50 protein-coding genes and 1 tRNA gene (1 of these 51 only partly in view) are annotated in these 56999 nt (G+C 65.5%); 19 read left to right on the plus strand and 32 right to left on the minus strand.

Annotation, left to right across the window (positions count from 1 at the left end; translation table 11 throughout):
• Window positions 1-103: 103 nt before the first annotated feature.
• From XF30_RS38760 to XF30_RS35005, 6 genes are all read right to left on the minus strand, one after another.
• A complete protein-coding gene (locus XF30_RS38760) occupies window positions 104-268 on the minus strand; it encodes a hypothetical protein (protein WP_167361650.1) in 165 nt (54 codons plus the stop codon).
• A gap of 79 nt (window positions 269-347) precedes the next feature.
• A complete protein-coding gene (locus tag XF30_RS34980; RefSeq protein ID WP_109145233.1) occupies window positions 348-1886 on the minus strand; it encodes a hypothetical protein in 1539 nt (512 codons plus the stop codon).
• A 93-nt stretch (window positions 1887-1979) separates the two neighbouring features.
• Window positions 1980-2975, minus strand: a complete 996-nt coding sequence (locus XF30_RS34985) for a hypothetical protein (RefSeq protein ID WP_192893481.1) — start codon at window positions 2973-2975, stop codon at window positions 1980-1982.
• Between the two features lie 361 nt (window positions 2976-3336).
• On the minus strand, window positions 3337-3834 hold the full coding sequence (locus tag XF30_RS34990; protein WP_036009684.1) for a TPM domain-containing protein: 498 nt from the start codon (window positions 3832-3834) through the stop codon (window positions 3337-3339).
• A gap of 5 nt (window positions 3835-3839) precedes the next feature.
• Window positions 3840-4754, minus strand: a complete 915-nt coding sequence (locus XF30_RS34995; RefSeq protein WP_036009682.1) for a TPM domain-containing protein — start codon at window positions 4752-4754, stop codon at window positions 3840-3842.
• Between the two features lie 131 nt (window positions 4755-4885).
• On the minus strand, window positions 4886-5494 hold the full coding sequence (locus XF30_RS35005; RefSeq protein WP_109145235.1) for a LemA family protein: 609 nt from the start codon (window positions 5492-5494) through the stop codon (window positions 4886-4888).
• Between the two features lie 143 nt (window positions 5495-5637).
• Here XF30_RS35005 and XF30_RS35010 point away from each other — a divergent pair, with 143 nt between their 5' ends.
• From XF30_RS35010 to XF30_RS35020, 3 genes are read left to right on the plus strand one after another with little or no spacing between them, the layout of a single operon-like run.
• A complete protein-coding gene (locus tag XF30_RS35010; protein WP_036028670.1) occupies window positions 5638-6492 on the plus strand; it encodes an enoyl-CoA hydratase in 855 nt (284 codons plus the stop codon).
• Between the two features lie 5 nt (window positions 6493-6497).
• Window positions 6498-7646 (plus strand): acyl-CoA dehydrogenase family protein, encoded by a 1149-nt coding sequence (locus XF30_RS35015; RefSeq protein WP_036009678.1) that lies wholly within the window; start codon window positions 6498-6500, stop codon window positions 7644-7646.
• Between the two features lie 13 nt (window positions 7647-7659).
• On the plus strand, window positions 7660-8856 hold the full coding sequence (locus XF30_RS35020; protein ID WP_057027761.1) for an acyl-CoA dehydrogenase family protein: 1197 nt from the start codon (window positions 7660-7662) through the stop codon (window positions 8854-8856).
• 212 nt (window positions 8857-9068) lie between these two features.
• Here the strand turns inward: XF30_RS35020 and XF30_RS35025 are convergent, their stop codons facing one another.
• From XF30_RS35025 to XF30_RS35040, 4 genes are all read right to left on the minus strand, one after another.
• Window positions 9069-11393: a xanthine dehydrogenase family protein molybdopterin-binding subunit gene (locus XF30_RS35025; protein WP_109145236.1), complete on the minus strand. Its 2325-nt coding sequence runs from the start codon at window positions 11391-11393 to the stop codon at window positions 9069-9071.
• A gap of 126 nt (window positions 11394-11519) precedes the next feature.
• Window positions 11520-12626 carry a S1C family serine protease gene (locus tag XF30_RS35030; RefSeq protein WP_036009668.1) on the minus strand — a complete coding sequence of 369 codons (1107 nt, stop codon included), beginning with the start codon at window positions 12624-12626 and terminating at the stop codon, window positions 11520-11522.
• A 167-nt stretch (window positions 12627-12793) separates the two neighbouring features.
• A complete protein-coding gene (locus XF30_RS35035) occupies window positions 12794-13669 on the minus strand; it encodes a dihydrodipicolinate synthase family protein (RefSeq protein ID WP_109145237.1) in 876 nt (291 codons plus the stop codon).
• 63 nt (window positions 13670-13732) lie between these two features.
• Window positions 13733-14698, minus strand: coding sequence for a VOC family protein (locus XF30_RS35040; protein ID WP_109145238.1), 966 nt, complete (start codon window positions 14696-14698; stop codon window positions 13733-13735).
• 191 nt (window positions 14699-14889) lie between these two features.
• On the opposite strand from XF30_RS35040, the gene XF30_RS35045 reads away from it, so the two are divergent.
• Together XF30_RS35045 and XF30_RS35050 are read left to right on the plus strand one after the other, a co-directional pair.
• Window positions 14890-15756, plus strand: a complete 867-nt coding sequence (locus XF30_RS35045) for a S1C family serine protease (RefSeq protein ID WP_109145969.1) — start codon at window positions 14890-14892, stop codon at window positions 15754-15756.
• Complete coding sequence (locus XF30_RS35050) at window positions 15753-16124, plus strand: response regulator transcription factor (RefSeq protein ID WP_109145239.1); 372 nt, start codon at window positions 15753-15755, stop codon at window positions 16122-16124. Before XF30_RS35045 ends, XF30_RS35050 begins: the two co-directional genes overlap by 4 nt.
• Window positions 16125-16149: 25 nt before the next feature.
• On the opposite strand, the gene XF30_RS35055 is transcribed toward XF30_RS35050, so the two are convergent.
• Window positions 16150-18486: a Tex family protein gene (locus XF30_RS35055; protein ID WP_109145240.1), complete on the minus strand. Its 2337-nt coding sequence runs from the start codon at window positions 18484-18486 to the stop codon at window positions 16150-16152.
• 242 nt (window positions 18487-18728) lie between these two features.
• On the opposite strand from XF30_RS35055, the gene atzD reads away from it, so the two are divergent.
• Both atzD and XF30_RS35065 read left to right on the plus strand, forming a co-directional pair.
• A complete protein-coding gene (gene atzD, locus XF30_RS35060) occupies window positions 18729-19838 on the plus strand; it encodes a cyanuric acid amidohydrolase (protein ID WP_109145241.1) in 1110 nt (369 codons plus the stop codon).
• A 116-nt stretch (window positions 19839-19954) separates the two neighbouring features.
• Window positions 19955-21424 (plus strand): amidase, encoded by a 1470-nt coding sequence (locus XF30_RS35065; RefSeq protein WP_192893342.1) that lies wholly within the window; start codon window positions 19955-19957, stop codon window positions 21422-21424.
• A gap of 236 nt (window positions 21425-21660) precedes the next feature.
• Here the strand turns inward: XF30_RS35065 and XF30_RS38765 are convergent, their stop codons facing one another.
• A complete protein-coding gene (locus tag XF30_RS38765; protein ID WP_036009675.1) occupies window positions 21661-21981 on the minus strand; it encodes a hypothetical protein in 321 nt (106 codons plus the stop codon).
• Window positions 21982-22117: 136 nt separating this feature from the next.
• Between XF30_RS38765 and XF30_RS35075 the strand changes: the two genes are divergently transcribed.
• Window positions 22118-23026, plus strand: coding sequence for a PaaI family thioesterase (locus tag XF30_RS35075; protein ID WP_109145243.1), 909 nt, complete (start codon window positions 22118-22120; stop codon window positions 23024-23026).
• A 67-nt stretch (window positions 23027-23093) separates the two neighbouring features.
• Entirely contained in the window at window positions 23094-23453 is a 360-nt protein-coding gene (locus XF30_RS35080; RefSeq protein ID WP_192893343.1) for a hypothetical protein, read from the plus strand.
• Between the two features lie 2 nt (window positions 23454-23455).
• On the opposite strand, the gene poxB is transcribed toward XF30_RS35080, so the two are convergent.
• The 3 genes from poxB to XF30_RS35095 all read right to left on the minus strand — a co-directional run bounded on the left by poxB (window position 23456) and on the right by XF30_RS35095 (window position 26863).
• Entirely contained in the window at window positions 23456-25192 is a 1737-nt protein-coding gene (poxB, locus tag XF30_RS35085; RefSeq protein ID WP_109145971.1) for a ubiquinone-dependent pyruvate dehydrogenase, read from the minus strand.
• Between the two features lie 109 nt (window positions 25193-25301).
• Window positions 25302-25934, minus strand: a complete 633-nt coding sequence (locus XF30_RS35090) for a 2-dehydro-3-deoxy-6-phosphogalactonate aldolase (protein ID WP_109145244.1) — start codon at window positions 25932-25934, stop codon at window positions 25302-25304.
• A gap of 14 nt (window positions 25935-25948) precedes the next feature.
• A complete protein-coding gene (locus XF30_RS35095; protein WP_109145245.1) occupies window positions 25949-26863 on the minus strand; it encodes a 2-dehydro-3-deoxygalactonokinase in 915 nt (304 codons plus the stop codon).
• 234 nt (window positions 26864-27097) lie between these two features.
• Here XF30_RS35095 and XF30_RS35100 point away from each other — a divergent pair, with 234 nt between their 5' ends.
• Both XF30_RS35100 and XF30_RS35105 read left to right on the plus strand, forming a co-directional pair.
• Window positions 27098-28195, plus strand: a complete 1098-nt coding sequence (locus tag XF30_RS35100) for an LLM class flavin-dependent oxidoreductase (protein WP_109145246.1) — start codon at window positions 27098-27100, stop codon at window positions 28193-28195.
• A 115-nt stretch (window positions 28196-28310) separates the two neighbouring features.
• Window positions 28311-28865, plus strand: coding sequence for a flavin reductase family protein (locus tag XF30_RS35105; RefSeq protein WP_109145247.1), 555 nt, complete (start codon window positions 28311-28313; stop codon window positions 28863-28865).
• Window positions 28866-29039: 174 nt separating this feature from the next.
• On the opposite strand, the gene XF30_RS35115 is transcribed toward XF30_RS35105, so the two are convergent.
• The 5 genes from XF30_RS35115 to XF30_RS35135 all read right to left on the minus strand — a co-directional run bounded on the left by XF30_RS35115 (window position 29040) and on the right by XF30_RS35135 (window position 38539).
• Window positions 29040-30893: a sigma-54-dependent Fis family transcriptional regulator gene (locus tag XF30_RS35115; protein WP_192893344.1), complete on the minus strand. Its 1854-nt coding sequence runs from the start codon at window positions 30891-30893 to the stop codon at window positions 29040-29042.
• Window positions 30894-30989: 96 nt separating this feature from the next.
• Window positions 30990-34295 (minus strand): acetyl-CoA carboxylase family protein, encoded by a 3306-nt coding sequence (locus XF30_RS35120; protein ID WP_192893345.1) that lies wholly within the window; start codon window positions 34293-34295, stop codon window positions 30990-30992.
• Window positions 34296-34303: 8 nt separating this feature from the next.
• Complete coding sequence (locus XF30_RS35125) at window positions 34304-36025, minus strand: AMP-binding protein (RefSeq protein WP_109145251.1); 1722 nt, start codon at window positions 36023-36025, stop codon at window positions 34304-34306.
• 147 nt (window positions 36026-36172) lie between these two features.
• Window positions 36173-36844, minus strand: coding sequence for an aspartate/glutamate racemase family protein (locus XF30_RS35130; protein WP_109145252.1), 672 nt, complete (start codon window positions 36842-36844; stop codon window positions 36173-36175).
• Between the two features lie 12 nt (window positions 36845-36856).
• Window positions 36857-38539, minus strand: coding sequence for a methyl-accepting chemotaxis protein (locus XF30_RS35135; protein ID WP_109145253.1), 1683 nt, complete (start codon window positions 38537-38539; stop codon window positions 36857-36859).
• 292 nt (window positions 38540-38831) lie between these two features.
• Here XF30_RS35135 and XF30_RS35140 point away from each other — a divergent pair, with 292 nt between their 5' ends.
• On the plus strand, window positions 38832-39332 hold the full coding sequence (locus XF30_RS35140) for a hypothetical protein (protein ID WP_109145254.1): 501 nt from the start codon (window positions 38832-38834) through the stop codon (window positions 39330-39332).
• A 14-nt stretch (window positions 39333-39346) separates the two neighbouring features.
• Window positions 39347-39817 (plus strand): hypothetical protein, encoded by a 471-nt coding sequence (locus XF30_RS35145; protein ID WP_109145255.1) that lies wholly within the window; start codon window positions 39347-39349, stop codon window positions 39815-39817.
• A 3-nt stretch (window positions 39818-39820) separates the two neighbouring features.
• Here XF30_RS35145 and XF30_RS35150 read toward each other — a convergent pair whose 3' ends face one another.
• Window positions 39821-40420 (minus strand): TetR/AcrR family transcriptional regulator, encoded by a 600-nt coding sequence (locus XF30_RS35150; protein WP_036009632.1) that lies wholly within the window; start codon window positions 40418-40420, stop codon window positions 39821-39823.
• A 158-nt stretch (window positions 40421-40578) separates the two neighbouring features.
• On the opposite strand from XF30_RS35150, the gene XF30_RS35155 reads away from it, so the two are divergent.
• Window positions 40579-40956, plus strand: a complete 378-nt coding sequence (locus tag XF30_RS35155) for a tautomerase family protein (RefSeq protein WP_109145972.1) — start codon at window positions 40579-40581, stop codon at window positions 40954-40956.
• Between the two features lie 37 nt (window positions 40957-40993).
• On the opposite strand, the gene XF30_RS35160 is transcribed toward XF30_RS35155, so the two are convergent.
• From XF30_RS35160 to XF30_RS40235, 4 genes are all read right to left on the minus strand, one after another.
• Complete coding sequence (locus tag XF30_RS35160; protein ID WP_502696149.1) at window positions 40994-41851, minus strand: urea carboxylase-associated family protein; 858 nt, start codon at window positions 41849-41851, stop codon at window positions 40994-40996.
• A gap of 88 nt (window positions 41852-41939) precedes the next feature.
• On the minus strand, window positions 41940-42869 hold the full coding sequence (locus tag XF30_RS35165; RefSeq protein WP_109145257.1) for a CobW family GTP-binding protein: 930 nt from the start codon (window positions 42867-42869) through the stop codon (window positions 41940-41942).
• Window positions 42870-42872: 3 nt separating this feature from the next.
• Window positions 42873-44438 carry an amidohydrolase family protein gene (locus XF30_RS35170; protein ID WP_275945334.1) on the minus strand — a complete coding sequence of 522 codons (1566 nt, stop codon included), beginning with the start codon at window positions 44436-44438 and terminating at the stop codon, window positions 42873-42875.
• 1191 nt (window positions 44439-45629) lie between these two features.
• Entirely contained in the window at window positions 45630-45905 is a 276-nt protein-coding gene (locus tag XF30_RS40235) for a GNAT family N-acetyltransferase (protein WP_109145258.1), read from the minus strand.
• A gap of 512 nt (window positions 45906-46417) precedes the next feature.
• Between XF30_RS40235 and XF30_RS35180 the strand changes: the two genes are divergently transcribed.
• The 3 genes from XF30_RS35180 (at window position 46418) to XF30_RS35190 (ending at window position 48705) form a co-directional block, all read left to right on the plus strand.
• Window positions 46418-47443, plus strand: a complete 1026-nt coding sequence (locus XF30_RS35180; protein ID WP_109145259.1) for an alpha/beta hydrolase — start codon at window positions 46418-46420, stop codon at window positions 47441-47443.
• 189 nt (window positions 47444-47632) lie between these two features.
• Entirely contained in the window at window positions 47633-48103 is a 471-nt protein-coding gene (locus XF30_RS35185) for an aminoacyl-tRNA deacylase (RefSeq protein ID WP_109145260.1), read from the plus strand.
• A gap of 182 nt (window positions 48104-48285) precedes the next feature.
• Window positions 48286-48705, plus strand: a complete 420-nt coding sequence (locus XF30_RS35190; RefSeq protein WP_036009620.1) for a CBS domain-containing protein — start codon at window positions 48286-48288, stop codon at window positions 48703-48705.
• A gap of 319 nt (window positions 48706-49024) precedes the next feature.
• On the opposite strand, the gene XF30_RS35195 is transcribed toward XF30_RS35190, so the two are convergent.
• From XF30_RS35195 to XF30_RS35205, 3 genes are all read right to left on the minus strand, one after another.
• Window positions 49025-50854, minus strand: a complete 1830-nt coding sequence (locus tag XF30_RS35195) for a DEAD/DEAH box helicase (protein WP_109145261.1) — start codon at window positions 50852-50854, stop codon at window positions 49025-49027.
• 97 nt (window positions 50855-50951) lie between these two features.
• Window positions 50952-51026: transfer RNA gene (locus tag XF30_RS35200), tRNA-Glu, on the minus strand.
• Window positions 51027-51083: 57 nt separating this feature from the next.
• On the minus strand, window positions 51084-51428 hold the full coding sequence (locus XF30_RS35205) for a hypothetical protein (protein WP_036009606.1): 345 nt from the start codon (window positions 51426-51428) through the stop codon (window positions 51084-51086).
• Between XF30_RS35205 and XF30_RS35210 the strand changes: the two genes are divergently transcribed.
• Together XF30_RS35210 and rpoH are read left to right on the plus strand one after the other, a co-directional pair.
• Window positions 51427-52434, plus strand: coding sequence for an RluA family pseudouridine synthase (locus tag XF30_RS35210; RefSeq protein ID WP_109145262.1), 1008 nt, complete (start codon window positions 51427-51429; stop codon window positions 52432-52434). The two genes, XF30_RS35205 and XF30_RS35210, sit on opposite strands and share 2 nt — an antisense overlap.
• Window positions 52435-52652: 218 nt before the next feature.
• The gene (gene rpoH / locus XF30_RS35215) at window positions 52653-53552 is read left to right on the plus strand and encodes an RNA polymerase sigma factor RpoH (protein WP_036009602.1); all 900 of its coding nucleotides are present in this window, start codon (window positions 52653-52655) and stop codon (window positions 53550-53552) included.
• A 120-nt stretch (window positions 53553-53672) separates the two neighbouring features.
• On the opposite strand, the gene XF30_RS35220 is transcribed toward rpoH, so the two are convergent.
• The 4 genes from XF30_RS35220 to XF30_RS35235 form a co-directional block, all read right to left on the minus strand.
• Complete coding sequence (locus XF30_RS35220) at window positions 53673-54299, minus strand: peptidoglycan recognition protein family protein (RefSeq protein ID WP_109145263.1); 627 nt, start codon at window positions 54297-54299, stop codon at window positions 53673-53675.
• A gap of 33 nt (window positions 54300-54332) precedes the next feature.
• A complete protein-coding gene (locus XF30_RS35225; RefSeq protein ID WP_192893346.1) occupies window positions 54333-55532 on the minus strand; it encodes a GGDEF domain-containing protein in 1200 nt (399 codons plus the stop codon).
• Window positions 55533-56179: 647 nt separating this feature from the next.
• On the minus strand, window positions 56180-56791 hold the full coding sequence (locus tag XF30_RS35230) for a LysE family translocator (protein ID WP_109145265.1): 612 nt from the start codon (window positions 56789-56791) through the stop codon (window positions 56180-56182).
• A 44-nt stretch (window positions 56792-56835) separates the two neighbouring features.
• On the minus strand, window positions 56836-56999 hold the end of the coding sequence (locus tag XF30_RS35235) for a response regulator (protein WP_036009616.1). Its footprint extends 211 nt past the window's final position; the window shows 164 of its 375 coding nt (coding positions 212-375); its start codon lies off the right edge, out of view; its stop codon occupies window positions 56836-56838.

Here is a 56999-nt window from a genome sequence, read left to right on the forward strand (position 1 = left end):
TTCTTTCCACATGTGAGTTCGTCGAGGGACCTGTACCCCTCACCCGAATTCGATCTGCGATCGAATTCGACCTCTCCCCGCAAGCGGGGAGAGGTAAGCAAGCTCACCTCAGCGACAGCCAGCCCAGCGTGAACAGAATTCCGCCGATGATGACGGCCACCGCGACGGCCCAGATGCTGACGCGGGCGCTGCCGGTGACCTGCTTGACTTCCTCGTTCCGCGCGATCTCGCGATTGCGCGCCTTGTTGGCGTTGCCGGTATCCGTCATGGGTCATCCAAATCGCTTGAGACTTTACCTTGCGCGTGATCCTTCGGAAAACCGCTCCACACTTTTCCTGGATCACGCGCTAACGCGTCTTGATGAAGCACATGCCGATGCGGCGCGAGGCCGCGGCGGCCTGGCAGGTCAGACCGCTAGCACAGCTCCATGACGTAAAACTCCTGTCCGGCGTTCCCGATCCCGGATCTTGCAGGGAACAATGCGCGCCCCAGCCGTCCTGATATTCGCTGCCGGCGAGCTCGCGACTGCCGCGGGTCTGCGGCCGACTGGCAAATCCGCGTGAGAAATCAGGGATCTTTCCGGCCGCGAACGCAGTCAGGATGTCGCGGCGGCGGAGCTGGTCGCCGAAGAAGTGTGGCGAGGCCGCCACGATGGCGGCATTCGACGGTCTGTCCGCAAGCCAATCGACGCCCGGGAAATGGAAGCCGCCGATGCCACGGGTCTGGTGACAGCCGGTGCAGGTGACGTCGTTGAGCCGGCGCTGGAAACCTGCGACCGAACGGACGTTCTGCATGTCGAGGCCGCGTGCCGCCGCCTGCTTCAGCGCGCCGACCACGTCATTGTCGGTGAAGACGGGATCGCCTTTGCCCTCCCCCTGCATCATGCCGAACTCCGGCTGCAACGCCGAGGCGTCGAGGCCGGCGGGGGTCGGCACGATTGCGGCCCTGGCCAGGAATTTCTCCGGGATCAACACGGTGCCGCGATCGAACGCGCGTAAGTTCTCCGGCGCGAGCAGCCACGCCTTGAAGTCGCGCCGCAGCGCATCGTCGGCAAGAATGCGATCGCGGTCGATCTGGTTCTCCAGCGTCGATTCCACGAATGTCCTGGTGGCGGCATTGTACTTGAACACCTTGAGAAGATAGTCGGAGCGGAAATCGTGCAGCGCCGATTTCGGCGCGACCGAGACCTGGATGTTGGTCTCGATGCTGTCGAGCATGGCGTCGTCAGGCGGAGCGCGACCGCCGATCAAGCCCTGCCAGTCGCCATTGTCGAGCCAGCGCCGCGCGATCTCGGCGCAGCTGATCGGCTTGCCGTTCGCATCCGTCTGGCGCCCATCGCGCGCCTTCATCACGAGGTTGAATGTCATCGGCAGGCGCGTTGCGGTCTTGCCGCCATTCGGCCCGCTGTCGAAGCGCGCCAGACGATAGATCAGCCGGATCTCGCCACAGGACTCTTCCGAGACATAGGCACGATCCATGCGATTGACGATGCCGGCCAGCACGAAGCGCGCCTCGCGCGATTTCAGATTGGCCCGATCGAACAATTGTACGTCGAAACCCTCGCCGACGCCGATGGTCTCGCCCGGATAGGTCGCCCTGAACCATGCGATATAGCGGTCGAATTCCGCATCGATCGCGGGCAGAATGTCTTTCAGCTGCGGCAGCGAGGCGAACATCGGCTCGGTCGTGAGCGGGACGTCCGAATTCCGCTCCGGCGACAAAAGACGCGAGATCGTCAGCGTGTTGTTCTGGTCGAGCTTGCGCAGGAGATCGGGATCGGTAATCGCGGTGCCGCGCGTCAGCGCGGCATTCTCCGCTGCGAACAGCGAAACCACACCGCCCAGCAATGCGGCGGCAGCAACGAGAATTCGCAAGGCGCGGCCCATGCCTGAGGTAACACCGCGCAGGGACACCTATTCAAGCAAAAAGGCGCCTCACATCGCAGTGAAGCGCCTCTTCGAAAGTCGGATATCGGACGCTCAGCGTCCGGTGATCAGCCCCCTCGAGGTGACGACCACCCAGCGGCCATCCTGGCGGCGGATCGCATCGACACGGCCGACGCCGGGGATGGGGTCGCCGGGATAGACCTCGTAGAGGCCGTCGCGGCCCTCGATCAGCGCGCCGCCATTGCCGGCGCTGCGCAGCCGCCAGCCTTCGATCGTCGGCAGACGCCCAACTTCGGTCTTGGGAGCTGCGGGCGCTGGGACCGGTGCGGCCGCCGCGGTCGCGACCTGCGTCGGCGCGATCGAGCCGGTGGTCTCCTTGGGCACCGCTGCAGCGGCCTGCGCAGGCGCGGCGGGCGGCGTGGCGCGGAGCTTGTCGACGGCCTCGGACAGCTTTGCGATCCTGGCCAACGGCTCGGCCTGCGCCTTTTCGAGCTTGTCCAGGCGGTCGTTGGCCCGGTTGAACTGGGTGAGGCCGGTCTTCGAGCTCTGCTCGACATTGGCCTTCAGGGCGACGAGGTCGGCGTCGATCCGCGCCACGGACGCATCCAGCGCGCTGGTATCGGCGACCTGGACCGGAGCCGGGGCGGGTGCGGCGAAACGCATCATGCCGGCGGTCGCAAGCGCGCCGCTGATCGCGCCGACGCTGGCGGCAATCGCCACCACCGCGGTCATCGCCGACAGCCGGCGCTTGCTGCCGGACTCGCGCGGCTCGTCGGCCTTCCCATGCGGGGCGAACTCCTCGCGCTCCCAGGCGCGGTCGGCGGGCGGCATGACGATGAGCTTGCCGTGCTTCGGCTCAGGCTTGGCCTCAGCTTTGGCGTCAGTCTTGGCGTCAGTCTTGGCTTCAAACTTCGGCACTTCGATCCGCGGCGGCTCAATCTTCGGGGCGTCCGCCTTGACCGGATCGGGCTTGGGCGGCGCTTCGTGGTCGGGGGCGATCGAGGGGGCCTCGATACCCGCGGCAGCCTCGATGGCCTGCGGCGCTGCCGCGTCGATGGCAGCGGAATCCTGGGCAGCCTGCTCGGGCATTGGTTCGCTCACGGCTCAAATACTCCAGTCTCGGTTGACCTTTTGGTAACTTTCATTGCTTGCGAAATCCTTACCTCGGGACCCGCTTACCGAAATTTTAGGAATTCATCCGGGGCCGAATTGGGCCGGGAAAGTGGAACCGGTGTGGCGGGCGTGAAACAGTTCGTAATCGGGGGAAGATGAACGGGGGCGGAATGGCTCCCCATGGCGTCATTGCGAGCGCAGGACTGGTCCGCCGAAGCCTTGGCGAGGGCGGAAGCGATCCAGAGTCTCTCCGCGGAGGCAGTCTGGATTGCTTCGTCGCAAGGGCTCCTCGCAATGACGGAGCGCGCCGCGCGCGCTCCGATCAAATCACTATCCGTCACATCACGACGGGAGCATCCGGCAGCTCGTTCGCATGCGGCCCTTGCTTAGGAAAATGCTTTGCCATTTCGCGCGAGACGGCCTCGATGCCACTGATCACGCCGCGTTCGAACCGGCCCGATCTGAACTCGGCCTCTATCGCGCGACAGATCGTCTCCCAACCCTCCGCGCCGACCTTCGCGTCGATGCCGCGATCGGCGATGATCTCGACGTCGCGGTCCGCGAGCAGGAGATAGATTAGAACGCCATTGTTGTGGGCGGTGTCCCAGACACGCAGATGCGAGAACACGTCGAGCGCGCGCTCGCGGGCCGGCTGGTTGCGGAACAGCGGGCCGCCGTCGAGCGCCCCTTCGACGACGAAGCGGACCTGGCCGGAATGGGTGGCTTCGCCGCGCTTGATCGCCTGCTCGATGCGGTCGAGCACCGCTTGCGGAAAGATCTGCTTCGCCCGCCAGTGATGCTGCACGAGATGTCGGGCAATGCGCTTGATGCTCATGATCGCTACCAGCTCCCCGAGGCGCCGCCGCCGCCAAAACTGCCGCCGCCGCCGCTGAAGCCGCCGCTACTCGACGATCCGCTACTCCATCCGCCGGAGGAGCCGCTCGACCACGAGCCGCCGCGCGAGCGGCCCGTGCCCGGCGTGATCGCCGAAAACAGATCGGCGATGAATCCGACGATGAAGCCGAGGATGCCGACAGCCGCCGCGAGCGCCGCGGAGCCGAGAATGAGCCAGGTTACCGCTGCGATGATGCCCCCGGTCACCAATGATCCGAGCAGCCGCCCCAGGATGGCGCGGAAGAACCCGCCGACGCCGATCGAGGCAAACAGCGCCACCGCAAACACCGGCGCCAGATCATCCAGACTATTGTGGGCGAAGTTGACGCTGCGCGAGGGTGACGGCAGCGGCTCGCCGTCGATCACCCGCAACATGCGGTCCACGCCTGCGCTGATGCCCGCGGCGAAATCGCCACTCCTGAACTTGGGGGTGATCGCCTCGTCGATGATGCGCCGAGAGGTGACGTCGGTGAGCACGCCTTCGAGACCGTAGCCGACCTCGATGCGCAAATGCCGGTCGTTCTTGGCGACGACGAGAATCGCGCCGTCGTCGACCTTCTTGCGACCGATCTTCCAGGCCTCCGCGACGCGAATCGAGAATTGCTCGATCGTCTCCGGCTGCGTGGTCGCGACGATCAGGACAGCGATCTGGCTGCCCTTGCGGTTTTCGAAGTCGCGCAGCTTTTGCGTGAGCGTGGCGATGTCGCTGCTGGAGAGCGTGCCGGTCTGATCGACGACACGGCCGGTGAGCTGGGGGACGGCGACGTCGGCATGGGAGGGGAAGGCAAAGGTGAGGAGGAGGGCGATGGCGAACACAAAAGAGGCGATCGCTCGATGCGCCCACCAAATCCTCGCTGTCATCGCCCGGCTTGACCGGGCGATCCAGTATTCCAGAGACGCCCGTGGGATGCGGAGAGGCTGCGGCGTACTGGATTCCCCGCCTTCGCGGGGAATGACAGCGGAGTGTGGGGCGCGCATTCGAAACGACGCGCTTACTTCGACGGCGCCGGCGCCGCGTTAAAGTCCACCTTCGGCGCGGTAGAGATCGCCTTCTCGTTCTCGACCGTGAAGTTCGGCTTCTCCTTGTAGCCGAACGCCATCGCGGTGAGATTGGTCGGGAACGAGCGGACGGTGACGTTATAGTCCTGCACCGCCTTGATGTAGCGGTTGCGCGCCACCGTGATGCGGTTCTCGGTGCCCTCGAGCTGCGACATCAAATCCTTGAACAGGGCATCGGACTTCAGCTGCGGATAGTTCTCGGTCACGACCAGGAGGCGCGACAGCGCGCTGGAGAGCTCGCCCTGGGCGGCCTGGAATTTCTGGAACGCGGCGGGATCGTTCAGCACCTCCGGCGTCGCCTGGATGCTGCCGACCTTGGCGCGTGCATTGGTCACGCCGAGCAGCACGTCCTTCTCCTGCTGGGCAAAGCCCTTCACCGAGTTGACGAGATTGGGCACGAGATCGGCGCGGCGCTGATACTGGTTCACGACCTCGGACCAATTGCCCTTGATCTGTTCGTCCTCGCTCTGGATCGCGTTGTAGCCGCAATTGGTCAGGCTCAGCGAGGCCAGGGCGGCCAGCACGGTCAGGATCTTGCGCATTAAATTTCTCCCGGTGGAATCCGGCGCAAACTATCAGATTGCGCGCCTGAGAAAAGCAGCAGGCTGACGCAAGCCTCTTGCCTCGCACCGGCCGACATAGTCAACTCCGGCAAAACAAGAGCGGAAACACCAGGGGGAACGCGATGTCCTCGTTCGAGACCATCCTCGTGGAACGGCCTGAGCCGGCGATCGTCCGTGTCGTGATGAACCGGCCCGAGGCGCGCAACGCGCAGAACCTGCAAATGACCTACGACCTCAACGCCGCCTTCGACGCGGCGGTGCAGGACGATGCGGTCAAGGTGATCATTCTCGCCGGGAACGGCCCGCACTTCTCCTCCGGCCACGACCTGCGCCCCGGAGACAAGAATACCGCAGGGGTCGATTTCCCGCCGATTGGAAATTGGGGCGGTTTCGCCGAGCCGAACGCCCATGGCCGGTTCGCCCGCGAGCAGGAGATTTATCTCCAGATCACCCGGCGCTGGCGCAATCTGGCAAAGCCCACCATTGCCGAGGTGCATGGCAAGTGCATCGCCGGCGGCTTGATGCTGGCCTGGGCCTGCGATCTCATCGTCGCCAGCGACGATGCGCAGTTCTGCGATCCCGTCGTCACCATGGGCGTGTGCGGCGTCGAATGGTTCGTGCATCCCTGGGAGCTGGGACCTCGCAAGGCCAAGGAGTTCCTGTTCACCGCCGACAGCTGGAGCGCGCAGGAGGCGCACCAGCTCGGCATGGTCAACCAAATCGTGCCGCGCGCCGAGCTCTCGTCGCGCGTGCTGGAGCTGGCGCGAAGGATCGCGACAAAACCGTCCTTCGCGCTGAAGCTGACCAAGGAGGCGGTCAACCGCTCGGTCGACGTCATGGGCCAGCCGGCCGCGATCGACCAGGCCTTCGCGCTGCATCAGCTCTGCCACGCGCACAATCTCCAGGAGTTCGGCATGATCGTCGATCCATCCGGCCTGCATCCCTCCGTGCGCAAGCCGCCGGCCGCCGCGGAGTAGACGCGATGGATCTCAATCTCAGTGACGAGCAAAAGTTGCTGCGCGAGAGCGCGGAACGATTCGTGGCCGAAAGCTACGATGCGGAGCACCGCCGCAGAATCGCGAATGATCCGCTCGGCTTCAGCCCGGCCGTTTGGAAGCAATTCGCCGAGCTCGGCTGGCTGGCGCTGCCGCTTCCGGAAGAGTTCGGCGGGCTCGGCGGCGGCGCGGTCGACATCGGCATCTTGATGGAGGCCTTCGGCCGGGGCCTGGTTTCTGAACCTTATGTCGCAACAGTCGTGCTCGGGGCCGCGCTGATCGCCAGATGCGGCACCAGCGAGCAGAAGCAGGCGAGCCTGCCCAAGGTGGCGGACGGATCACTGAAGCTTGCCCTGGCGCATTCGGAGCGCGCCGCCCGGTTCGATCTTGCCAAGGTCACGACCAGCGCCAACAAGACCGGACAAGGCTGGCGCCTTTCCGGCAGCAAGATCGCCGTGCTCGACGGACATGCCGCCGACGAGATCATCGTCTCCGCCCATATCCACGATCATCGGGGCCCCTCGGGCCGGATCGGCCTGTTCCTCGTGCAGGCGACGACGTCAGGCCTCGTCATCAGTGATTATCCGCGTCTCGGCGGCGGACGCGCCTGCAACATTGAGCTGTTCGACGCGCATCTGCCGGAAGACGCCCTGCTCGGCGACGGCAGCGACGCCGTGCCCGCGATCGAATGGGCGATCGATCGCGCCATGGCCGCGCTCGGTGCGGAAGCTGTCGGCATCATGCAGACGCTGCTCGACACCACGCTCGACTACACCAAGATCCGAAAACAATTCGGCCGGCCGCTCTCCGCCAACCAGGTGATCCGCCACCGCCTCGCCGACATGGCGATGCAGGTGGACGAGGCCCGCTCGATGGCGCTGCGCGCGGCGTTGAAGGCCGATAGCGCGCCGATCGAGCGTGCCCGGGCAGCCTCGGGCGCGAAGGCGAAGATCGGCAAATGCGCGCGCTTCGTCGGCGAGCAGTCGATCCAGCTCCATGGCGGCATGGGCGTCACCGAGGAGCTTGAGGTCGGCGCCTATTTCAAGCGCCTCGTCGCGTTCGACACGCTGTTCGGCGGCAGCGCGCATCACTATGCCCGCCACGCCGAGCTGAGCCGCAGGGCCATCTCTGCTTAACAAGGAGCGCACCATGGACCTGTCGTTCAATGCCGAGGAGCGCGCCTTCCAGAGCGAGGTGCGCGGCTTCATCGCCAAGAATCTCACCGAGGAAATGAAGCGCGCGACCGCGCTGACGCCATCGGTGTTCTCCGATCCCGACATCGGCATGGCTTGGCAGCGAGCGCTGCACGCCCAAGGCTGGGGCGCGCCGGGCTGGCCGGTCGAATATGGCGGCCCCGACTGGACGCCGGCGCAGCGCTGGATCTTCGAGACTGAATGCGCCCGCGCCGGCGTGCCCAACGTCAACGTGATGGGCGTGAAGATGGTCGGGCCCGTCATCATCGGCTTCGGCAGCCCCGAGCAGAAGAATTTCTACCTGCCGCGGATTCTCTCCGGCGAGGATTATTGGTGCCAGGGCTATTCCGAGCCGGGCTCCGGCTCAGATCTGTCGTCCCTCAAGACGCGCGCGGTGCGCGACGGCGACGACTACATCATCAACGGCACCAAGATCTGGACCACGCACGCCCATCACGCCAACCGCATGTTCGCGCTGGTGCGCACCAGCGATGGGCCGCGGCAGCAGGACGGCATCAGCTTCATCCTGATCGACATGAAGACGCCGGGCATCACCATCCGTCCCATCCTCACCATCGGCGGCGACCACGAGGTCAACCAGGTGTTCTTCGACGACGTCCGCGTGCCCGTCGCCAACCGCGTCGGCGAGGAAGGCAAGGGCTGGACCTACGGCAAATATCTGCTCGAGTTCGAGCGCGGCGCGGGCATCGCCTCGGCCAAGCTGCGCGAAGGATTGAAGGCGGTTGCCGATCTTGCCGAGTCCGACCTCACGGGCCGCGCCATCGACAGCCCCGACATCGCGACGCGGATTGCCGAGGTCGAGGTCGACATCGACGCGCTCGAGATGACGGAGCTACGCGTGCTCTCGGCACTCCAGACCGGCCAGAATCCCGGCGCGGTGTCGTCGATCCTGAAGCTGCGCAACAGCGAGATCCGCCAGGCCGTGACGCGGTTGGGAGCCGACGTGATCGGCCACGACGCCCTCGCCGTCGAGCCGATGCGCCCGCTCTACAGGCTCAACCACGAGCCGGCGACGCCTGAGGAGATGCTGACGGTGATGCCGGAATATCTCAACGGCCGCGCCTACACCATCTTCGGCGGTACCTCGGAAATCCAGCGGGATATTATCGCGAAGATGATGCTGGGGATTTGACGGGCGGGCTGGCGTGGATAGAGCCGCTCGCTCGGTGTCGTCCCCGCGAAGGCGGGGACCCATAACCACAGGAAGATGTGGTTATGGGGACTCGGAGTTGCCAGCTTCGCACGACAACCACTTCTGTGGTTATGGGTCCCGGGCTCGCGCTTTGCGCGCCCCGGGACGACGAGCTGAGTTTGGTGCAATAGCCTGCGCAACAGCTAGCGCACTTACCCCGCCGCCTTCGCGTCCCGGATCGCCTGCCAGATCTTCTGCGGCGTCAGGGGCGTGTTCAGCTGGGTGATGCCGAGCTCGGCGAGTGCGTCCATCACGCCGTTGGTGACGCAGGGCGGGCCGCCGATGGCGCCGGATTCGCCGCAGCCCTTGGCGCCGAGCGGATTGGTGCGGCAGGGCGCGGAATCGTCCAGCGTCACCACGATCGGCGGCACGTCGTCGGCGCGCGGGATGCAGTAATCCTGGTAGCTCGCGGTCAGCAGCTGGCCGTCGGCATCATACGACACGCCTTCATATAGCGCCTGGCCGATGCCCTGCGCGACACCGCCATGGATCTGCCCGGTCACCAGCATCGGGTTCACGGCGACGCCGACGTCGTCGACCGTGGTGTAGCGCACGACCTTGGAGACGCCGGTCTCGGGGTCGATCTCGACCTCGCAGATATGCGTGCCGTTCGGCCAGCTGGGACCGTCGACCTCGCCTTCGGAATCGACGCTGAGCCTGGCGCCGCTCTCCTTCTCGGCGAGATCGAACAGGCTGATGCGGCGGTCGGTGCCGACCACGGTGAGCATGCCGCCCTGATATTCGATATCCTCGACCGAAGTCTCCAGCACGTTCGCGGCCTTCTCGCGCGCCTTCTGAATCAAGTCATTCGAGGAGACCGCAACCGCGGTGCCGCCGACAAACAGCGACCGCGAGCCGACGCTGCCGAAGCCCATGGCAAGATCGGTGTCGCCCTGCACCACGTCGATCTTGTCCATGGCAATGCCGAGCGTGTCGGAGATCATCTGGGTGTAGGTGGTCTGCAGCCCCTGCCCCATCGCCATCGTGCCGGAATGCAGCACAACGCGGCCTTGCGAGGTCGCTTGCAGCGTGACCTTCTCGGTGTGGGCGCGGCCGCCGGTCCACTCGATGTAGGAGGTGAGTCCGCGGCCGTAGAGCAGGCCCTTCTTCTTCGCGGCCTTCTTGCGCGCGGCAAAGCCGTCCCAGTCAGCGAGCTTCACGGCGCGGTCGAGCATGTGCGCGAAGGCGCCGGAATCGTAGACCTGGCCGGCCGCATTGGTGTAGGGCAGCTGCGCCGGTTTGATGTAATTGGCTTTGCGGATCGCGCGCGGATCCATGCCGATTTTTCGCGCAGCGGCGTCGAACAGGCGCTCGACGATGAACACCGCCTCAGGGCGGCCGGCGCCACGATAGGCCCCGACCGGCGCGGTGTGGGTCATCACCGACTGCACCTCGAAGTGCACCAGCGGCAGGTCGTAGACACCGGTCTGTACGAACGGCCCGAGCACCAGCGGGATGATGTTGGCCGCGCCCGAGGAATAGGCCCCGGTGCAGCCGATCGACTTGACGCGATAGGCCAGCACCTTGCCCTTCTCATCCAGCGCGAAGGACGCCGTGGACGTGAGATCACGGCCGTGGGTACCGCCGACGAACTCGTCGGTGCGGTCGCCGCGCCAGCGGATCTTCTTGTTCAGCTTGGTCGCGGCATAGGCGACGATGCCGTCCTCGGGATAGAGATTGGTCTTCTGGCCGAAGCCGCCGCCGATGTCGCCGACCAGCACGCGGACACTGTCCTTGGGACGCTTGAGCACGGCTTCCGCCAGCACGTCGCGGGTCGAGGCCGGCGTCTGCGACTGCACGTGCAGCAGGAGACGGCCGGACTTCTTGTCGATCTCGGCAATGGTCGAGCGCGGCTCCATCGCGGACGGAACGAGACGCTGGCTGACGATATCGAGCTCGACGGTGTGCGCCGCCTTGGCAAAGGCCTCGTCGACCTTAGCGGCATCGCCGTAGCTCATGGCGCCGACGATGTTGTCGGGCGCCTCCGGCCACACCACGGGCGCGCCTGATTTCACCGCCTCGACGGGATCGACCACCGCGGGCTGCACATCGTATTCGACCGCGATCGCCTCGGCCGCGCTCTGCGCCTCCACGCGCGATGACGCCACCACCGCGGCCACGGCCTCGCCGGCGTAGCGGACGACCTCGTGGGCGAGCAGCCGGCGCGGCGGCACGGTCATCGGCTTGCCGTCCGGGCGCTTGAAGATGTTCAGCGTCGGGATGGTGCCGATGTCGTCCTTGACCAAGTCCGCGCCGGTGTAGATCGCGGCAACGCCCGGCATCGAAGCCGCGGCGCTGGTGTCGATCGAGACGATCTTGGCGTGGGCGTGCGGCGAGCGCAGCACGTGCAACCACAGCGCGCCGTCGGCCGGCTTGTCGTCGATGAACTGTCCCTTCCCGGTGAGCAGCCTCTGGTCTTCCAAACGCTTGACGGGCTGCCCCGCTCCGAAACGCAAATTGCCGGGAAGAATGTTCATTCCGCTGTATCCTCGAGATCGGGAAAAACGACGGCGGCGGTTTTAACCGATTTTGCGCGCCAGACAACCGAGCCCCGGCGCATCTGCAATGCGCGTCAGGGCCCCTTGCAGGCGCGGATTGGGCGGCTAGGACCTGTCGATATCGACAATGCTCACATTCACGTCACGGGTGTCCGAGCCGCGCTTGACCGTGAGCCGAACGGTCTTTCCGGCCCCGGCCTGCTCGAGCGCATCGGTCAGGTCGGCAAGGCGCCGCACCGGCTTGCCTTCCACCGCGGTGATGATGTCTCCGACCGCTCCCGTGGAAAAGTTGACACCGCGAATCCCCGCCCGCTCGGCAGGACTGCCGGGGGCCGTCCGGACCACGATCACCCCTTCGACAGCAAGCCGGGTCGACACATCCTCGCCGGCGGCCACGATGCCGATGCCTGGCGTCGGCACGCGGCCGTTGCGGATCAGCTCAGGGACGATCCGGTTCACGACGTCGACCGGGACCGCGAAGCCGATGCCGGCGTTCGATCCGGACGGCGAGATGATCGCCGTGGTGACGCCGATCAGCCGGCCGGCGGAATCCAATAGCGGCCCGCCCGAATTGCCGGGATTGATCGCGGCATCGGTCTGGATGACGTTGGCGATCTCGCGGCCGCCATGGGTCGGGAGCCGTCGCTTGAGCGCGCTGATGATGCCGGAAGTCATCGACTGATCCAGCCCGAAGGGATTGCCGATCGCGAAAGCGGATTGTCCGACTTTCAGGTCGCTCGAACTGCCGAGAGCGATCGGCGCTGGAAGCTGGCGCACGCTGCGGATGCGCAACACCGCGAGATCGTAATTGGGCGCCGTGCCGACCAGGTCGACCTGGGCCACCTCACCCGAGGCAAAGCGCACGGCGATCTCGCCGCCATTGGCGACAACATGATTGTTCGTCACCAGGTGGCCGTCGCGGTCCCAGACAAATCCCGTGCCGGAAGCACCGCCGCCGGCCTGGCTCTCCTCGCCCATGAGGGGACTTGCCGCCGACTTGGCCGCAACCTGAACGACCGACGGCGATACGCGCTCGAAGATGTCGATGGTTGCCTTCTCGCCGTCCCACAGCGGCCCGCGCTGCTCGACGGCACGTGCGGAGGGCGCGGCCCATGGGACATACGAGACGGGGACATGCAGGATCTTCGCGGCCGTGACCGCGACCAGCAGGGCGGCGAAGGCTGCCGCGGCAATCGCATAGCGACGATTCATTGGGTGATCACCGTGTCTTGTGCTGAATGCGGGCTGTGAGATGCACATGCATGAAGTGGCAGGATCTCGCTTACGCAGCAACGTCGCAAACGCGCGGAAGTTTCTCGGTCAGGTATGGACCATTTTGCGCCCGGCACGGATGCCGGGGCATATTGCCGCGTGGCGAGCTATTCCAGCTCGCGCAGCGCCGTTTCCACGATTTTGCGCGCATCCGCCGTCAGTGGCGCCTGCGGCGGGACGGGGCCGCCGACGTCATAGCCCTGGATCGCAAGGCCGGCCTTGATGCACGCCGCGAGATTGAAACGGGCGAAGGCTTCGTTGATCCGCCACAGCCGCCGCTGCAGCGCCATGGCCTCGTCCCAGCGGCCGGCCGTGCATAGATCGTAGAGCATCACGCTCTGGCGCGGGGTGATGCAGGCAGGTCCCGCCATCCAGCCGCGGCCGCCGATCAGCATCACCGCCGCCGGAATGTGGGCGGAGGCGGAGAACACGCGCAAGGAGTCCCCGCAGCGGTTCATGATCGATAGCAGCCGACCGGTGTTGGTCGAGGCATCCTTGATGTAGCCGATGCGCGGATGCTCGGCGAGGCGCGCGATGACGTCGAGCGTGAGATCGGAGCGCTGGAATTGCGGATTGGTGTAGATGACGACGGGAATGTCGACGGCATCGGCAATGGCGCGGAAATAGGATTCGACCTGCGCATCGGCCAGCGGGAAATACGCCTCCAAAATCGCAAGGATGCCGTCGGCCCCACACTTCTGGCAGGCTTTCGCCTGCGCCACCGCATCCGCCGTCGCGGTCGAGGCGACGCCGGCGATAACAGGCACGCGGCCCTGCGCGGCCTCAATCGTGGTCTGCACGACCGCCGTACGTTGCGCGGCGTTTAGGTAAGCGAATTCGCCGGTCGAGCCCAACGGCGTCAGCCCGTGCACGCCGGCGCCGATCAGGTCGTCGCAGAGTTTTGCCAGCACGTTGGTTCGCACCGTGCCGTCGGCATCGATGGGCGAGACGAGATACGGAAAGACACCGTGGAATTCGGACATGCGGCGCGGATCCCGGTCGATTGGTTTGCGGCTGACGGCTATTACCAATGCCGGCGCCGGCGATCAAACCCTGAGCAGACGCACCCGCGTGCCCCAGGGATCGATCGCCTCCACCCCATCCGCAAGCGCCGTGACCTTCACACCGCCTTTGCGCAGCCGTTCTTCCTGCGCGGCGAGCAGCTCCGGCTTCGCCATCACCAGCGAGAACCAGGCAAGACCGGTCGTGGACTCGTCGCGCTGGCCGGCGCCCTGGCTCTGCCAGACATTCATGCCGAGGTGATGGTGATAGCGGCCCGACGCCAGGAACGCCGCGCCGCTGCGGCGACGAGTCGGGTCGAGGCCGACCGTGCCGTGATAGAAGCTCTCGGCCTGGGCGAGATCGCCGACGCGCAGATGCATGTGGCCGATGCGCATTCCGTCCGGCGCCTTGGCATAATCGGGAACGCGCGTATTGGTGAGCGACAACAGGTCGGGAATGTTGAGCTCGTCGGTCGCCATCTTCACGCTGCCCTCGCTCCATTGCCATTGCGAGGGGTCGCGGTCGGCATAGACCTCGATGCCGTTGCCTTCGGGGTCGTCGAGATAGACGGATTCGGAGACGAGATGATCGGCAAAGCCCGACAACGGCACGCGGTGCGAGGCGGCATGAACCAGCCAGCGCGCCAGATCCTTGCGCGTCGGCATCAGGAAGGCGGTGTGGTAGAGGCCGGCGGCGTTGCGCGGCTCGATTGCGGCATCGGGCCGGGCCTCCAGCACCAGCAGCGTGAGGCCTGATGTGCCGAGCTTGGCTGTGGCCGCCGAGCGCTCCATCACGGTGAGCCCGATCACATCGCGGTAATAATCTGCGACTTTGTCGAGGCTCTTCACCCGCAGTGTCACCATGCCGACGCGCATCGGCGTACGGCTGGCAAAGGTCGGGCCGCCGCCCTGCGCTGTGCCCTCGGCACGGGCCGCGGCTGCGGCTGCCATGGCGAGCGAGGTGGCGCCGGCGAGCTGCAGCAGGGTGCGGCGGGTCAAGTCGATGGTCATCGGTCGGGCTCGCTGGAAATCCTTGAGGCCATATGGCCCAATTTTGGGATTGCTACACGTTCCCGTGAGGCGCTCCCAATCACATGTTCGTCGGTCGCGGTCTTGCGGAGGCCGTCCTGGTCCTGGCCACCCGGCCAGTTTCGCAATCGCCCGCGGCATCCCAGATTGAGGACAACTTACGGGAGCCCGCCATGACTGATCTTAGTCCCCTGTCCTCACTGTCGTCCGCGCTCGCGGACATTGTGGCGCGCACCGCGCCGTCCGTCGTCTCCGTGCATTCGCATCGTTCTCGCGCGACCGGCTTCGCCTGGAAGAGCGGCCTGATCATCACCGCCGATGAGGCCCTCGCCGACGAGGGCGAGGTCGAGATCGGCTTCGCCGACGGTAGTCGGGTCGCTGCCACGATCGCCGGCCGCGACCACACCACCGACATCGCGCTGCTGCGCACTGAGGCCGCGGTCGCGCCGGTCAAGCTCGCCGCAACCCTCCCGCCGCTGGGCGCATTGTCGGTCGTGGTCGCGACCAACCGGGAGACACCAAGCGCGGCGCTCGGGATGGTGTCGGCGTCCGGAAAGAGCTGGCGTTCCCTGCGCGGCGGCGACATCGATGCGCGGATCGAGCTCGACGTCCGCCTGCGCGGCAGCCAGCAGGGCGGGCTCGCGCTCGACGCGTCGGGCGAAGCCTTCGGCATGGCCGTGCTCGGACCGCGGCGGGTGCTGGTGATCCCGACCGCGACGATCGAGCGTGTCGCGCCGCAGCTCGAGGCGCGCGGCCGCATCGCGCGCGGATATCTCGGCCTCGGACTGCAGCCGGTGCGGCTCGACGAGGGCATCGGCGCAATGGTGATGAACGTCGACAAGGCCGGGCCTTCGGCCGCGGCCGGCATCCGCCAGGGCGACGTGATCGTGGCGGTCAACGGCCAGAAGTTGTCGGGCGTGCGCGAGCTGTCGCGAACGCTGGGACCTGCAAGCGTCGGCGCGGAGGTCGACGTCGCCGTGCACCGTGGCGGCGAGCCGGTCAGCTTCAAGGTCACGGTCGGCGAAAGGCCGGAGGCGTGAGCGAGGACAAGACGGCCGAGATCGTATTGTCGCTGGAGATCGACGACCCCACACTCGCCGATCGCCTCGCGGCCCTGCTCGGCAATGTCGCCGGGCTTCGCCTCGCCGCGCCCGGCGAGCAGGCCGCCGCGACAATCATCGCCCGCGATCCACGTGTCAGCCCTGCGGACATCGCGCTGACGCAGCGCGAGCTCGACGTGCTGGCGCTGATGGCCGAAGGCGCCTCCAACAAGATGATCGCCCGGCAGCTCGGCATCTCCGTGCACACCGTGAAATTCCATGTCGGCTCGTTGCTCGACAAGCTCGACGCCACCGGCCGCACCGATGCGGTGGCGCATGCGGCGCGCCGCGGCGTGATCGAGCTTTGACAGCCCTAACGGCGCCGCTCAGCCGCTACACCCGCTTGCCGTTGTTCTTCTCCGCCGCGCGGCGCAGCGCTTCGGCGAGCGCGCCGCCGCCCGAAGATTCCTGCTTGCGCGGCGCAGACGACGTCATGCGGCTTGCGTTGCGCTGATTGTTGTCGCGCTGCATGCCGGGGGCGTCCTTCTTAGGCCCGACCTCGTCGTCGAGGCGCAGCGTCAGCGAGATGCGCTTGCGGGCGACCTCGAAGTCCAGCACCTTCACCTTGACGATGTCGCCGGGCTTCACCACCTCGCGCGGGTCCTTGATGTAGGTCTTCGACATCGCCGAGATGTGCACGAGGCCATCCTGGTGCACGCCGATGTCGACGAAGGCGCCGAAGGCGGCGACGTTTGTCACGGTGCCCTCGAGGATCATGCCCTTCTTGAGATCCTTGATCTCCTCGACGCCTTCCTTGAACACCGCCGCCTTGAACGCAGGGCGCGGGTCGCGGCCGGGCTTTTCCAATTCGCGCAGGATGTCGGTGATCGTCGGCAGACCGAAGGTCTCGTCGACGAAATCCTTCGGCTTCAGCGTGCGCACGACGTCGCTGTTGCCGATCAGCGCCTTGATGTCGCTCCTGGTCGCCTCGAGAATCCGGCGCACCACGGGATAGGCCTCCGGATGCACGCCGGAGGCATCGAGCGGATCCTCGCCGCCGAGGATGCGTAAGAAGCCCGCGCACTGCTCGAACGCCTTCGGCCCGAGCCGCGGCACGTCCTTGAGCGCCTTGCGCGACTTGAACGGACCATTGGCGTCGCGATGCGCCACGATGCTCTGGGCGAGGCCGGAGCCGACACCCGACACGCGCGCCAGCAGCGGCGCGGAGGCGGTGTTGACGTCGACGCCGACCGCGTTCACGCAATCCTCGACCACGGCATCGAGCGATTTGGCGAGCTTGGCCTGGCCGAGGTCGTGCTGATACTGGCCGACGCCGATCGCCTTCGGCTCGATCTTGACGAGCTCGGCGAGCGGGTCCTGCAGGCGCCGCGCGATCGACACCGCGCCGCGCAGGGTGACGTCGAGGCCGGGCAGCTCCTCCGAGGCGAAGGCCGAGGCCGAATAGACGGACGCGCCGGCTTCCGACACCACGATCTTGTTCATCTTCAGCTCAGGCAGACCCTTGACCAGCTCGGTGGCGAGCTTGTCGGTCTCACGCGAGGCGGTGCCGTTGCCGATCGCAATCAGCTCGACGCGGTGCTTGATTGCGAGCCGGCCAAGCGTCGCCAGCGACTCGTTCCATTGCCGCTGCGGCTCGTGCGGATAGATCGCGGTGGTGTCGACCACCTTGCCGGTGGCATCGACGACGGCGACCTTCACGCCGGTGCGGTAGCCGGGATCGAGCCCCATGGTGACGCGGGTGCCGGCGGGCGCGGCCAGCAGGAGGTCACGCAGGTTCGAGGCGAACACGCGCACGGCCTCGGTCTCGGCCGAATTCCACAGCCGCATGCGCAGATCGATATTGAGATGCACCTGGATCTTGGTGCGCCAGGCCCAGCGCACGGTATCGATCAGCCAGCGGTCGCCGGGACGCTTGAGATCGGCAATGCCGAACCGCTTCATGATCTTCAATTCATAGGCGCTCGGCACGCCCGGCGGCGGCGCCTCGGCCTCGGGCTGAATTTGCAGGTCGAGAATTTCTTCTTTCTCGCCGCGGAACATCGCGAGGATGCGGTGCGAGGGCAGTTTTGTCAGCGGCTCGGAGAAATCGAAATAGTCGGCGAACTTCTCGCCCTCGGTCTTCTTGCCGTCGCGCACCTTGGAGGCCATGCGCGCATTGGTCCACATCTCCTCGCGCAGGGCGCCGATCAGATCGGCGTCCTCGTCGAAGCGCTCGACCAGGATGGCGCGGGCGCCGTCGAGCGCGGCAGCGGCGTCAGCGACGCCCTTCTCGGCGTTGATGAAGCCTTCCGCCACGACCTTCGGATCATTGCCGGGCTCAGCCATAAGCTGATTGGCGAGCGGCTCGAGGCCGGCTTCCTTGGCGATCTCCGCCTTGGTACGGCGCTTCGGCTTGAACGGCAGATAGATGTCCTCCAGGCGGGCCTTGCTGTCAGCGGCCATAATCGAGGCCTCGAGCGCCGCATCGAGCTTGCCCTGCTCGCGGACAGATTCGAGAATGGCCTTGCGGCGGTCCTCGAGCTCGCGCAGGTAAACTAGGCGCTCCTCCAGAGTGCGCAATTGCGCGTCGTCGAGCGCACCGGTCGCTTCCTTGCGGTAGCGGGCGATGAAGGGAACCGTGGCGCCGCCGTCGAGCAGCGTCACCGCCGCCTCGACCTGCTCGGCGCGAACCCCAAGCTCCTGCGCAATTTTCTGGTTGATGTTTGCCACGCGAGATTCCCTCTAATCCAAGCACGCGGGCGCAGGGGCGAACCACCGGCCGCGGGACGCCGCTTATGGACCAACCAAGGTTGATTCATCAAGGTGCGGTGCGCAACCGTCGACAGAGGATTTTTTGCCCGACCGATGCGATCTCGCCACATTCGTGGGGGCGCGGCGACTTGACATCGGCCCCGCGTTCCGCGCCTGCTTGCTCCCGCCGGGCCAACGAACACTCCGCACGAGGACCAATCATGCGTACCACATCGGTCGGCGTCTTCAGGATCGCCACCGCAGGACCCGGCGACGTCTCCGGCCTGATGGACTTGATCGGCTCAGGCGCGATCGATCCCACCTCGATCCTCGCCGTTCTCGGCAAGACCGAGGGCAATGGCGGCGTCAACGATTTTACCCGGGAATACGCGGTGGCCGCGCTATGTACGGCGCTGGCACCCAAGCTTGGCCTGTCGGCGGAGGCAGTCGAGCAGCGTATCGCCTTCGTGATGTCCGGCGGCACCGAGGGCGTGCTCAGTCCGCATCTTACGGTGTTCACACGGAGCGAGGCCGAGCGCCCGGCAGGCCTTTCCGGCAAGCGCCTCAGCATCGGCATGGCGCACACGCGGGACTTCTTGCCCGAGGAGCTCGGCCGCGCCGCGCAGATCGCCGAGACAGCGAAGGCCGTGCGAACCGCCATGGCCGATGCCGGCATCAACGATCCCGCGGACGTTCATTTCGTGCAGATCAAGTGCCCGCTGCTGACCAGCGAGCGCGTTGCGGCGGCAAACGCCCGCGGCACCACAACGGCAACGACAAGCGCTTACAGCTCGATGGCCTATTCGCGCGGTGCGTCCGCGCTGGGCGTTGCGGTCGCGCTCGGCGAGATCAGTTCCGACGTCGGCGACGAGGACGTGCTGCGGCGCTATGATCTGTTCTCCAAGGTGGCCTCGACCTCGTCGGGGATCGAGCTGATGCATAACGTCGTCATCGTGCTCGGCAACTCGGCATCTTCAGCGAGTGAGTTCGAGATCGGCCATGCCGTGATGGAGGATGCCATCGACGCCGCGGCGGTGGTATCGGCGTTGAACAGCGTCGGGCTTGGCACTGCGCCGCAAACCACCGCGGGCCGCACGCTCGTCAACATCTTCGCCAAGGCGGAGGCCTCGCCTAACGGCACAGTGCGCGGCTTCCGCCACACCATGCTTGAAGACACCGACATCAGCGCGACACGCCACGCCCGCGCAGCGGTCGGCGGCCTGATCGCGGGCCTTGCCGGCACCGGCGCAATCTACGTGTCCGGCGGCGCCGAGCATCAGGGGCCGGCCGGCGGCGGCCCGGTTGCAGCGATCGCACGACTGTCGGATTGATAGCCGGCAGCCCGACCTCTCCGCCGGGCGCAACCCTGCCCCTCGTGGCGCCTCGGTTGATTCACGCGGGCCGTTGCGAAAAAGGTGACGCCGCGGCCTTAAGGGGATTTGACTTCATGACTTTGCCGATGAGCTGGAATGAATGGGCACAGCACGATGGCGTCGCGCTGGCGGGGCGCGTTCGCAAGGGCGAGCTGACGGCGAAGGAGCTGGCGCGCCAGGCCGCCGCGGGCGTTGCCAAGGTCAATCCAGCGCTGTCCGGCGTGGTCGAGCTGTTCGAGGACGTGATCGCCGATCCCGCCAAGGACGGCGCCAATCTCGCAGGTCCGTTCGCCGGCCTGCCCTTCCTGATGAAGGACCTCGGACCGACCATGAAGGGCCGGCTGCAGGAGATGGGATCGCTGCTGATGCGCGGCAATCGCGCGAGCGCCGATACGTTCCTCACCGGCAAATTCCGTCAGGCGGGGCTCAACCTGATCGGTCGCACCACGACGCCAGAATTCGGCGTGTGCTCGTCGGCCGACAATCCTGCCGTCTACGTCACGCGCAATCCCTGGAATACGGACTACACCACCTGCGGCTCATCGGCAGGCAGCGCGGCGATGGTGGCCGCGGGCGTGGTGCCGATCGCGCATGCGACCGACGGCGGCGGCTCGATCCGCATTCCCGCCGGCGTCAACGGCAATATCGGCCTGAAGGTCTCGCGCGGCGTGTTCTCGCTCGCGCCGCACATGTCGGACCTGACCGGCCTCGTCTCGATCCAGGGCTGCCAGTCGCGCTCGGTGCGCGACACTGCCGCCTTCGTCGATCATGCGCGCGGGCCTGCGCCCGGCGAGTTCATGCCGTTCTGGACCACGGCGCAGCCTTATTGCGAGATGATCAAGCGCGATCCCGGCAAGCTTCGCATCGCGCTGTCGCACACATGGGGCAATTACACCGCGACGCCCGAGCTCGCTGCCGAGCTGGAGAAGGCCGGACGCTTCCTCGAAGGCCTCGGCCATCACGTCGACTATGCGCTGCCGGAGATCGACCTCCCGGTCGCCTTCGAGGCGCAGACCACCTGCTACATCTCGAACTTCGCGGTGGTGATCTCCAACATGCTCGCTGCGCGTGGGCTGGAAAAGCCGCCGGAGGATCTGATCGAGCCGATGAACATCCGCATCTGGGAAGCCGGGCGCCACACCAGCTTTGCCGAGCGGGCGAAGATGCAGGCCGTGTTCAACACGACCTCGCGCGGCTTCGGCAGCTTCTTCGAGCAATGGGACGTGATCCTGACGCAGATCACGGCGCTGCCGACGCCGAAGGTCGGCACCAGGGAATATCTCACCATCTCGGACAATCCTGATGTGCGCGACTGGTTCGAGAATCTCTGGCGCTTCTTCGCCTTCACGCCGCTCGCCAATCTCTGCGGCATGCCGGCGATCTCGATGCCGATGGCATCGCAAGACCACGGCCTGCCGCTCGGCATCCAGGCGATCGCCAAGCAGGCCAATGACGGCCTCCTGCTGCAGCTCGCCGCCCAGATCGAGCGCGCGCTCGACGGCAAGTGGAACGGCGGCAAGAAACCGAAGGTGCATGTAGGCTAACTAGAGCGTGATGAGATCAGTTCGATCGCTACGGCGGAGGTGCACTCCCTCTCCCGCTTGCGGGAGAGGGCTGGGGAGAGGGTGTTTCCGCGATGGGACAATCCCCTAGAGGAGAAAGCCCTCACCCGCGCCTTCGGCGCAACCTCTCCCGCAAGCGGGAGAGGTTGCAGCGAGCCCGTGGCATGGATCTCGCTTTAGCAAGTGTGCGATCGCATCGATACGCGATCGCAACAGCCTCAGTTCTTCACCGCCGGTATCTCCTCCGCCACCGGCTGCTTCTGACCCTGCTGATACATCGCGAGCGCCTTTTCGAGGGCTTCGCGCAGTGCCAGTGCTGCGGCGACACTGCAACGCAGATGCGCGGTCTGGACCACGTCGACCCTGACGGCGGCGCCGACCGGCATCAACAGGTTTGCGGCGAGCTCGATCTGGATCGCGCCGTTGTGGTGGCCGAAGCAGGATGCGCCGTCGAAATAGATGATCGGCGCCCGCTCGGCGCTGGAGGTGGAAATGGTGACGGGCCCCTGGGCGGTCGAGGGCGTTTCGGGGTCGGCCATGGGCGCTCCTTGCAGTTCATCGACGAACGAAGCGCCCACCATCGGCGCTTCGACGCGCCCTGTCGAGACCAAACCGCCCCATGCAGGGCTCATTCGGGGTTTTGCGCGAGGCCCGGCACTGGTCTAGAAGGTCCCCATGAGCACCACGCCGACCACGCTTGCCTTCGAGGAACTCGCCGAGGCCGTCAAGGGCCGCCGCTCCGATTACGGCCATATCAGCGGGCTCCAGCTCGATCGCTTCGCACCTGGCGAGGCGTGGTCCAGCCTGCCCTATCGGCCGGTCTTCGTCGGCGACACCGCGACCGGCGTGCTGCATGGCGGCGTCGTCACCGCGATGCTGGACGAGAGCTGCGGCATGGCGGTGCAACTTGCGCTCGACGGCACCCGCGCGATCGCAACCCTCGATCTGCGCATCGACTACCAGAAGCCGGCGACGCCCGGTCTCGACATCAAGGCGCATTCGGTCTGCTACCGCACCACGCGCTCGATCGCCTTCGTGCGCTCCACGGCCTATCAGGAGTCCGAAGGCGATCCGGTCGCGACCGCGACCGCCTGCTTCATGATCGGTGCCAACCGCACCAACATGCTCGCCGACCGCCGGATGGATGCGCGCAGCATCCCGACGCTGGAGGCGCCCGAGGATCCGGACGGGCCCTTTGCGCGCAGCCCGTTCGCGCGCGCGCTCGGCATCCGCGTCAACGATGACAACACGCTGACGATGCCGTTCTCGCCGCAGATCATCGGCAATCCGATCCTGCCCGCGATCCACGGCGGCATGACGGGCGCCTTCCTCGAGACCACCGCCATCATCGGCGTGGCGCGCGAGCTCGGCGCTGCCGCACCGCCCAAGCCGATCGGCCTCACCGTCAACTACTTGCGCTCCGGACGCGCGCTCGACACGTTTGCCGACGTCTCGATCGTGAAGCAGGGCCGACGTATCGTCGCCTTCGAGGCGCGGGCCTGGCAGGACGATGCTATGAGGCCGATCGCCACCGCTTTCGGTCACTTCATGCTGCGCCCGACGCCTGGAAGTGACGAGGAGTAAGCGCATTTTGACTTGACGGCCGCAGTCCCAGCCCCAACGATTGCGCGCCTTCGCGAGAGAAATTGGATTGCGGCATCCGCTCGACATCGTCGCCATGTTCGCCGCACTCTGGCTGCTGGCGTCGATGGTGCTCGACACGCTAACGCCGAAGGAGCTGACCGCGATCATGATCGGCGTCGCGATCGCCCCGGCCATCGTCATCACCGCCGTGTTTTATTACTTGCGCTGCCCGCGAACCGATTTTGCGGTGATGTTCGCAGCGCTGTGGCTTATCTCCGATATCGCCATCGCCTTAATCTCGCCGAAGCAGCTGCCGCATTTCCTGATCGCGCTCGGCTTTCTGCCGGCGCTGCTGATCGGGATCGTGCTGCACTGGCAGACTTTCACCTCTCCCCGGCGGGGAGAGGTGAACCACCGCGCCGGCTGATATCACCGCGGCAAGAGATTCGTCTTCGCGAGGTCGAGCACCTCGTCGCCGCGGCCGTTCATCACCGCGCGCAGCACCCAGAGGCTGAAGCCCTTGATCTGCTCGGCCGTGATGGTCGGCGGCATCGACAGCTCCTGCTTGGCGGTGACGACGTCGAGCAGCGCCGGCCCATTGTGCGCCAGCATCTCTTTCATCGCGCCCGGAAGCTCGCCGGGATCCTCGACGCGCTTGGCGAAGATACCCATCGCGCGCGCCATCGCGGCGAAGTCCGGGTTCTCCAGGTCGACATTAGTGTCGACGAAGCCCGCCGCCTTCATCTCCAGCGCGACGAAGCCGAGCACGCCGTTGTTGAAGACGACCACCTTCACCGGCAGCTTCTCTTGCGTCAGCGTGATCAGGTCGCCCATCAGCATGGTGAAGCCGCCGTCGCCGGAGAGCGAGATGACCTGGCGCCCGGGCTGTGCAGCCTGCGCGCCGATCGCTTGCGGCATGGCATTGGCCATCGAGCCGTGCACGAAGGAGCCGATCAGCCGGCGGCGGCCGTTCATGTCGAGATAGCGCGCCGCCCACACCGTCGGCGTGCCGACATCGGCAGTGAAGACGGCATCGTCGGAGGCATGGTCGCTGATGACCTTGGCGAGATATTGCGGGTGAATGGGCTTGCTGCCCGGCGTGCCCTTGGCAAGCGAATCGAGGCCCTCGCGGGCTCTCTTGTAGTGCGCGACGGCTTCGTCGAGATGCTTGCGCTGCGTCTTCGTCTTGAGCAGCGGCAGCAGGGCCTCGATGGTGAGCTTGACGTCGCCGACGAGGCCGAGATCGATCCTGCAGCGCCGCCCCAGATTTTCCGGGCGGATGTCGATCTGCGCGATCTTCGCATCATCAGGGAAGAACTGCTTGTAGGGGAAGTCAGTGCCGAGCATCACCAGCGCGTCGCAGGCATGCATCGCGGCGTAGCCGGAGGAGAAGCCGATGAAGCCGGTCATGCCGACGTCGTAGGGGTTGTCGTATTCGACATGCTCTTTGCCGCCGAGCGCATGCACGATCGGGCTCTTCAGCGCTTCGGCGAGCTGCATCAAAGGCGCATGTGCGCCGGCGCAGCCGCGGCCGCAGAACAGCGTGATGCGCTCAGTGCCGTTGAGAAGATCGGCGAGCGCCTTCAGCTCATCCGCCTGCGGCACGACCTTCGGCGGAGCCAATGCAAGACCGCGCGTCGTCGACAGCGCGCGCTTCGGAGGACTCCGGAACGCGACATCGCCGGGCATCGCGACGACGGCGACGCCGCGCAAGCCCACCGCCGCGCGAATTGCGTTCTCCAGCACGTAAGGCAGCTGGCTCGGGTCCGACACCAGCTCGCAGTAATGGCTGCATTCACGGAACAGGTTTTGCGGATGCGTCTCCTGGAAATAGCCGCCGCCGATCTCGGCGGTCGGAATCTGCGCCGCGATCGCCAGCACGGGAACGCGGCTGCGATGCGCGTCGAACAAGCCGTTGATCAGATGCAGATTGCCGGGGCCGCAGGAGCCGGCGCAGACCGCGAGCCTCCCGGTCATCTCGGCTTCGCCGGCCGCTGCGAAGGCCGCGACCTCTTCGTGGCGGACATGGATCCATTCGATCGTGCCGCGGCGGCGCAGCGCCTCGGTGAGCGCGTTCAGGCTGTCGCCGACGATGCCGTAGATGCGCTTGACCCCGGCCTGTTCGAGCGTTGCCACGAACAGATCGGCCACGTTGTTGATCGCCATGTCGGTCTCCTGATTCAGCCAGTCGCATAACACGATGCGCGCATGTCGGCATCGCGCCACCATATGGCAGAATAGACCAAGTCAGGATTACGGCTAGTTTATTGTCGGCTCAATCTTTCTCAATTGCCCGATCGTAAGCGGCAATTGTCACCTCTGCGCGGGCTGCGACATCTGTTGCCGTCATGCCTGGCTTGTAGAGGCTGGAGCCGAGCCCGAAGGCGGTCACCCCGCCCTTGATGTACTCGGCAAAATTCTGGTCGGAGACGCCGCCGACGGCGGCGATCATCACGCCTGCCGGCAGCACGGCACGGATCGCGGCGATGCCGGCAGCGCCGAGCACGCTCGCCGGAAAGAATTTCAGGCTCGACGCGCCCGCGCGCACCGCCAGCAGCGCCTCGGTCGGCGAGAACACGCCGGGCATGGTCACCATGCGATGCTGATGCGCGCGCGCCAGCACTTCGGTGTCGACATTGGGCGAGACCATCAGCCTGCCGCCGACATCGTTGAGACGATCGACATCTGCCGTCGTCAGCACCGTGCCGGCGCCGATCAACACGCCTGGTGGCGCCTGCTTCGCGGCAAGCGCGATCGAGCGGAATGGATCGGGTGAATTGAGGGGGATCTCGATCGCGGTCATGCCGGCCTCGACCAAGATGCCGACGATCGCTTCGGTCTCCTCAGGCTTGATACCGCGCAGGATTGCGACCAGCGGCCGCTGCATCGGCGGAAAGGGAACGCTCATCTCTCGCAGTCCTTCTACTTCGTCCAGATCGCGGCTGCCGCCATCGACAGGCCGCGGCGGACGGCTTCATCCGCATCGACCGGATTTGCTGTTACCGAGAGCGCCTCGAATGCCAGCCGATACAGCACCGCAAGCCGCCCCGCGGCAATCAGCTGGACGCCCGCTTGCGGCACGGCGCCGGAGAGCCCTGCCGCGAGCTCCACACCGATCAACGTGCCCGACAGCGTCTCACGTGCCGCTGCCGGCGTGCCGCCGAACAAGAGCTGTCGCGACCGTGCAGTGAACAGCAGGTTGGCGGCGAAGGCCGGAGCATCGAATGCGGCCTTTACGGCTGCCTTGAAGCTCGCGAAATCTTCGGCGTCATCAGCGCCGGCGACCGCGAGCGACAGGATCGTCTCGCGCGAGACGGCGCTGAACAGCTCGCCGGTCATGAAGGTGGAGAAGCGCTCGACCGTGCCGTCTTTCACCCGCACCCATTTCGAATGCGTGCCGGGCATGCAGACCAGCGCCTCGGCCGCGGCATCGAGGCCGAGCGCGCCGAGCAATTGCGTCTCCTCGCCGCGCATGACGTCCGGTGCCTTGGCATCGCGCTGGGCGATGCCCGGCAGGATGCGAATGTCGCGCGCCTCGCCCGGCACGCGCACGGCCTGTTTCAGGACGGCTGAGAGCTTTGCCGGCGTGTCGACGTAGCCGGCCTCGACCCAGCCGGTCTTGGCACCGGCCATGCCGCAGACCAGAACCGGCAGATGCGCGGGCGCTTCGACTACGGCCAGATGCGCTTGCAGCACGGCGGGAAAACCGGTCCTAGCCGCCGCCAGCATGCCCTCACCGCTGCGGCGCTCGGCCAGCACCTGACCGGCGCGATCGACCAGCCAGAGCCGGAAGCTGCTGGTGCCCCAATCCACCGCGACATAGGCGGGTTCGGTCATGTCAGGTCTCGTCCTCGTCTCATGGCCAAGACGCCGTCTCGCGACACATGAGACGATGTCCTGCAGGCTCCCGTCGAGATATCGGCTATTGCGCGGGCAAACCAGCCCTTTCTCTTAATTTTGAGGCTCCGCCGCGCTGGCACACCGCTTGCTCAAGGTTCATCACTCGACAAGGTTCATCACTCAACTCCGTCAACGCGCGACAAGACGCGTCAACATCAGATGAGGAAACCCATGGAGATCGGCTATTTCACGATGCCTTCGCATCCGCCGGAGTGCGGCCTCAAGGAAGGCAACGACTGGGACTTGCAGGTCATGCGCTGGCTCGACGAGCTCGGCTATCAGGAGGCCTGGGTCGGCGAGCACCACACCGCGCCCTGGGAACCCAATCCCACGCCGGACCTCCTGATCGCGCAGGCCTTGATGCAGACCAAGAAGCTGCGCATCGGGCCGGGCGGCTTCCTGCTGCCCTATCATCACCCGGCCGAACTCGCCAACCGCGTCGCCATGCTCGACCATCTCTCCGAAGGCCGGCTCAATTTCGGCGTGGCGGCGAGCGGGCTGCCGAGCGACTGGGCGATGTTCAACGTCGATGGCATGAGCGGGCAGAACCGCGACATGACGCGCGAGGCGCTGGAGATCATCCTGAAGCTGTGGACCGAGCCGGCGCCCTTCACCCACAAGGGCAAGTACTGGACGGTAACCAAGCCGGACACGATGTTCGATTTCCTCAAGCCCCATATCAAGCCGCTGCAGGCGCCGCATCCGCCGATTGGCGTTGCCGGTCTGTCCAAGAACTCGGACACGCTCAAGCTCGCCGGCGAGCGCGGCTTCATCCCGATGAGCCTCAACCTCAACCCGGCCTATGTCTCGAGCCATTGGGACTCGGTCGAGATCGGGGCCGCGAAGACCGGCCGCAAGCCGAACCGCCAGGACTGGCGCCTGGTGCGCGAGGTATTCGTCGCCGACACCGACGAAGAGGCCTGGAAGCTCTCGACCGGCGACATGATGGGCCGGATGATGAGCGAGTACTTCCTGCCGTTGCTCGGGCATTTCGGCTTCAAGGATTATCTGAAGCACGCGCCCGATGTGCCAGACAGCAACGTCACGGTCGAATATTGCGCCAAGCGGAACTGGATCGTCGGCTCGCCCGCGACGGTCGCCGAGAAGATCGAGAAGATCTACGACGAGGTCGGCGGCTTCGGCGTGCTGCTCGTGTTCGGCTTCGACTACAAGCACAAGGCCGAGGCCTGGCACCACTCGCTCTCGCTGCTGAAGAACGAGGTGATGCCGCGCCTTGGGCATCTCGGCTCCGCGAAGAAGGCGGCTTGACGCAAGCATGATCCGGAAAAGTGCATAGCGGTTTTCCGAAGAGATCATGCTAGACTCTTGGCGCCGGGTGCGGCGCGATCGTGCCGCACCCGCTTCTATTCTGGGAGATTTCCGCGTGATGGTGGACGCGAAGGACTTCAAGCAGGCGATGCGCCAATGTGCCGGTGCGGTAGCGCTGGTCACGGTGGGCGCCGAGCACGGCAGGCGCACGGGGCTGACGGTGACCTCGGCCTGCTCGTTGTCGGACAAGCCGCCCTCGCTGATCGTCTGCGTCAACCGCAACGCCAGCGCCCATGCCCGCATCCGGGAGGAAGGTGCTTTCGCCATCAACTTCTTGCATGAGGATCACGCGCTGCTCGCCCTCACCTTCAGCGGCCAGAAGGGCGTCGACGGCGACGATCGCTTCGCCTTCGGGCAATGGACGCGTGGCGTGACCGGCGCACCGGTGCTGGCGGACGCGGTGGCCGCGTTCGACTGCGTGCTGGCGCAGGAGTTCGAGACAACGACGCATTCGATCTTCGTCGGCGAGGTCCGCAGCGCCTCGCATTCCGCTGCCGTCACGCCGCTGGTGTACTTGCGCAGCAATTTCCACACGCCACGAGAACTCCGCGAGAACGTGACGATCGGCGATCTCGACGCACGACATCTGAGCTGGACGGATTTTTCGTAGGACGAGTGCTCGCTTTCTTCCTTCTCCCCTTGTGGGAGAAGGTGGCGCGAAGCGCCGGATGAGGGGTATCTCTCTGCAAACTCACCAGAGTCATACGCGGAGAGAGACCCCTCACCCGTCTCGCCGCGGCGCGGCGAGCCACCCTCTCCCACAAGGGGAGAGGGCAAGAAAGAGCTACTGCGTCGTCTCGATCTTCAGCTGCTTGATCTTGCGATAGAGCGTCGCGCGGCTGAGCTTCAGTGCGCGCGCGGCTTCCGTCACGCGGCCATCATGCTTACGTAGCGCCGCGACAATCGTCGCACGCTCGGCTGCTTCGAGATCAGGCTCCGTCCGTCCGCCAAACGGCGGCAGATCGAGATCGGCATCGGTGATGACGCCATCTTCCGCCGTGCAGCCGGCGAGCCGCAGCACGTGGCGGAGCTGGCGCATGTTGCCGGGAAACGGGTAGGCCGCGAGCTGCGACCATGCCTCCTCCGAGAGCCGGCAGCTCGGCGCCTCCTCGCGCGCGATCTGGCGGATGATGTCGTCGCGGTCGGCGCGCTCGCGCAAGGCGGGCAGGCGCACTTCGATGCCGCGCAGGCGAAAATAGAGGTCGGCGCGGAAGGCCCCCGCTTCCGCCATGCGGCCGAGATCGCGATGCGTGGCGCTGATCAGGCGAATATCGACGGTGACGGGCTTTAGCGCGCCGAGCGGCCAGACCTCGCGGTTTTCCAGAACGCGCAACAGGCGCGTCTGCAAGCCGATCGGCATGTCGCCGATCTCGTCGAGGAACAGCGTGCCGCCGTCGGCCTGCACGATCAGGCCCTTCGAGCCCTCGCGCCGCGCGCCGGTGAAGGCGCCCGCCTCGTAGCCGAACAGCTCGGCGTCGATCAGGCTTTCCGGCATCGCCGCGCAATTGAGCGCGACATAATTGTTGCGCGCACGGTTGCTCGCACCGTGAATGGCCCGCGCGAACACGTCCTTGCCGACGCCGGTCTCGCCATGCAGCAGCACCGGCAGGTTGTGGTCGCCGATGCTTCGGAGCCGCTTGACGCTCCGGATCAGGCCGGGGTCGCGGCCGGCAAGCCGATGCAAGGCGTCGAAGCGATCGACGGGCGCATCGCGGCGCGGCGCATGCGATCTCGCACGCAGGGGCGGAGCAACATGCCCCTGCCCCAACGGACGGCCGTCGCCATGGCGCAGCTCGACGATCTCGCCGCTGCCACGCGCAGCGTGATGGTCGAACTTGAGGTAGCGCGACAGGTCGATGCCGGAGGCGATCATGCCGTCGGTGAGGCCGAGCAGCGCACGCGCCGAGCGGCAGGCACCGACGATGCGGCGGTCGTCATCATAGGCGACGAGGCCGCTGCCGCCGTCACTGGGCACGGTGGCGATCCAGGCATTGCGGAAATGCCCGCGGAAGATCGCACCCTCCATCCGCCGCGTCGCCTCCATCGTCACCGCAAGTGCAAGCTGATGCGCGGCGCGCTCCAGATCCTCACGGCAGGAGGTGATGTTGACGGCGCCGGCGAGCCGGCCGACCGGATCGAACAGCGGCGCCACCGCGCAGGAGAACATGTGCCATTGCGCCCGAAAATGCTCGTCGCGATGCACCAGGATCGGCTTCTGCTCGGCCAGCGCGGTGCCGAGCCCATTGGTGCCCTCGCAAGCCTCGGCGAAGTTCGAGCCGGTGTAGATCTTCCAATCCAGAAACATCCTTGCATCGGCTTCGCCCGGCAGACGGCTGAACAGCATGGTCGCGTTGACATCGGCGAGATTGACGCAGTAGCCGGCGTCGCGCAGCACACGGGCGAGATCGTCGAGCTCGGGCGTGACGAGCCGGATCGTCTCCTCCATCGGCTCGGCGACATGGCGGATTTCGGCTTCGGTGAGCGTCTGGGGTGGGCCCTGGCGGGCGGGATCGAGCTTGTGGTTGACGAGGCAGCGCCGCCAGGAACTCGCAATCCGCGAGGAGGCATCGACGTCGGCCACATGATTGGCGACGGACAAGACACGGGCGACATGGTTCGAGGCCGAGAGGCTGGCCATCGCGGACGTCTCCACCCTGTATTATTGTGCAAAGTCTGGCAGCAAAGGCGGGGATGTCAATCGGGAACCGGGAAAGCAGCTATTGCTGCACCGCCCTCACCACGTGTCGATGCACGGCCGCTTCTTCGCCGTCCTCGGCTCGGGCTTCGGCACCGTGCGCAAGCCCGCCATGATCCAGCGCCGCGTCTCGGCCGGGTCGATGACGTTGTCGATCTCGAACACGGAGGCGATCGAGACCGCCTTGCCGTTGGCATAGAGCTCGGCGACCTTGTTGCGGTAATAGGTCTCGCGCTCCTCGGGATCGGCGATCGCCTCCATCTCCTTGCGGAAGCCGAGGCGGACGTAGCCCTCCAGGCCCATGCCGCCGAACTCCCCGGTCGGCCAGGCCGCGGTGAAGAACGAGGCGTGGAAGCCGCCGCCGATCATCGATTGTGCGCCGAGACCATAGCCCTTGCGCAGCACGATGCCGAACAGCGGCACGGTGAGGCTGGCGCCGGTCACGAACATGCGTGAGACGTGGCGCACGATCGCGGTCTTCTCCGCCTCGGGGCCGACCATGAAGCCGGGCGTGTCGCACAGCGAGACAACAGGCAGATCGAAGGCGTCGCAGAGCTGGAGGAAACGCGCAGCCTTGTCGCCGGCATCGGCATCGATTGCGCCGCCGAGATGGCGCGGATTGTTGGCAATCAGGCCGAACGGCTTGCCTTCGATTCGGATCAGCGCTGTGATCATGCCGACGCCGTAGTCGCGGCGCAGCTCCAGCACGGAATCCTTGTCGGCGACGAGGTCGATCACGCTGCGGATGTCATAGACGCGCAGGCGGTTCTCGGGGATGGCGCGGCGGAGCAGGCGCTGGTCAGCAGCCTCCCAATCCGCCACCGCACCCTGGAAATAGGACAGATATTTTTGCGCGACGCGGGTCGCTTCCTCCTCGTCCTCGACCAGGATGTCGATGACGCCGTTCGGCGACTGGAATGATACAGGGCCGACCTCAGCCGGATGATAGACGCCGAGGCCGCCGCCCTCGATCATGGCAGGACCGCCCATGCCGATCGAAGCGTTCTTGGTGGCGATGATGACATCGCAGCAACCGAGCATCGCGGCGTTGCCGGCGAAGCAATAGCCGGAAACAACGCCGACGACAGGCACGAGGCCCGAGAGCCGCGCGAACTGCACGAAGGACGGCCCGTCGAGGCCGGTCATGCCGAGCCGGTCGGTGTCGCCGGGCCGGCCGCCGCCGCCTTCGGCATAGAACACCAGCGGCACGCGCCAGTCTTCCGCCAGCGTCAGCATGCGATCGATCTTCTTGTGGTTCATGTGGCCCTGCGTGCCCGCGAGCACGGTGTAGTCGTAGGCCACGACGATGCAGCGCGCGCCTTCTGGCCCGAACTTCTCGGCATTGACAGTGGCGACGCCCATGACGAGGCCGTCCGCCGGCGTGTTCTTGATGAGATCGTCGAGCTTGCGCCGGCGGCGCTGCGCCGCGATCGCAAGGCTGCCGTACTCCATGAACGAGCCGTCGTCGACGAGCTGGGCGACGTTCTCGCGAGCGGTGCGCTGGTTGGTGTTGCGGCGGCGCTCGACCGCAGCGGGGCGGTTCTCGTCGAGCGTGTTGGCCTGGCGGGCGATCAGCTCGGCAAGATCGGGACGGATATGGTCGAGATCGATGTCGGCTTCCGCCACCGCGCTGTCGGCGGCGACGTCGAGCGGCTCGAGATAGAGGATCGGCTCGCCATGCATCAGCGTGACGCCGTCACCTGCGACGAGTTTTGTCACCCGCCCGCCCTGCTCGGCCATGACGAGGTGCTCCATCTTCATGGACTCGATCACGGCGAGTTGCTGGCCGGGGCGGACGATCTCGCCTTTCTTCACCTGGATGGTGACGATGGTTCCCTGCAAGGGGGCCGCGACCATCACCGTGCCTTCGGGTACGGCTGGCGCGACGTGCACCTCCGCGCTGTGACCGGCGCCGCGCTCTGCCGCGGCGAAGTAAAGCGGCTTGGCGGCCCCATCCGATGCTTCCACGAGCCTGGCAATGTTGCGGTCGATGAAATCAGTCGCGATGCGGTTGGTCCTGAAATCGGGATGCGCGAGCACCGACTGGAGGAAGGCAATGTTGGTGACGACGCCATCTATCCGGAACTCGCGTAGCGCACGCAAGGCTTTCGCGACGACGTCATGCCAGGCCTCGCTCGGCGTGTGCACGATCACCTTGGCAAGCAGCGAGTCGAAGGCCGCGCTGGTCTTGTAGCCGGCATAGCCGAAACTATCGACGCGCACGCCGGGGCCCGACGGCGGCTCGAACACGGCGAGGACGCCACCGGTCGGATGCGTGGCGCCGGTCTCGTCCAGCGTCTCCATGTTGACGCGAAGCTGCATGGCATGGCCGCGCGGCTTCGGGATCGATGCCTGCGCGAGACCAAGCGAGGCCAGCGTGCTGCCTGCAGCGACAGCGAGCTGGGCGCGGACGAGATCGACGCCGAGCACCTCTTCGGTCACGGTGTGCTCGACCTGGAGCCGCGGGTTGGCCTCGATGAAGGCGAAGCTGTCCTCGGCGGTTCCGTCGACCAGAAACTCGAACGTGCCGAGATTGTCGTAAGACGCGGCGCCCGCCAGCTGCTTTGCCGCTTCGATGATGCGGCCGCGCAGGGCATCGCTCAATGACGGGCTCGGCGCCACCTCGATCAGCTTCTGGTGCCGGCGCTGGATGGTGCATTCGCGTTCCCAGAGATGGGAGATCGCACCATGGCGGTCACCGATGATCTGGACCTCGATGTGGCGCGCCTGCCGGATCAGCCGTTCGGCATAGACGCCCTCGAAGCCGAACGCCGCCTTGGCCTCGGACTGGCAGCGCGCATAGGCTTCCGAAAGATCGGACGCGTTCTCCACCACGCGCATGCCGCGGCCGCCACCGCCCGCCATCGCTTTGATCACGATCGCAGCATTGCTGCCGAGCGAGGTGAAGAATGCCGTGATCTCCTCGAGGCTGGACGGCCCGCTGGTGCCGGCAATGATCGGCACGCCGCAGCGTTTGGCCAGCTGACGTGCCGCAACCTTGTCGCCGAACAGCTCGAGCGCAGCCGGTTTCGGCCCGACGAAGGTGATTCCGGCGTCGGCGCAGGCTTTCGCGAATGCCGCGTTCTCGCTGAGGAAGCCATAGCCGGGATGCACGGCATCGCAAGCTGCGCTCTTCGCCGCCATCACCACGGCCTCGATGTCGAGATAGGCCCGTGCGCCGCGGCCGGGGATCTCAATCGCCTCGTCCGCAACCCGCCCGTGCAGCGACAGCGCATCGTCGGCGGGATGGATCGCGACCGTCGCAATGCCGGCATCGGCCGCCGCGCGTGCGATGCGGATGGCGATCTCGCCGCGATTGGCGATCAGGAGCTTCTTGAACGACATCGTCTCTCTCACTGGACGGCAGCAGGATTTGGAATGAGGTCCTGCTTCCTGACCTTGCCCGTTGCCGTCAACGGCAGCGCATCGATAACGCGGACTTCCGGAACCTTGTAGACGGCCATGCGCTCGGCGCACCAGGCGCGCAGTTCCTGTTCTGAGACCGTGCCGATCGCTTCCGGCTTGAGCTGGATATAAGCGACCGGCACCTGGCCCTTGTCCGGATCATCACGGCCGACCACGCCCGAGCCCAGCACCTTCGGATGCTGCCCCAGCAACGCCTCGATCTCCGGCGGAAACACGCTCATGCCCTTGACCTTCAGCATCTCCTTGCGCCGGCCGAGGAAGTGCAGAAAGCCGTCCTTGTCGATGGTGCCGATATCGCCGGTGCGCAACCAGCCGTCGACAAGCGATTCCGCCGTCGCCTCGGGCTTGTTCCAGTAGCTCTTGAGCAGCGACGGCGTACGCACGCGGATCTCGCCTTCGGCTCCCAGCGGCAGCAGCGCACCGGTCTCGAAATCGGTGATCTTGAACTCGGCGCCGGGGACCGGCAGGCCGACGAAGATCGGCTGGCTGTTGAGGTCGAAATCCCCGTCCTGAAAGCCAGCGGTGAAAGTATTGGAGGTGTGGGTCTCGGTCATGCCCCAGGCCGCCTCCATCAGGATCGTGCCGGTGAGGTCCTTCCAGCGCCTGCGATAGCCGGCGTTGAGCTTCTTGACGAAGGAGACCACGCGCACCTGTTGCAGCGACGACAGGTCGAACTCGCTCCAGCGCGGATGGTCCATCATCTCGACCGCGCTGTCGACCGGCATCGCCGTCATCGTGACCTTGTACTTGTCGATCGCCGCCATCGCGCCGACAGCGTCCCAGCGCGCGAGCAGAACCAGCGTGCCGCCCGAGAACAGCGGGAAGATCAGACCGGAATTCTCGCCCGCAATCCAGAACTCCGGAAAGAACGACAGGAACACGCTGCTCTCATCCGAGGGAAACGAGATGCCGTAATTGGCGGCGGCCGTGTAAACCATATCGCGATGGGTATGCACGCAGCCCTTGGGCATGCCGGTGGTGCCGCCGGTGTAATTGAGCGCAGCGACATCATCGAGGTGGGGCGGCGGCAGCGGGGTCGGTGCGGGCAGTGCCGCGAGCGCCGGCAGGAGATCAGTTGCGCCGGAGACCGCAACGCGCGGCGTGCGGATCGAGTCCGGCGCGGGAAACGCAGGCGCCGCCGGCACGACATCGGCGAAGCTGGTGACGATGATCTCGCGCAGGCGCACCTCGCAGCGGACCTGATCAACGATAGGAATGAGCTGGTCGAGCGCGACGATCACCTCGGCCTCGGTGTCGTTGAGCTGGTAGGACAATTCGAACGCGCGCGACAGCGGGCTGATGGGGACGTGGATCGCGCCGAGCTTCAGGATACCGAAGAACACGACGTGGAATTGCGGGCAGTTCGGCAGGAAGACGGCGACGCGATCGCCCTTGCGCACGCCCTTTGCCTGCAACAGCGCCGCAAAGCGATCGCTCTTCTGATCGAGATCGGCATAGGTGGTCACATGCCCGTAGAAGATCACCGCGGGCCGCTCCGGACTCCGCTTCGCCCAGGTGCGCAGATATTCCGTCAGAGGAACTTCGCCGTGCAGATAGTTCGGCGAGCGCGGCAGGCCGGTCGGCCAGGCTTTGTCCCACAGGCCGCGCAAGGTGGCGAGGTAGTCATTCTCGTCGAGGCCCGTGTTCATGACGTCCTTCCCGTGTTGCTTTTCCTTTCGCGAGGGACGCAAGGCAGCATCGCTCGACCTCGTTACACGTCGAGCACCGCAGAGTTGATGTCAAGGAAAACAGTTTCCCGCAGCACGGCCGATGCCGCGGCGCGGAAAAACCGGAGGTTACGCCGCGACGAGACGAATGATCCGTCGCACGGCAGATGGGATCGGGGCGATGATTGGCGCCGCGAACATCGGCTGAAGCTCGCGCGCCGCTTCACCCAGCGGCCCGCCGCCGATGATGACCGCTTCCGCTCTGTCTCGCACAATGCAGGCCTCAACCGCGCCGGCGAGCGCTGCGCGCAGCTGCGCTTGATCGCGCATCAGCTGTTGCGGATCACCATCGGCGAAGCGCGTGCCGGTGTAGCTCGCGCGCAAACCCAGCGTATCAGGCAATGCATCGATCTTCGCTTTCAGCAACGGCGTCGTGGTCGCCACGCCGAACCGGCGACCGTTCCCGGCGGCTTCCAGCATCGCGGATTCGCCGATGCCGACGGCGGGCAGCTTCATCGCCGCCTTGATCCCGGCGAGACCGGGATCACCGAATGCCGACACGATGACGCCGTCGCACTCGCCGCCACGGAGACGCGCGATCTCCTCGACCTCCAGCGCAGCCACCTCCAGCGCGTCCGCCGAGACGATCATCGTGGGCGCACGCGTTGCCGTGGCGCCAACGATGTCGAAACCATCGGCGGCAGCGGACCTTGCGATCGCCACCATCATCGTGGTGGTCGCCTCATTGCTGTTCGGATTGATCAGGAGGATGCGCGCGCGTCGATCGGAGCTTTGGCCCATCCTCCCGTTATACTAAGCCGCCCGCACGCCCGCAACGAAGGCGCTGACCTCGTCCTGCAGCGATTGCAGCTTGTGCGTCAGCCGGCCGCTCGATTGCAGTACGAGGCCGGCGGCCTGTCCGGTCTCGGCCGTCGCGTCGGTGACGCCGGAGATGTTGTGCGAGACCTGGTCGGTGCCGGAGGCCGCCTCCTGCACGCTGTGCGCGATCGCCTTCGTCGCGGCGCCCTGCTCCTCGACCGCGGCGGCGATCGACGAGGAGATCTCGTTGACCTCCATGATGGTGGCGCGGATGCTCTCGATGTTGCCGACGACCTGATTGGTCTCGGCCTGGATCGCGGTGATCTGCGCGCCGATCTCGTCGGTCGCCTTCGCGGTCTGACTCGCCAGCGACTTCACTTCGCTCGCGACCACCGCAAAGCCTTTGCCGGCCTCGCCCGCGCGCGCCGCCTCGATGGTGGCGTTGAGCGCGAGCAGATTGGTCTGCGAGGCGATCTGGTTGATGAGGTCGATGACCTCGCCGATCTTGTGCGCGGCGGCGGCAAGGCCCTGCACGGTGTCGTTGGTGCGCTGGCCGTCGGCGGCGGCCTTATCGGCGACCGTCGCGGCCTGTGCCACGCGCTGACTGATCTCGGCGATCGAGGCCGATAATTCACTGGCGGCGGAGGCCACCGTCTGCACGTTGCTCGAGGCCTGTTGACACGCGGTGGCGACGAAGCTCGCACGGTCGCTCGCCTTGTTCGCGGTTTCCGACATGCCCTGCGCCGCCTGCTGCATCGCGCGGGCCTCGTCGAAGACGTCGCGAACGACGGCCTGGACGCTCGCCTCGAACTTGCCGGCGAGATCGGTCATGGTCTTGCGCTTCTCCTCGTCGGCCTTCTGCTTCAGCTCCTGCTGCTCGGCATGCATCCGGCTCACCGCCGATGCATTGTCCTTGAACACGGCGAGCGCCTTGGCGAGGCCGCCGACCTCGTCGCGGCGGTCGGTGTAGGGCACGTCGAAGGCGCTGTCGCCGGCGGCAAGGCGCTCGGTCAGCGCGGTGATCCGGGCCAGCGGCCGGGTGACGCTGCGGCCGATCAGGAAGGAGGCGCCGAGCACCACGACCAGCACAGCGAGACAAATATAGGCGAAAGTCATCGCGTTCTGGCGGAAGGCGGCATCGACATCGTCCAGATAGATGCCGGTGCCGATGATCCAGCCCCAGGGCGCAAAGCCCTTCACATAGGAGATTTTCCCGACCGGCTGGTCGAAGCCGGGCTTCGGCCAGAGGTAGCCGTAGAAGCCCGCACCCTTCTTGTTGACGACGTCAACGAAGCCCATGAACAGCGCATTGCCGGCGGGATCCTTCATCCCGGAGAGATCCTTGCCGTCAAGCTCGGGCCTGATCGGATGCATGACCATCTTGGGGGTCATGTCGTTGATCCAGAAATACTCGACCTTGTCGTAGCGCAGACTCTTGATCTCGGCCATCGCGCCGGCCTGCGCCTGCTCGCGCGAGAGCTTTCCTTCGCTCTCGAGCTTCTGGTAGTGCGCCAGGATGCCGTAGCCAACATCGACCATCTGCTGCGTCTTGGCCTGACGGTCGGCGACCATCTGCGTGCGCAGGGTCGAGAGGGCGACCGGCGCCAACGCGATCATGCCGAGGAGGCTGATGCCGACAATCAGGACCAGCTTGAAACTGATGCGGGAGAAAATCATCGGTGCTCACAGGAATTGGAAGGGCTGATATGCCAGATTATCCCGCTTCTCTTAGCAAAGCTTTAAGCATTCGGGTTCCCGACACTCCGAAATTTTGCGGGGACGTTACCGGCACGCTCGTATGGCCACGAGACAAGCGAGACCGACGTCACCCGAGATACGAATTCTTCCAATCTAGAACACCTCGACATCGCCTCTCCGCGCGTTGACTTGGAGAGCTCTTTGGCAGAACGATCGGCGCAGATCATCCGCGCCAGCGCTGGCGTGAGCGCAGCCGGAGGCCAGAAGCACAATGCATCGATCGACATACACCAGGCCCGTCGATCTTCCTGCGCTGAGCGCAGCGGAGCGTCTCTTCATCTGGGGATTTCGGGCGAAGGCGCGTAGCGGAGGCGCCGTCCCGACGGCGGCCGATATCCAGCAGGTGTACGACCATTTTCGCGTCGGCGATGCCGTGCTGTCGCTGGATTCCATCATCGAGATCTTTGCCTGCACCGCGCATACCGCGATCGAAGTGCACTGCCCCACCTGTCCGCGCATGTCCGACAGCGAGCGCGGAATCTTGCGCGCGATTGCCGCGGCCCAGCAGGACCGCGTCGATGTCGCGCGCGAGCAGTTCGAGCGCTGGCTGCCGCCGATCGGCGCCGATTGGGCGCTCGCGCCGGTCCTGGGGCTTGCGACGATCTTCCGCATGGCCGGCCTCGCCCTGCCCGACCGGCACGTGCAGCCTGTCGAGCATGACGGGATATTGGCGATGAAGAGCTGGTTCGTGGGCAGCGCGACGTTGCATTGACGAGATCGTTCACGATGCGGGCCAGTTGCGATTCCGAGCCGACGTCGGACGCTGGTGAGCCGCTGCTCTGTCCACTCCAGGCCGCGCTTGCGACCCGGCCGGACATCGACAGCTACGATGATTTTTCCCGCCTCGCGCTGGCGCTGCTCCGCTTCATCGGAGCGGCCTATGCGACCGGCGCATCGGATTGCTGGGAAGCGGCCTATCGCTTTGCCGAGGAAGCGCCCGGCATTGCCGACAGCCCGCTGCTGGTCGCGCGCGCGGCCGCGCTCGTCAGGATCCTGCGCAAGGAGCGGCCCTGCGAGCTGTGCTTCATGCCGCCGTCCTGCAGGCGGCTTTCCAAGGACGAGGCGGAATTGATGCGACTGCTGGCGGTCGCGCGCCGCAAGCAGCCGGGCGAGCTCGAATCCACCGTTGGCCAGGTCGTTGGCTCCGGCAAGGAGGATGCTGCGACACGCGCGGTCAACGCGCTCGCGCTGTGCTGACACCTATCCGCCATTCCTGCCGAGCACGAGATCGATCGTGTGCGCGGCGATCTTGCGCAATTGGGGCTCGTCCCCGAAGGCACGCTCGAGCACGGCGAGGCCGCGCGTCACGGTGACGATCTGCAGCGCCGCAGCCGCGGGATTGCCGTCGAACTCGCCCCGCGCCGCGCCAGCGGCCAACGTGTCCTGAAGCAGTGCGGTGATGCGCGAGATCAGGTTCGCAAAAGCCTGGCGCGCGTTGTCGTCGAGCCCCTCGCCTTCGGCGCCGCCGAGCTCCATCAGCCCGCGCGTCGTCGGACAGCCGCGCGGCGGCGTGCCCGAGCGGAAATTGGTGATGGTCAGATCGAAGAACGCGGTGAGGCGCTTGCGCAAGGAACCTGCCCCGAGCGCCTTTTGCAGCTTGGCGAGATAATCCCCCGCGTAGCGTTCATAGGCCTGCAGGAATAGCGCCTCCTTGCTGCCGAAGGCATTGTAGAGACTCCCGCGCTGGACCGCCGCATCGCGCGCAATGTCGGACAGCGAGGTGCCGCGCACGCCCTTGCGCCAGAACTGGTCGAACGCGATGCGCAGAACCTCGTCATGATCGAACTCGCGCGGTCTCAAGCTTGGCTCCGCAAAGTATTTGACATGCCGTCAAGAATATGCTTTCTCGACATCGTGTCAAAAACCGATCGAGATTGATAGTCCGTTTTTCTGAATTGGCCGAGCCGGCGGCGTTCACATCGCCGTGTCAGCCGGGACCGCATGCAAAGGGCCGCGTGATGCCTCTCCTCCACATTTCGATGCGCGCCGGTAAGCCGCAAAGCTACCGGCAGGCGATTCTGGACGGACTTTACCGCGCGATGCGCGAGGCCCTGAACGTGCCCGAAGGCGATGCGTTCATGGCCATCACCGAGCATGAGCCGGCCAACTTCCGCTGCGGCAATGCTTACGGCGTCGAGCGCAGCGAAGACGCCCTGCTGATCCAGATCACCGTGTTCGCCTCGCGCACGGCCGAGCAGAAGAAAGCGCTGTATCGTCGGATCGCCGACCTGCTCGGCGAGAACCCGGGGATCAGGCCCGAGGACGTGTTCGTCAACGTGCTCGACGCGCCCAAGGAGAACTGGTCCGTCGGTCACGGCATCGCGCAGTTCGCGTGAGGTGCACGGCGACGGATTGCCGGTCGAAGACTGAGATTCAGCGTCCCGCATGCGCACCGTGGTGACGGTGATACGCGCTCGGGGTAGGCCAGGTCCAGCCTTTCAGGGCCGTTCGATCCGGCTCGAAGATTTCGATCTTGAGCGGATGGCATGCCGCGGCATCGCTGGAATGGGTTGCGCTGCAGTCTCCACCTGGACAGGCCGACAGCGCGCCGAGCAGGTCGATCTCCGCGAAGAGCTCGATGAAGTCGCCGGGGCGGACCGGACTTGCCTTCATGAAATATTGGTGCGTGTCCCTGGTGAAGCCGGTGCACATGAAGACGTTGAGCACGTCGTGGACATGATGCTCCACTGCGGCCGGATCCGCCTTCAATTCGGTGGCGAGGGCGCGGGACAGGTTGGAGTGACAGCAAAAATCGTAAGCCGTGCCGTTCAGCAGGAGATTTGTGTAGGGATCGCAGCGCGTGCCGATCACATCGTGAATGCCGGCACCGTCCGCGTCGAAGCCGTACCAGCCAAGCGTATCGTGGCTGATGGTCACCATCGGCCGAAGATAGGGCATATTACTCCAGAGCCGGTCACCGATGCCGACATGCGTGCCATGGAGCGCCCGCGTCTTGCCGCTGAAGAAGCGCTCGGAGAGATCGTCTGCATTCCAGAGATTGAGGTCACCGACCTGAGGGCCTTCGATGCTCACGATGCGGAAGAACTGGCCGCGCGCCACGCGAAAGGCACGGGCATCGCGTGGCGGCACGATAAGCTCGTGCGTCTTGACCGCAGCACGGCGGGCTGCTTCGAGCGTAGCCATATCCGGCCCGGGCATCGTCCCGGCCGGATAGACGATGGCCGGCTTGGCAGCGCGGCGCGAGGCGGCATCAGCGGGGGCGAGTGGCATATTTGGCGGCATAGTTCGGCCTCGGATCGACTCGGCAAGAGGAGAGGTGGTGGCTAATGGCGGAAGCGGTTGACCCTACCCCCTCACCTCAGCCGCCGGCAACGCACGCCTCCATGACTTCATCGAGCTCCGCCTTCGAGAGCATGCCAAGCTCGGCAATGAAGACGATGCGCGTCCGCGCCGCGCCCGGTGTCGGCGCATCGCCAGGCGCCAGGGTCGCCCGGCCGGCGGCGAACTGAAACACCATCGTGCGGCCGGGCTGCTCGATGGTTTCGAACAGGCCCTTGGCGCGCGCCAGCTTCGGCGCAAGGCGGCTGATGGCCTGCTGCAGGCGCGGCAGCGAGACCGGCTTATCCGAGGTCCAGCTCAGTGCCTCGAAGCGCTCCTCCGCCGGCCGTTTCGGTCCCACCTCGCGCGGCGCCGGAGCGCGGTCGGCACCGGCGGGAAACAGCAGCGCGGGCGGAATCTCGCCGTGCTGTGCCTCGACCACCACCGCGGGCACGCGCTGGGCGCGGATGGCGTCACGCATCCGCACCCCCGCGCCCGCGCCCGCCAGATCCAGCTTGCTCAATGCCACGATATCGGCGACGCGCAGCTGCGACCGCATCAGCGCGTCGTCCAGAGCCGAAGGCGGTGTCCCTGCGTCCAACACGCAAAGCACCGTCTCCAGCTGCGCCTCGCGCAGGATCACGGGGTCCATTAGGTTGCGCACGATGTCGGCGGGATCGGCAACGCCACTGGTCTCGATGACGATACAATCGGGCTTGGGATCACGCCGCAGCAGCGTCGAAAGCGTGCGGAGCAGATCGCCCTCGAGCGAGCAGCAGATGCAGCCATTGGCAAGGCTGACCACGCCGTCGCTCGCGCCCGCGATCAGCTCCGCATCGATGTTGATGGCGCCGAAATCGTTGACGACGGCAGCGATCCGCCGCCCCTCCGCATGCGCCAGCAGATGGTTGACGACCGTGGTCTTGCCGGCCCCCAAGAAGCCCGTCACCAGGAGAATGGGGACCGCCATGGATCAGCCCTCGACGATTGGGCGGCGCACGGGCCTGCCCGGCCGCGCGGTCACATCGAGCATGCCGTCGCTGATCAGCACCTGGCCGCTGACGACAAGATGCCGGACGCCCTCAGAGGGCCGGTTCATCGCGGTGAAGGTCGCACGGTCCGAGAGCTTCTCGTAGTCGAACACGACGATGTCAGCATCCGCGTCCTTGGCGAGCCGGCCCTTGCTCCGCATCGCCGGCGTGCTCTGCGAGAGGATCTCCGCCGGGATCAGCGCGCATTTGCGCACGCCTTCCAGCAACGACAGGGCTTTACGCTCGCGCACCCATTCACGGATGAACTTCGTGAAGCAGCCGGCCGAGCGCGGATGCGAGGTCGCATCATCCGGCAGCGGCCAGGCATCGCCGGTGTAGGTTGAGCCGTCCGACAGCGTCCACGGCATCGCGTCGGAGGCGATCGCGCCGCCGGGATACAGCACCGACATATCGAGCAGGTCGCGGTGGTGCGCATTGTTCTCGGTGTCGAGAATGTGCCAGAGCACCAGCGAGGACGGCTCCTCGGCCTGCGCCTTCAAGAGCTCCTCGCGGTCGTGGAAGCGGTAGCCGTCGGTGACGCGCTGCACGGAATCGTAACCGGTGCCGTTGCGCTCGACGAACTGGGGATCACTGAAGAAGGCCGCGGCCAGCACGGTCGAGCCGGTGCCGTAAGGATAAGCCTCGACCGTGATCGGCAGGCCCTGTCCTTGCGCCTTCTCGATCAGCACGCGGCAACGCTCGACGTCGGTCTTGCTCGACGAGTTGAAATGGCAGATGTGCATGTGCGCGCCGGTGGCGCCGGCATAGCCGATCAGGCGGATATAGGCTTCCACTGCGCTCTCGGGATCGATGCGCGACATGAAGGCGACATGGGTGAAGGTGGGGACGTCCTGCTTCGCGGCCAGCTGGCACACTGCGGTCAGCTCCTGCACGCCGGCGCCGGGCGCATAGGCGTTGAGGATGCCGATGCCGATACCGCCTTCGTTGAGGCCGCGGGCCAGACGCTCGAGAATGCCCGAGACCTCCGCATCGGTTGCGACATTGTCCATCCAACGGCGGTCGCGCATGGCGTTGCCGAACGCTTCCAGCGAGCTCTCCGCGTTGGAGCCCGTCATCGCGCCGATGCGGGCAAAGGCCCAGTTGGTGGCCGCGCCATAATTCAGCACGCGGCCCTTTCGCGCCTGGCGCTCATACCAGGACCCGACCGGCAGCACGCCGGCCTCGAGATCGAGGGTGGTCGTGACGCCGTCGAACGCCTGCATGCGATCGGCCGGGATCGACTGGCCATGGGCATGCAGATCGATGAAGCCGGGCGCCACCACGAGGCCGGTGGCGTCGATCACCCGTTCGGCGCCGCCGAGGCCCGTGCCGACGGCGGCGATCTTGCCGTCCACGACCGCCACATCCCCAACGGCGTCCATCCCGCTCGCGGGATCCACCACCCGGCCGCCAGAGACCACCAAACCGCTCATCTCGTCACTCCGAAAAGCAAATTGCCAGAATTTCCGAAGGCCCGGCAGCAGCTTCGGAGGCGCATCGGCGCGCATAGTGCATATTCTCGTGAGAACGACCACCACCACTGATGCCGATGCAGCATGCTTGCAAGTGAGGCCGGTGAACGCAGGAAGTGTATCGGACCGGAGCCCAACAATGCCGCTGCGTCAATCCGCCGATCCAATCGGCATACCCTCGCGTTCTCGCGGCTTGATCCGCCCGAGCTATGCTCCGCTTCACACACCCCTCAAGGAAAGGGCGCAGGGAAGACCGGGCGCCAGCTGGCACCCATAAGACCCCTGCGCTGAACGAATGCACACGCAGTGCACAGGGGAGACACAGGGCAGCCGAAACCAGGCCTTCCCTGCGCGATGGTTTGACGGCCTATGCCGCGCTCTCCCGGGAGCCGAGTTCCTTCTGGCCTCCCTCGCCTCCGCAAAAGTCACGGCACCGCGCCGGTTGACGCGATGACGTCTTCGCCAAGGCTTGACCGTAGCAACGACGGCCAGGACCACACGGTTTCGCCGTACGCAGGGGCGCCGTTCGTCTTCGCGGGTCCCGCATGCTCACGAGGTTCATCTCGCCCTGCACGCGCAAGCTCCGCCTTTAACGCCGCCCGCGTCCACCGCAACTTCCAGCCCGCGCTCGAAACGACGTACGACCGCCCCTTGGTGGGCTGGAATGGTCGATACATACGACAAATCCGAATTTCGGTAAGTGGAATATTTTCGGCGGGAGGGGTTGACAGCGGATCGGTTCTTGGCCGACGTACGTGTGCACCTTGTTGAGCGCAACGTGCGCACGTATATCGGACAGGCGAGAACGACACCCGGCGGCTGCCCAACGGACCCCGCGATCAACAAGGCGTCGGCTATCACACTAGCGGTAGACGAGACGCAGCTTGCGAGTTAAAGTTGATTCTTGATCCAAACCTAATTTCCGCGCGCCCGTTGAATTAAGGACAAAGCAGATCTCAATTCGCCACTGGGATAACTTCTTTGAAGGGGACTTTATTGAAAAAGTCATCAACTCCTTGGGCCTCAACCACGCGTACGATCTCGCCCCAAATCGCTTCGGGTCCCTTGTAGCCTTTCCGCAACTCCACGCGGCGTCCAATTCTCACAAATTTGGGCGTGTACTGTCTTCCAAATCGACGAAGCTCCCATTTCTTTTGACCCGAGCAAAACCAAGTGAAGGGCTGCTCTGCCAAAGGCACAAACAATCGGTCCATCTTCGAGGGGGGCTCAGAGGGTGGGGGCCCAGTAGTAGAGGCGCCTATCTCGGCCACCGCGGGGTTTTTGAATTCTTGTGAAGGTCGGTGCCAAGCGAAATCCAGCTGCTTGCAAGAAGTCGCGTCCCGCATTTTCTTTTTTGAGGAGCCTCTGTGCATCTTGCAGCCTCTGACTAGTCATTACTTCGACGTATCTTGATCCTGGCACTAATGAAGCGGCCTGTCGTCTACATTCCTTGACAAGCGCTCGGCCAATCCCGTGAGATTGGACATCCGGTTCAACTGCTATTGCATCTGAAACAACGCTAAATCCGAACTGCGGATGATCGAGCCAATTTTCAAATGATCGCGCTCCCTAAGAAGATCGCGCACGTCTCCGCCCAGACAGACTCCGCGCTCACCGCCAGTCGAAGGTAGCGCGAGGGACAGGCGCCCCCTGATGCGGACCCTGAAATTCCTATGCGCACAAGAACTCCAGACCGGAACGCCCGGAGGCTGCGCGTCGGACAAGCCGTCCACTCAGTTCTGCCGGTGAATGGTGATGTTGATGCGGACGCTGCCAAGAGCACCCAACAGCTTCGAGCCCTTTTGCCTATCGCTTTTGCTCGCCGCCCACTTCACGGCCGCAACCGAGTCGCGCTTTGTCCCGACACCGCCTCCGACACTGGTGTCGAGTTCTTCGACCCGACAGCTCGTCCATGCAACCGGCCGCGACACCACTCTGCCGTCTTCTCGCCCCCATTGTCCTTCAGGGAGCTGGACGGGGCGGCGTTACGGGGGGCAAAGTTCCCGAGGTTCCGTGTGATCGTCCGAAGTCTCCTGCAACGCGACTGCCGTCCTTCCGTTTCGCGCCGCGCTCTCCTTGGCGGGCTCCTGTCGGCGGGCAGCGCGCTGGCGCTCGGCGGATGTGCTGGCCTCGGTGCGACCGGCGCGCGCTACGACGCCTCCTCGCTCTCGGTCGACCCGACATTGCTTGTCGTCACCACGCGCAAGCCCGTGAACGGTGCTCGCGCGAAACCCTGGTTCGGACCGGAGCGTGCCGCAAGCATGACGGTCGCGCGGGCGAAGCTGACGGCGCCGGACGAGAGCCGGCTTTCCCTCGCCTCGGTCGGACTCGAGAACTGGCGTCTCGACCGGATCGAGCCGGTCCCGGCCGACGCCGGCGATCTCGCTGCGCAGGCCGGCGGCGGGGACGTGCTGATCTATGTGCACGGTTTCAAGCAGACATTCGAGACGGCGGTGCTGGATGCAGCCCACCTTTCCGATGGGATCAAGTTCCGCGGCCGGACCATGGCGTTCTCCTGGCCTTCCAAGGCAGGACTGTTCGACTACGCCTATGACCGCGACAGCGCGATGTGGTCGCGCGACAATTTCGAGCGCGTGCTCTCTGCGCTGGTGTCGGCGCCGGGGGCGGGGCGCGTGCACATCGTCGCCCACAGCATGGGAACCATGCTGACCCTCGAAAGCCTGCGCCAGCTCCATGGGAGATACGGCGACACGGTGACGAGCAAGATTGGCGCGGTGGTGTTTGCCGCGCCCGACATCGACATGGACGTGTTCTCGTCGGCGATCCAGCGCATCGGCCCTCTCGCCGGCAAGATCACGGTGATCGCCTCGACCAACGATCGTGCACTGGCGCTGTCGGGGCAGCTCGCCGGCGGCATGACCCGCGTCGGCGCGGCCGAGAAGGCCGCCATCGCAGGGCTCGGTGTGCGCGTGGTCGATGCCTCCCAGGAAGGCTGGGGCATCATCAACCACGATTTGTTCCTGTCGAATACGGAAGTGCAGCGGGTGATCCGCCGCTCGATCGACGGCACGACGGCGTAGGAGAGCGCCGAGCCACGCGAAAAGCCTGCTCCTGCCCACACCCGTTGCGGCTCCGAGGGGAATTGCATTGCAGCTTGCGGATGGAAGACCTATGTTGGGTAGCTAGTCAGGCAGCCGCCCATCGAATGGCGAGAGTCTGCAGGATCGCCTCACGGTGGATGGTTTCCATTCCGCATCGGAGGTGATGCCATGGCCATTGCTCCCACCCTCCAGAAATACCTCGCCGCTGAGAACATCCAGTACGAGGTGATCCCGCACGAACTCAGCATGACGTCCGCCCGAACGGCGCAGGCATGCCATATCTCCGGCGACCGCCTCGCCAAGGGCATCGTGTTGCGGCGCGACGGCGGATACGTGCTGGCCGTCTTGCCCGCATCGCATCACCTCCGCCTGTCGGACCTGAGGACAAGCCTCGGCGACAATGTCCACATGGCCAATGAAACCGAGATCAATCGGCTGTTCAGCGACTGTGCACACGGTGCAGTTCCTGCCGTCGGCAAATGCTACGGATTGGATATCATCGTCGACGACAGCCTCGAGGCACAGCCGGACATCTATATGGAAGCCGGCGATCATGAGACGCTGCTTCACATGGGTCACGCGCAGTTTGCGCGCCTGACGGCCAACGCACCACACGGCCGCTTCAGCGCGCATGACTGAGGACCTGTGCGCCGCCCATTGTCCTTGCGGCCCTGGGCGGGAACTCTAGCCGCAAGTTCGCCGTCATACCGTTCCGCAGGGTGGCGGCGAAAGTGTCTGCGCTTTGTCTGGTCGGAGTTCGGAAGATGGGGGTGCCGCTGCATTGCATCAACGCACTTGAAACCCACGAACGGAGGCTCGCCATGAAAGTCAAAGACGTGATGCACAAGGGTGTCGACTGGGTCAGCCCCGACACCCCAATCACCGAGATTGCCAAACTGATGCGGGCACATGACATCGGCTGCATTCCGATTGGCGAGGATGACAAGCTGGTCGGAATGGTGACCGACCGCGACATCGTCTGCAAAGGACTCGCGAGCCACAGCTTCGATGCCGGCCGCGCGACGGCACGTGACGTGATGACCGAGGGCATCCATTGCTGCCGCGAGGACGATGACCTCGCCAAGGCGATGCATCATATGGAGAAGCTGCAGGTCCGCAGGCTGCCGGTGATCAACAAGAGCAAGCGGATGGTCGGCATCATCAGCCTGGGTGACGTCAGCCATTCCTCATCGGGTGACATGCTCACCGAGACCGTCAGAAGCGTTTCGGCGCATCACTGAAGTTACCGCCAAAACGTATGGCCACGGCTCCTCTCGCGATCCGCCCGAATAGGGTTGAGTGGGAGCCCGAGTCATGCGCTCGTGGTGCAACTATCGCGCGGCGCAGAAGCGACGACGCGATGCGGTTCATTTGCGCCGGAGCGAATGCAAGTTGCGCCGGAATGGATGCAAGGCCCGTTCACTCGATCACGTCATCATCGATGACGCTGCGACGCGCAACCTACCACGATGTGTTTCTTTCGAATGCGGACGTGCAGCGGGCGATCCTCCGCTCGATCGACTGCACTACCGCGTGAAAGAGCGCCTGCGCGGCGTCGGGCTACGCGATCAAGCGCTGCACCAATGCCGACTCGCTCGAATACGTCAGGAGCGCCTCGTGAGTTGCCCGGGTCACCCCGACATAGGTCAGCCGGACACATTCCTCGACGGTCTCGCCGTGGCGGCCGAGCAGGCCCAAGCCGGCGATGGCGACGCAGGGAAACTCCAGCCCTTTCGCGCTGTGCATGCTCAGGAATCGCACGGCGACCCGCTTGACCGAAACCCGGTTGCGATTGTCCTTGGCGATGTCGATCGGCGCACCATGCCCGGCGAGAATCTGCGCAACCCGTCCGCCGATCCAGTGCTCCGGGTAGAGACACGCCATCTGCGACCACTCGTAGCCGGCTTTCTTACGGTCGAGAAACCACTCGGCAACGCAGTGAGCTTCTGCGTCGATGCTCACGCACCGCCGCACATCCGGCTCCAGTCCCTGCCGACCCGCATCTTCGGGCAGCAGGATGGCGTGCTCGTCGTCGGCCGTGATGCCGGGAGCGCCGATGACGTCCGCGGCGAAGCGTCTCGCGAAGGCAACGATTTGGGCGGTGTTGCGATAGTTCACCTTCAGTACGGTCGTTCTGCCCTTTGCTTCAATGCCGAGCTGGCTCCAGACCGGCCGTTCACGCCCCTTATAGATAGCCTGGATATCGTCGTAGACGACCATCAGCGCCTTGGTGCGCGGGTTCACCATCTTGGCCGCAAGCGCGAGCCATTGCGGTTCGAAGTCGTGCGCCTCGTCGATCAGGACCGCGTCGTACTGCTCCGCCGGGATATGGCCGTGATCGACCGCCTTCACGACCTCTGAAACGCTCGCAGCCAGGCGCTCCGCGTAGTCCGGATAGTCTCGCTCGGATGGGGCGGCGATCCCGTACGTCCGCAGCATCCGGTAGCACCACGAGTGGAAGGTGAGAACCTGAACGCGGTCCTCGACGCCCCTGCTCTGCATGGCATCTTCAAGCCGGCCGGCGATGCCGTTGGCGTAACACAGGATCAGCACCGGCTTTGCCGCCGCACGTGCCAGATACTCGGCGCGAAAAGCGAGGATCAGGGTCTTGCCCGATCCGGCGACGCCGCGAATGATGCGATGCCCCTCGCCCAGGCTGCGCGCGAACTGCTCCTGATGAAGGTCCATGACCGCGAGCGTCCGATCCGAAGAATCGGCGCGAGGCGCATCGTCCAAAGGCAGGGCAATCTGTCGTATCCGAACCTCCGGAAACAGCAGCGCGCGCAGGCGGTCGAATTGCGGCATGGACAGCGGCTCTTCGAGACGCGGATGAACCATGCGCCACAATTTCGACCGGAATTCCTCGGGGTCCGCGCCCTCGGTCATCTCGTCCTTGAACAGGCAGAGATGCCCGGAGAACACCTCCTTGAGATCGGTCTGATCGAACTGCTTGCGGGTGATGTTAGTGAACACGGCCCCGAAGCCGAACGGAACGATGGACCGGCCCGCGAGGCGATGTCCCGGCGGAAACAACAATTGCCCGTCGCGCTCCAGCGTGCGCACGACCTCGAATGTATATTTGCGAGCCTGCTCCAGCGGATTGCTTTCCCGCACCACACCACGACTTGTCAGCAGTTCGACCTTCGTCTTGTCGGCCGACACGATCGTCTCCAGGCGCCAATCCTTCACCTCGAGCACGAGCAGGCCGTTCGCGGGATGAATGATGATGAAGTCCGGATGCCGGTTGCGAGGCCCGACAGGCAGGCTGTGCCAAACGACGGCGTTCTCCTCGAGGAAGTCCTTCAATCGTTCCGCCAGTCGTAGCTCACCACGGCTGTCGAAGCGCGCGAAGCCGAGACAGGATAGCCATGTCACGACCGCGAGCACCATTTGCGGACCACCTTGTGAGGCAAAGTGCAACAGGGCGGTCTCTCCAGGCTGACATGGTCGCCTAGAGTGTGCAGGTTTTCAATGGCTTAGGATCAGCTGGCGCTCCCTAGGGGAATCGAACCCCTGTTTCAGCCTTGAGAGGGCCGCGTCCTAACCGCTAGACGAAGGGAGCGTGAGGGCTAGCCAATAGCCTCGAAATTTGTCCGCCGCAAGGACCCCGAGGGGCGTTTTACGGCTCATTGGCGAATTTCAGCCGTCCGGCCGACTTCAGGGTATGGGCATCGAAGGTGCGGATCTCGATGATTCCGCCGAGATCCAGCGTCACTACGAGGCGGTCGCCGGCGACCCCGGTCGAGACGATTCTGGCGCCCTTGGGCAGGGTGGCAGTGACATCGCTTGCCGCTTCGACCGCCCTTCCCTCAGACTTGAAAAGGCGGTAGCCCACCGCGATCAGCACGGCGCAGAACGCCAGCGCCGTGGTCAACCCCGCGATCAGCATCATCCGCCGCACCCGCGCGAACAGCGCGGCCTGCTCGGGGGTCGGTTCGGGAACAGCGGTATCAGACGTCGTCATGGAAAGCCCTGGGTCAGCGCAAAGGTTGGAGGTTGTGGTCGAAGGCTCCGAGGGCTCGGCCCGGCTCGACCGCGTGCTGGCGGCGCGCCTGCCGGAGCTGTCGCGATCGAGGCTGAAAGCCCTGATCCTGGCGGGCGCAGTGCACCTGAAGGCCTCCGCGGTCCGCGACCCCGCTTATCACGTCGCATCCGGCGATACGATCATAATCGACGTGCCGGAAGCGGCGCCCGCCGAGCCCAAGGGGGAGGACATCGCCGTCGATATCGTGTTCGAGGACGACGACATCGTCGTCCTCAACAAGCCCAAGGGCCTCGTCGTGCACCCCGCGGCCGGCCACGAGACCGGCACCTTGGTGAATGCGCTGATCGCCCATTGCGGCGCCTCGCTCTCCGGCATCGGCGGAGTGCGCCGGCCCGGGATCGTGCACCGGCTCGACAAGGACACGACGGGGCTGATGGTGGTTGCCAAGAACGATCTCGCCCACGCTTCATTGACGGCGCAATTCGCCGATCACGGCCGCACCGGCGCGATGCGGCGCGGCTACATGGCATTCGCCTGGGGCGTGCCGAACCGGCACCGCGGCACCGTCGATGCGCCGATCGACCGGCATCCGCATGCACGCGAGAAGATGGCCGTACGCCAGGGTGGCCGCGAGGCGGTGACGCATTGGGAAATCCTGGAGAGCTTTCATGGACGCGACGGCAAGGGCGTCGCCGCCCTGCTCGCCTGCGAGCTCGAGACCGGCCGCACCCATCAGATCCGCGTCCATCTCGCCCATATCGGCCACCCGCTGATGGGCGATGCCGTCTATGGCCCGCATTTCAAGACCAAGGCCAACCAGCTCGGCCCCGAGTCGCAGGCAGCTTTGGCGGCGCTGGGGCGGCAGGCCTTACATGCTTACCTGCTGGTATTGGAGCACCCGAGGACGGGAGAATTATTGCACTGGGAGGCGCCTTTGCCGGAGGATTTGCTTCTCCTGGAACGTGCGCTCAAGGCGGCGCTATGACGCAGGCCGCTTCAGAAAGCCTTTACATTACAAAAAGTTATAGCTGCCACACGGGGACGTGACGTCAGCAATCCTTCCCTTTTTGACCCCCGATGGGGTATATTGCGTCTGCGTTGAAATGACCAACGCGGAACATCGCAGCTACGGCCGGCTTTAACACAGCGGTCGTCTGCCTGGCCCGCCGCTATCGGGGGCCTGAACCTTTTGGAGGGCGCACTATGGCCCGTACCGCTGCTTTGCCGGTCCTCAATGGAGAATCCGGCCTTTCTCGCTACCTCGCCGAGATCCGCAAATTCCCGATGCTGGAACCGCAGGAGGAGTACATGCTCGCCAAGCGTTGGCGTGAGCATGACGATCGCGACGCGGCACACCAACTCGTCACCAGCCATCTCCGCCTCGTGGCCAAGATCGCCATGGGCTATCGCGGCTACGGCCTGCCGATCTCCGAGGTCGTCTCGGAAGGCAATGTCGGCCTGATGCAGGCGGTGAAGCGATTCGAACCCGAGAAGGGATTCCGTCTCGCCACCTACGCCATGTGGTGGATCAAGGCGTCGATTCAAGAGTACATCCTCCGTTCGTGGTCGCTTGTGAAGATGGGCACCACCGCGAACCAGAAGAAGCTGTTCTTCAACCTGCGCAAGGCGAAGAGCAAGATCAACGCACTGGACGAAGGCGATCTCCGCCCCGACCAAGTCAAGTTGATCGCCAAGCGCCTCGGCGTCACCGATCAGGACGTGATCGACATGAACCGCCGCCTCGGCGGCGACGCGTCGCTCAACGCACCGATCCGCGACGACGGCGAAGCCGGCGAATGGCAGGACTGGCTGGTCGACAACACGCCCAACCAGGAAGCCATGATGGCGGAGCACGAGGAGTATGATCACCGCCGTGACGCGCTGAACGGCGCCATGGGCGTGCTCAACCCGCGCGAACGCCGCATCTTCGAGGCCCGCCGCCTCGCCGATGAGCCGATGACGCTGGAAGACCTTGCTGCCGAGTTCGGCGTGTCGCGCGAGCGCGTCCGCCAGATCGAGGTCCGCGCCTTCGAGAAGGTGCAGTCCGCGGTCAAGGGCACGATCGCAAAGGCCGAACAGGCCGCGCTGGAAGCCGCGCATTAAGTGCGGCGGCTCAGCGCCAGAGATTGCGGATCGAAAGAGACGAAAAGCCGGCGGCAACGCCGGCTTTTTTGTTGGTGTGATGCGAACTGCGCCCGATAGCGGTGCGTGTGGGCACACCGCCTACTCCCCCCATTGCCTTGCCATCGTCGCGAGCGTGCAGCCTTCGCAATAGCGGGCGTCCTTGTAGTCGATCCAGTTGTGCGCGTAGACCCGCTCGAGCGGGATGTCGTAGCGCGCGCGCAGCACTTTCACGAGGATCTTCCACGCCGCGACCTGTGCCTCCGTCGGCCCCGCCGTCACGTCGGGATAATTGCCGGCGAACTCGACGCCGATCGAATTGTCGCGCACCACCTGGCGGTAGGTCGGACGGTTGTCGATGTACTTGTTGTCGTTGCGGTTGGCGCCGTCGCCGTGGGTCGGCACGAGGTTCTCGGCGACCGCCCAATAGACCGTGCCGTCGGTCTCGACCCAGACCGTGACGCCGCGCCGCGTCGGGTTCTTCGCCTGCGCCTGCGCGCCGCCGCGGGCCGAGCCCGCCGGTCCCTCGGTCTGGTGCACGATGATGTTGCGCCAGGGTTTTGCGTTGCGGACCTCGCCCCACGGCGCCAGCCAGACGATGTTCAAGCCGGGGATGTCGGGCGTGCCGGAGGCGCGCGCGAGCCTGGCGAGTTCGGCATCCGCAGCAGCGGCGGGGACGATCGGAAGGAGAGCGGCCAACGCGGCCGCGAGCAGGCGAAATATCATCATGCGGGGTCCAATGCGACCCAAGCCTAACAGGCTTTACGCGAATGTCCTCACCGTCCCGACAGACTCGGGCGATAGCGGCGGGGCGGGGTCATAGACCGCAAAATCGTTCTTGCCGTTCTTCTTGGCGGCATAGAGGGCGTGGTCGGCATTGGCCATCAGGCGGTCCGGGAATTGCCCGATGCCGCGGTCCCACTCGGCAACCCCGATCGAGATCGCGATCGGAATGTCGCGGCCGCTGCAGCTGGCGGCATCCTGACGGCAGACCTCGAGCACGCGGCGGGCGATCGCGGCCGCCTCGCGCAGGGACGAGGACGGCAGCACGATGCAGAACTCGTCGCCGCCGGTGCGGGCGAGCATGTCACCGGGCCGCAAGCGCGTCTGCGCCATCAAGGTGAAGTGCTTGAGGCAGGCATCGCCGGCGGCGTGGCCATGGGTATCGTTGATGGTCTTGAAGCCGTCGAGGTCGATCACCAGCAGCGAGAACGGCTCACCGCTGCGCTCCGAACGGGCGCATTCCTCGGTCAGGCGCTGCAAGAGATGCCGCCGGTTGGCAACGCCGGTGAGATCGTCGAGCAACGCGAGGTCGGCTACCTCGCCTCGCAAGCTGTCCATCGCCATCAGCAGGAAGCCGAAATTAAGGGTCATCGACAGGAACAGCAGCCCGAGCACCATGATCGCATGGGCCTGGCCGCCGGCGCGCGCCGAGAGATCGTAGCCGAGCAGATTGCCCACGGTGCGCACGAGCAGGATCGCGATGATGCTGAGGATGACGATGCCGGACAGCTTGGCGCCCGGACTGACGCGGCCTTCCGGCGACAACAACAGACGCAGCGCCAGCACCAGCGGCAGGGCCTGACCGAGCGTGTAGCTCAGCATGCGCAATTGCATGTGCTCGAATCCGACCATGAAGAGCACGACGCCGACAAGGCTCAAGCATCCTGTCGCGGTCATCAGGCGCCACGAGACCGGCCGGTCGTAGAAGCGCTGAATTCCCATGGCGGCAAGGCAGCTCGCAGCGATGACACCGCCGGCGCCGAGCAGCAGCGGCAGGGGAGAGGCGACGAACAGACGGATCAAGGCCGTCATCGCGCCGGCGGCACCGACGAAGGCCGATGCCATCCAGAACCGCGCAGCCGCGAAATTCGGATAGGAACGCGTCACGTAGGCCCAGATCACGCCGAGCGCCAGGAAGTTGACGACGAAGACCGTCCACAATGTCGGTACGTTCAGCATGACGCGTACAGCACGCGCAGCGTCCCGCCCCCCGATCCCGGCAGCCGTCCGTCCATGACCCATCCCCGTTTTCTTGCGGAAGACAATGCGATGGTTGCGCTTAATGGAGTCTCACTGCGGCTCGCGAAAACGCGCCCTTGGTTTTGGATTCATGAACGGCACGCGGCTATTGCCGGATCGTTAAGGCTGTCGCGCCCGATGGCCTGACGCGTGGAGCGGATTCGCGCCAAAAATCACCCGAAAGTGCATCTGAGCTGTGGATAACAGGATGACACGGATGTGACGACGCGGGGCAGCAGGCTCCGAATCTGCTGAGTTTGTCGTCGAGGATGTTGCGAGGCTGGCCCTCCGCCGAGCACCCTCGTGTCGCGTTCCACCATTAACCCTTGAGAGGATACTATGGCTAAGAAAGCGAAGAAGGCGGCGAAGAAGAAGGCGAAAAAGGCCAAGAAGGCGAAGAAGAAGTAACGAGGCTTCTGTTTCTTTGCCCGGGTGGAGTGAGCTCCGCCCGGGCGTCGGGTCGATCGAAAGTGGCGGGCGCAAGGCCCGCTTTTTTATTGTGCGAGAGTTCGAAGTGTACCCGCTCTAACAGCGTCATGGCCGGGCTTGTCCCGGCATGACGAGACCTTTCGAGAGGTGACGAAGACCTACCTTTCCGACAACGCCAGCTTGGCGCCGAGCGCGGCGAAGCCGGCGGCAAAGGAGCGGCGCAGCCAGGCCATGACGGCCGGGCGGGAGATGACGCGCTCGCGCACCGCGGCGGCGCAGAAGCCGTAGAGGACGAACACCGCGAAGGTCATCACCATGAAGGCGCCGCTCAATTCCAGCATGCGCGCCAGCACATGGGCCTCGTCCGCCGCGACGAATTGCGGCAGGAAGGCGAGGAAGAAGATCGACAGTTTTGGATTGAGGATGTTGATCAGGAAGCCGGTGACGATGACACGGCTGCTCGATCTTTCCCTGATCTCGCCGCCAACCGCCAGCGCCCCGGTCTCGCGCAGCGCCTGCCAGGACATGTAGAGCAGATAGGCGACGCCGCACCATTTCAGCGCGGCGAAGGCGAGCGCGCTGGTGTGGAGCACGGCGGCAAGACCGAGCATCGCCGCCGCCATGTGCGGCACGATGCCGAGCGTGCAGCCGAAGGCGGCCGCCACGCTGGCGCGCGAACCGCGGGTCAGCGCCGCAGCGAGCGTGTAGAGCACGCCGGTGCCGGGGGAAGCGACGACGATGAGCGAGGTGAGCAGGAAGGACCAGGTCATGGTCCGACCTTATCACCGCAGGGCGCTGCGAGAAAGCGGGCGCGTCAGGACAGCTGAGCGATCTCTGCCTCGCGCAGCACGTCGAGCGGCGCCCAGGGCTTGGCCCAGAACTTGGCGCCGTCGGGCAAGGCCTGCTTCAAGGGCCGGCCCGAGGTGACGACGACGTCGAGCTTCGGATTGCGGTCCTTGGCGACATGCGCGAGCTCGA

The sequence above is a fragment of the Bradyrhizobium sp. SUTN9-2 genome (genome assembly GCF_003122645.1).
GTDB lineage: Bacteria > Pseudomonadota > Alphaproteobacteria > Rhizobiales > Xanthobacteraceae > Bradyrhizobium > Bradyrhizobium yuanmingense.

What these genes read in the sequence shown, in the direction of transcription:
- XF30_RS35030 (WP_036009668.1), bottom strand. Translation starts at nt 12,626, where the DNA reads ATGAATCGTCGCTATGCGATTGCCGCGGCAGCCTTCGCCGCCCTGCTG.
- XF30_RS34995 (WP_036009682.1), bottom strand. Translation starts at nt 4,754, where the DNA reads ATGACAGCGAGGATTTGGTGGGCGCATCGAGCGATCGCCTCTTTTGTG.
- XF30_RS35090 (WP_109145244.1), bottom strand. Translation starts at nt 25,934, where the DNA reads ATGAGCGTTCCCTTTCCGCCGATGCAGCGGCCGCTGGTCGCAATCCTG.
- XF30_RS35100 (WP_109145246.1), top strand. Translation starts at nt 27,098, where the DNA reads ATGGAGATCGGCTATTTCACGATGCCTTCGCATCCGCCGGAGTGCGGC.
- XF30_RS35160 (WP_502696149.1), bottom strand. Translation starts at nt 41,851, where the DNA reads ATGCCACTCGCCCCCGCTGATGCCGCCTCGCGCCGCGCTGCCAAGCCG.
- XF30_RS35210 (WP_109145262.1), top strand. Translation starts at nt 51,427, where the DNA reads ATGGAAAGCCCTGGGTCAGCGCAAAGGTTGGAGGTTGTGGTCGAAGGC.
- XF30_RS38765 (WP_036009675.1), bottom strand. Translation starts at nt 21,981, where the DNA reads ATGGCCGACCCCGAAACGCCCTCGACCGCCCAGGGGCCCGTCACCATT.
- XF30_RS35020 (WP_057027761.1), top strand. Translation starts at nt 7,660, where the DNA reads ATGGACCTGTCGTTCAATGCCGAGGAGCGCGCCTTCCAGAGCGAGGTG.
- XF30_RS34980 (WP_109145233.1), bottom strand. Translation starts at nt 1,886, where the DNA reads ATGGGCCGCGCCTTGCGAATTCTCGTTGCTGCCGCCGCATTGCTGGGC.
- XF30_RS35010 (WP_036028670.1), top strand. Translation starts at nt 5,638, where the DNA reads ATGTCCTCGTTCGAGACCATCCTCGTGGAACGGCCTGAGCCGGCGATC.
- XF30_RS35225 (WP_192893346.1), bottom strand. Translation starts at nt 55,532, where the DNA reads ATGCTGAACGTACCGACATTGTGGACGGTCTTCGTCGTCAACTTCCTG.
- XF30_RS35125 (WP_109145251.1), bottom strand. Translation starts at nt 36,025, where the DNA reads ATGAACACGGGCCTCGACGAGAATGACTACCTCGCCACCTTGCGCGGC.
- XF30_RS35230 (WP_109145265.1), bottom strand. Translation starts at nt 56,791, where the DNA reads ATGACCTGGTCCTTCCTGCTCACCTCGCTCATCGTCGTCGCTTCCCCC.
- XF30_RS35015 (WP_036009678.1), top strand. Translation starts at nt 6,498, where the DNA reads ATGGATCTCAATCTCAGTGACGAGCAAAAGTTGCTGCGCGAGAGCGCG.
- XF30_RS35145 (WP_109145255.1), top strand. Translation starts at nt 39,347, where the DNA reads ATGCGGGCCAGTTGCGATTCCGAGCCGACGTCGGACGCTGGTGAGCCG.
- XF30_RS38760 (WP_167361650.1), bottom strand. Translation starts at nt 268, where the DNA reads ATGACGGATACCGGCAACGCCAACAAGGCGCGCAATCGCGAGATCGCG.
- XF30_RS35120 (WP_192893345.1), bottom strand. Translation starts at nt 34,295, where the DNA reads ATGTCGTTCAAGAAGCTCCTGATCGCCAATCGCGGCGAGATCGCCATC.
- XF30_RS35095 (WP_109145245.1), bottom strand. Translation starts at nt 26,863, where the DNA reads ATGACCGAACCCGCCTATGTCGCGGTGGATTGGGGCACCAGCAGCTTC.
- XF30_RS35190 (WP_036009620.1), top strand. Translation starts at nt 48,286, where the DNA reads ATGAAAGTCAAAGACGTGATGCACAAGGGTGTCGACTGGGTCAGCCCC.
- XF30_RS35205 (WP_036009606.1), bottom strand. Translation starts at nt 51,428, where the DNA reads ATGACGACGTCTGATACCGCTGTTCCCGAACCGACCCCCGAGCAGGCC.
- XF30_RS35025 (WP_109145236.1), bottom strand. Translation starts at nt 11,393, where the DNA reads ATGAACATTCTTCCCGGCAATTTGCGTTTCGGAGCGGGGCAGCCCGTC.
- XF30_RS35135 (WP_109145253.1), bottom strand. Translation starts at nt 38,539, where the DNA reads ATGATTTTCTCCCGCATCAGTTTCAAGCTGGTCCTGATTGTCGGCATC.
- XF30_RS35045 (WP_109145969.1), top strand. Translation starts at nt 14,890, where the DNA reads ATGACTGATCTTAGTCCCCTGTCCTCACTGTCGTCCGCGCTCGCGGAC.
- XF30_RS34985 (WP_192893481.1), bottom strand. Translation starts at nt 2,975, where the DNA reads ATGCCCGAGCAGGCTGCCCAGGATTCCGCTGCCATCGACGCGGCAGCG.
- XF30_RS35005 (WP_109145235.1), bottom strand. Translation starts at nt 5,494, where the DNA reads ATGCGCAAGATCCTGACCGTGCTGGCCGCCCTGGCCTCGCTGAGCCTG.
- XF30_RS35155 (WP_109145972.1), top strand. Translation starts at nt 40,579, where the DNA reads ATGCCTCTCCTCCACATTTCGATGCGCGCCGGTAAGCCGCAAAGCTAC.
- rpoH (WP_036009602.1), top strand. Translation starts at nt 52,653, where the DNA reads ATGGCCCGTACCGCTGCTTTGCCGGTCCTCAATGGAGAATCCGGCCTT.
- XF30_RS35130 (WP_109145252.1), bottom strand. Translation starts at nt 36,844, where the DNA reads ATGGGCCAAAGCTCCGATCGACGCGCGCGCATCCTCCTGATCAATCCG.
- XF30_RS35185 (WP_109145260.1), top strand. Translation starts at nt 47,633, where the DNA reads ATGGCCATTGCTCCCACCCTCCAGAAATACCTCGCCGCTGAGAACATC.
- XF30_RS35165 (WP_109145257.1), bottom strand. Translation starts at nt 42,869, where the DNA reads ATGGCGGTCCCCATTCTCCTGGTGACGGGCTTCTTGGGGGCCGGCAAG.
- XF30_RS34990 (WP_036009684.1), bottom strand. Translation starts at nt 3,834, where the DNA reads ATGAGCATCAAGCGCATTGCCCGACATCTCGTGCAGCATCACTGGCGG.
- XF30_RS35195 (WP_109145261.1), bottom strand. Translation starts at nt 50,854, where the DNA reads ATGGTGCTCGCGGTCGTGACATGGCTATCCTGTCTCGGCTTCGCGCGC.
- XF30_RS35220 (WP_109145263.1), bottom strand. Translation starts at nt 54,299, where the DNA reads ATGATGATATTTCGCCTGCTCGCGGCCGCGTTGGCCGCTCTCCTTCCG.
- XF30_RS35115 (WP_192893344.1), bottom strand. Translation starts at nt 30,893, where the DNA reads ATGGCCAGCCTCTCGGCCTCGAACCATGTCGCCCGTGTCTTGTCCGTC.
- atzD (WP_109145241.1), top strand. Translation starts at nt 18,729, where the DNA reads ATGCGTACCACATCGGTCGGCGTCTTCAGGATCGCCACCGCAGGACCC.
- XF30_RS35075 (WP_109145243.1), top strand. Translation starts at nt 22,118, where the DNA reads ATGAGCACCACGCCGACCACGCTTGCCTTCGAGGAACTCGCCGAGGCC.
- poxB (WP_109145971.1), bottom strand. Translation starts at nt 25,192, where the DNA reads ATGGCGATCAACAACGTGGCCGATCTGTTCGTGGCAACGCTCGAACAG.
- XF30_RS35140 (WP_109145254.1), top strand. Translation starts at nt 38,832, where the DNA reads ATGCATCGATCGACATACACCAGGCCCGTCGATCTTCCTGCGCTGAGC.
- XF30_RS35170 (WP_275945334.1), bottom strand. Translation starts at nt 44,438, where the DNA reads ATGCGCGCCGATGCGCCTCCGAAGCTGCTGCCGGGCCTTCGGAAATTC.
- XF30_RS35035 (WP_109145237.1), bottom strand. Translation starts at nt 13,669, where the DNA reads ATGTCCGAATTCCACGGTGTCTTTCCGTATCTCGTCTCGCCCATCGAT.
- XF30_RS35040 (WP_109145238.1), bottom strand. Translation starts at nt 14,698, where the DNA reads ATGACCATCGACTTGACCCGCCGCACCCTGCTGCAGCTCGCCGGCGCC.
- XF30_RS35065 (WP_192893342.1), top strand. Translation starts at nt 19,955, where the DNA reads ATGACTTTGCCGATGAGCTGGAATGAATGGGCACAGCACGATGGCGTC.